Consider the following 56,395-nt stretch of genomic DNA (forward strand, 5'->3'; position numbering starts at 1 on the left):
AGGCGAGCGTGGTCTTGCCCGCGCCGCTGGCTCCGACCAGCGCCACGCGTTCACCGGGAGCGACGCGCAGCGTGACGTCGCGCAGTACCGTGCGGTCGCCATAGGCGTGTGCGACATCGCGCAGTTCCAGGCTCGCGTCGGCGGGCGTCTCGGGGGCCTCCGGCTCGGCCGGCGGGCTCATGGTGGCTACTCCGGCGAGCCGGGCCAGGCTCGCCCCCGCCTCCTGGAAGTCGTCGAACTGCGTGATCAGGAAGCCGATCGGGTTGAACAACCGGTGGAAGTAGAGCGCCGCCGCCGTCACGGCCCCCACCGTCACCGCGTCGGCCCGCACCAGGTGGAAACCGGTGACGAGTACGGCCGTGAGGCCGACGAAGGGTGCCGGAGGGCGCCTCGGGGACGGCGTCGACGGCACCGGCCCCGCGCCGGGCCGAGGCGCGGGCACCCGCCGCTACCTGTCCGCAGAAACCCAGGGTGCGCAAGGGCTCGGCGATGAACTGGGCGAGGCCGACGACCGTCACGAGCTGACCCACCGTGAGCCGGCCTGTCAGCGCCGACCAGCCCGCGAACCCTGCGACCGCGGCGAGGAACAGGCCGCTGCTCGCCACCGTCACCCCCTGGTAGAGCCCGGTGGTCGTGGCTGCCCGCAGCCTGGCCCGCAGGGCCGACTCCCCCGCCACGCGGTAGCGGCCGGAGGCGGCGGTCTGCGCACCGATTCCGCGCAGGGTGCGCAGTCCGCCGAGCAGATCCGCGGCCATGGCCGTGACGCGTCCCGTGGCCTTCTGCAGGGCGGCACTGTGCCGCGTAAGACGGGGGCCCACCCACCCGTTGAGCAGCACCGACAGCGTCACGCCCACCAGGACGCCGAGGCCGAGGGGCACGTCGATGACAAGCAGGGCCACGGACGAGACGACGATGGCGGAGACCGCCCCGAAGCCGATGGACACCGCCCGGATGATCAGCGCGGTCTTCTGCGCGTCCGACGAGGCCACTGCCAGCAACTCGCCGGTGCGCAGCCCCGTACGGTGCCCGCGCGGGTCGAGCGCGGCTCGGGCCACGTCGACGCGCAGCAGGTGCGCTTCCCGCTCCAGTGCGCTCACGCCGTGCCGGGCGCCGTTGCGCCACGCCAGGGCGAGCACGGTGAAGAGCACGGCCAGACCGGCCACGGACCAGGCCAGCGCCGCCCGGTCGCCGGTCGCAGGTCGCCACGGCACGGTCGATGATCAGGCCGATGGCGATCGGGACAGCGGCCTCCGCCGCCTGGTGCAGCGCCAGCAGCAGCCAGCCGGCCGCCAACCGCCCGGAGTGCCGCCGCAGGGACGCCGCGAACACCGTCCGGGGCGGGCGTGGCCCGGCAGGGGGCGGTGTGCGCGTACTCCCGGGCGAGGGCAGGCTGCCGGGCATGCATGTGCCCTTCACGGTCAGGAGCGCGGTCGGCCCGCACACGTGCCGGGCGTATCGCCCTCACGGATGGTCGGTTCGTGTGCGAGGGCGGGGCCCCGACGGGCGGCGGGTACAGGAACACCCGACCGCCGTACATCACCGAGCGGAAACAGGCCGTGACGCGCCGACCGTACCGGAGCCCCGATCCGAAAGCGTCGACAACCTAACAGCCCAAGTTAGGTTAGGCAAACCTCATCTGGTTCGGCTCGGTCGCGGCCAGCCGAGTCGACGGCTCGGTCGCGGCGCAGGAGCACGCGGGCCCTGCACGGACCGGCGCGGCGAGTTGTGCATCACCTGAGCGGAACACTGGCAGGGCAAGCCAAGCTCACGTTCGAGTGCCGGTCCGGCGAACCATGGCCGCTTCGGTGACCAGTTCGCACCAGGCGAGGTCGGCGGCGTCCGCGTGCACCGCGTCCGCGGCGGCCGGCCAGCGCTGCCAGAATCCGCCCTCGCTCCACGCGGTGAAGCGCCGGTGTGCGGTGGAGTGCGAAACGCCGAAGTGGGGCGGGAGTTGCTGCCAGCCACAGCCCGAGGTGAGGACGTAGACGACCGCGATGAAGGCGGCGCGCTCGTCCTCGGAAGCGGCGGGCAGCAGCGGCGCGGCGGCCTCCCACAGCGCGTCGGGAACCAGGCGCCGGGCCAGCGCCGGGTCGAGCGCGACCGAGGAGCGGCCGCGGGGCGCCTCGGCCGGTGGCGTCGTCGCCTCGGTGCGCTCGTCGGCGGGCGCGCTCGTCTCCTCCCGCGTCGGCGCGACGTCGTCCGCGTGCGCCTGATAGGCCTTCCACTGCGTCAGCAGATCGTGGTGGCTGCCACGGATCCAGCGCATGTAGTCACGCATGTTGCCCAGCCGGCGACGCGGCGCCTCCTCCTCGGGGCCGAGCAACGCCAGTGCCTCGACGGCGAGTTCTTCCTGCCGGTCCAGGTGGCGCCGTTCGCCGGCCAGGAAGCTCCCCCACACGTCGTCGTCGACCCGGAAGTAGTGGCCGCGTCTGCCGGGCACCGCGTGCCGTCTGATGAACCCCGCCTCGACCAGACGGCGGGTGGCGAGCGAGACCGAGCCGGCGCTCACCTTCAGCTCCCGGGCCAGCTCGGCCGAGGAGACGTAGGGAACGTCGGTGATCAGGAGATAGGCGACGATACGGCCGTCCATGCGCCCGCTGCCGGCGCCCTCCCAGACCAGGCCGACCTCCTCGACGAAGAGCTCGCGGCTCCACCTTCCCGCGTCACGGCGCCTGTCGGTGTCGCGCGCGGTGCCGGTCTCGGCGTCGTCGCCGCCCATGCTACCTCCCGGTTAACTTTCATCTCATGCTAAAAGTTTTGCACTTTTGCATTGACATGGCATCTCAGCGACACCCAGTATCCCGGTACGCGCCGCGTTGAGAACCCCGAATCCGGTCCGTCTCCCGGTCCGGCACACGGCGCCCGCCCTCTCCTCCAGGGAGTCGTCTTGCGCAGATCATCCATGCTCACGGCCACGGCAAGTCTGTCCCTTCCCCTCGTTCTCGTGCTGGCCGGCTGCTCCGGCGGCAGCGGTGGCGCGGACGATGGTGCCGCCTCCGGCGGATTCTCGGTCGCCGTCGGCGAACCCGACCATCTCACCCCCGGCCGTACCACCGTCGGCTACGACCAGGTGCGTGTGCTGTTCGCGCCCCTGGTCAAGGTCGACGACAAGGGCAGGACCAGTTACGTCCAGGCCGAGTCGGTGACCTCCACCGACGCACGCCACTGGACCGTCAAGCTCCGCTCCGGCTGGACGTTCCACAACGGCGAGGCCGTCACCGCCCAGAGTTACGCCGACGCCTGGAACGCCACCGCCTACGGTCCCAACGGCTGGGCCGGCAACGGCCAGCTCGCCGGGATCGAGGGCTACGAGGCGCTGAACCCCGCCGAGGGCAAGCCGAAGACCAAGACGCTTTCCGGAGTCGAGGTCGTCGACGCCACCACCCTCAAGGTCACGCTCTCCAGCCCCGACAGCCAGTTCCCACTGCGTCTCACCCCGAGCCAGACCGGCTTCTACCCGCTGCCGAAGGCCGCGTTCAAGGACCCCGAGGCCTACGACAAGGCGCCCATCGGCAACGGCCCCTTCGAGATAACCTCCGCCTGGAAGGCGGACGAGGGTGCCACGGTCACCGCGTACGACACCTACCGGGGAACCAAACCGAAGGCGCCCGCCATCACCTTCAAGTCCTACACCGACCTCAACACCGCCTACACCGACGCGCTCGCGGGCAACACCGACGTCATCGGTGTGCCCGTCAGCAAGTACGGTCAGGCGAAGGCCGACTTCGGGGACCGGCTGCACACCTACGAGGCCCCGTCGCTGGAGTTCATGGCGCTGCCCCTGAAGGACGACCGGTACGGCGACGTGCGGCTGCGCAAGGCGCTGTCGATGGCCGTCGACCGGGACGCGGTGAACAAGGCCATCTACGGCGGCCTGTACACCCCGGCCACCTCGCTCACCCCGCCCTCCGAGGTCGGCGCGCAGACCGGCTTGTGCGACGCCTGCGCCTTCGACCCGGCGGCGGCCAAGAAGCTGCTGGCCGAGGCCGGCGGCTGGTCCGGGGAGCTCACGATCACGTATCCGGGCGGGCTCGGCCTGGACGAGCTGTACAAGGCGATCGCCAACCAGATCAGGCAGAACCTGGGCATCGACGGGGTCCGGGCCGTGCCCACCGCCGACTGGGCGGAGTTCAGCGAGAAGGTGCTCGGCAAGAAGATCACCGGCCTCTCGCACGCCCACTGGGGCGCCCTGTACCCGAGCATGCAGAACACCCTCCAGGGCGTCTTCACCAAGAGCGGCGGCTGCATGTGCAGCAACTACGGCGACAAGGCCGTCGACGAGCTGCTCCAGCAGGCCGACGCCGCCACCGAACCGGCCACGGCACAGCGCCTGTACAACGACGCCCAGAAGGAGATCCTCGAGGACTTCCCCGTGGTCCCGCTCTTCTTCGGCAGCTACGTCTACGCCAGCACGGAGCGGGTGTCCGGAGTGACCGTGGGCCCGGCCGACGTCGAACTCACCCGCATCTCCGTCACGGGCTGACCCTCCCCGGTCGCCCGCCGTACGCCCACCCCTTCTCTTCGGGAGATCCGTACCCGTATGACAGCCGCGACGTCAGAATCCCTCTCCTCCTCCTCCGCCTCCGCCTCCGCCTCCTCCATCCCCTTCGCACCGGGCCCCGACGCCTGGGTGCGGCACGCGGCGACCGTCCCACCGACCCCGGCCTATCCGACCGTGGACGAACTCGTCTGCGGATTCCGCGACTTGACGGCCCGTCACTCCGACCTGGTGACCGAGAGCCGCATAGGCACATCCGCACTCGGTGAGCCCCTGTACTGCTTCACGGTGGCCGACGACCGCTCCACCGCCGAGGAGGACGGCGGCTACGTCGTCGTGGGCGGCGTCCACCCCAACGAGCCGGTCGGCGCGGTCACCACCCTCCACCTCGCCACCACCCTGTGCGAGGCCCCGGACCTGCGTGCCCACTTCGGCGGCGCCTGGCACATCGTGCCCTGCATCGATCCCGACGGGGCCCGGCTCAACGAGGGCTGGTTCGCCGCCCCCGCCGACAAACGCGCCTACGGCCGCCACTTCTACCGGCCGGCCGGCAACCAGCAGGTCGAGTGGACGTTCCCGTTCGCCTACAAGGACGCCTACTTCGACCGGGTCCTGCCCGAGACACTCGCGCTGATGCGGCTCCTGGACGCCTCCCGCCCCCGCTTCCTCACCACCCTCCACAACTGCGAGACGGGAGGCGTCTACTACTACCTGAACCGCCCGGCCCCCGAGCTGTACCCCCTCCTCGCCGACATCCCGGCCTCCCTCGGCATGCCGCTCGCCACCGGCGAGCCCGAGGCGGCGCACGCCCCGCGTCACGCGCCCGCGGTCTACGGCTGCATCGACATGAAGGACGCCTACGACTACCTCGAAGGCCTCGGCGCCGACGCCGCCGGCAAGATCGCGGGCTCGTCCAGTGCCGCGTACGCCGAGAAGTACGGCACCTTCTACTTCGTCACCGAGGTCCCGCACTGGAGCCACCCGGACGCGGACGACGACTCGCCCGCCGAACAGCGGTACGCGGACGTGGTCGCGCACCGGGCCCGGGCCCTGGACGAGACCGGCACCTTCCTGGGCGGCATCCTCGACCGGGCGAGCCCCCACCTGACCATCGCGACCCCCTTCCTGCGCGCCGTACGTGACTTCGTGCCCTCGCTGACCGAGGTCGCCTCCCTGGAGTCGGCCCGCGTGGGCGACCTGCCGGACCGGGCCGCGACCGTCGCCGAGTGCCACGACTGCGAGGCGAGCGTGCACAGCTTCCGCATCCGCATTGGCGGCATGCTGCTGCGCACCCTCAACGCCGAACTGGCCGCGGGCACCGCGACCCCCGAGGTGCGCCGCTGCCATCAGGAGCTGCTCGCCACCTACGAGACCTGGGAGCGGGAGGCCGACGGGGTCACCGGTGAGCCCATCGCGATCTCCACGCTCGCCGGCATCCAGTACGGGGCACTGCTCGCCGCCGCGGACCACGCGCGCGCCGGCGACACCACCGCCGCGCACCCGGACCGCACCGGGGAACCACGATGACCTACCTCGTACGCCGCCTGCTGGAGGCGATGGTCGTCTTCTTCGGCATCAGCCTGGTCATCTACGCGATGACCTATGTGCTGCCCGGCGATCCCGTCGCCGCACTCGCGGGCGACCGTCCACTGGCCCCCAGCGTGGTGCGGGCGCTGCGCGAACAGCACCACCTGGACGACCCGTTGCTCGTCCAGTACGGCCACTATCTGGCCGGCCTGTTCCAGGGCGACCTGGGCACGGACTTCAGCGGCCGGCCGGTCGCCGAGCAGATGGCCGACCGCTGGCCGGTCACCATCAAACTGGCCCTGACCGCCTGGGTGATCGAGGCCGTCGTCGGCATCGGTCTCGGCGTGCTGGCGGCGCTGCGCCGGGGCACCTGGACGGACCGCACGGTGCTGGCGTTCACCATCGGCGCCACCTCGATCCCGGTGTTCGTGCTCGCGTACACGGCGCAGGTGGTCCTCGGCGTGAAGTTCGACCTGTTCCCGGTCGCGGGGGCCACCGAGGGCTGGCCGTCCAGCTATGTGCTGCCCGCACTGTGCGTGGCGGCCTTCGGACTGGCGTCGGTGTCCCGTCTGGTGCGCGCCGAGGTCATCGACAACCTGCGCGCCGACTACGTCCGTACGGCCGTCGCCAAGGGGCTCACCCGTCGCCGGGTGGTCGGCGTGCACGTCCTGCGCAACTCCCTGATCCCTGCCGTCACCTTTCTCGCCGTCGACCTCGGCTACCTCCTCGGCGGCACCGTGATCATCGAGGGTGTCTTCAACCTGCCCGGCATCGGCCAGCTTCTGTTCCAGGCCGTCCGGGGCCACACCGGGCCCACGGTGGTGGGGGTGTCGACGGCACTGATCCTGATCTTCCTCGCCGCGAGCGTGCTGGTCGACCTCCTCAACAGCGTCCTGGACCCGAGGATCCGCCATGACTGACACCCTGACCGCGCCGGCGGACAAGTCCCCCGGCGGCTCCGCCCCGCCGGTCTCCTCCGGTGGCGCCGGATGGCGCGCGCTGCGCCGCAGGCCCGCCTTCCTGCTCACCGGCGGCGGTGTCCTGCTGCTCGTCCTCGTCGCCGCCGCACCGGGTCTCTTCGCGGGCTGGTTCGGCCACGGGGACCCGACCGTCTGCGACCTCACGCACAGCGCGCAGGGCCCGTCCGCGGGGCACCCCTTCGGCTACGACGTCCAGGGCTGCGACCTGTACGCCAACGTCGTCCACGGGGCGCGCGCCTCGCTCGGCGTGGGCTTCCTCGCCACCGCCGTCTCGCTCGCCGTGGCGCTCGTTCTCGGCTGCCTCGCCGGTATGGCGGGCCGGATCGTGGACAGCGTGGTCGCCCGGCTCACCGACGTGTTCCTGGGCTTCCCGTTCCTGCTCGGCGCGATCGTCGTCCTGAACACCCTGACCACCCGCGACATACCGACCGTGGCTGCCGTACTGGCGCTCTTCGGCTGGCCGACCATGACCCGTGTGGTCCGCGCCTCCGTCCGGTCGGTGCGCGAGGCCGACTACGTCGTGATGGCCCGCAGCCTGGGCGCCGGCCCCTGGGACATCGTCCGCCGGCACATCCTGCCCAACGCGCTCACCCCGGTCCTGGTTCTCGCCACCATCACCGTGGGCGGGGTCATCGTGGCCGAGGCCGCGCTCACCTTCCTCGGCGTCGGGCTGCAGTCCCCCTCGATCTCCTGGGGACTCCAGCTGGCCGGGGCGCAGAACTCCTTCCGCACCCATCCGCACCTGCTGATCTTCCCCGGGCTGTTCCTCTCCTTCACCGTCTTCGTCCTGATCACCTTCGGAGACACCGTGCGCGACGCCCTGGACCCGAGAGGACGGTGACCCCCCGATGACCACGACCGGCAGCACACCCGCCGAGCCGCAGCCCCTCCTGGAGGCCGAGAACCTGACCGTCGACCTGCTGTCCGGGCCCCCCGGCGCCCCGCGGTCCCGGCGTGTGGTGCGCGGTGTCTCCTTCACCCTGCACCAGGGCGAGACCCTGGCCCTCATCGGCGAGTCCGGATCCGGCAAGAGCCTTTCGGCGATGGCGCTGATGGGCCTGCTGCCCGCCACCACCGCCGAGGTCGGCGGCAGCGTCCGCCACCGCGGGACGGAGCTGCTCACGCTCCACCCGGACGCGTTGCGCGCACGGCGCGGCAAGCACATCGCGATGATCTTCCAGGACGCCCTGTCCGCCCTCAACCCCACGCTCACCGTGGGCTTCCAGATCGCGGAGGTGATCCGCGCCCACGAGAAGGTGAGCCGCCGCGAGGCCCGGGCCCGCGCCGTCGAGCTGATGGCACGGGTCCGCATCCCCGACCCCGCCCGCCGCTACGGCGACCACCCGCACCAGTTCTCCGGCGGCATGCGCCAGCGCATCATGATCGCCTCGGCTGTCGCGCTCGCCCCCGACATCCTGATCGCGGACGAACCGACCACGGCCCTGGACGTCACCGTGCAGGCCCAGATCATGGAACTGCTCGCCGAACTCCGCGAGGAGACCGGGTCCGCGTTGCTGCTGATCACCCACGACCTCGGACTCGCCGCCACCACGGCCGACCGGGTCGCCATCATGTACGCCGGGCACATCGTGGAGCAGGCACCGGTCGAGGACCTCTACGACCGGCCCGCCCACCCCTACACCGAGGGTCTGCTCGCGGCCCTGCCCCGCCTCCAGGGACCGCCCGGCGACCTGACCCCCATTCCGGGCACTCCCCCGGCCCCCGGGCCGCTGCCTCCCGGCTGCTCCTTCCGCCCGCGCTGCCCCGCCGCCCGCGACTCCTGCGCCACCCGGCAGCCCGCGCTGCTCCCGGCCCCGTCCGCACGGCTCGTCGCCTGCCACTACCCGCTGGAGGTCTCCAGTGCCCGATGACGTCACAGACACCGGCAAGGGCCGAACCGCCACCGCCGCACCGGTCCCGCCCGTGCTTCTGGAGGCTCGCGAACTGGTCAAGCACTACACCTCCGGGGGTCCGTTCGGCATCGGCCGCGACCGCACGACGGTCCGCGCGGTCGAGGGGGTCGACCTGACCCTGCGCAGCGGCAGCACACTCGGGCTCGTCGGCGAGTCCGGCTGCGGCAAGTCGACCCTCACCCGGCTTCTGCTCGCCCTCGACCGTCCCACCTCCGGCACGGTGCGCGTGGACGGGCGGGACCTGCTCGGCCTGTCCCGGTCCGAACTGCGGCGCCGCCGGCGGGACATCCAACTCGTGATGCAGGACCCGTACACGTCACTGGATCCCCGGATGACCGCCCTGGAGATCGTCCGGGAGCCGATGGACATCCACCGCGACCCGGCGGCGAAGGAGAGCCGGTCGGCCCGGGCCCGCGAACTGATGGAGATGGTCGGCCTCGACCCGGACCACGGGCACCGCCACCCCCACCAGTTCTCCGGCGGCCAGCGCCAGCGGCTCGGCATCGCCCGTGCGCTCGCCCTGCGCCCCAGGATCCTGCTCTGCGACGAACCGGTCTCCGCGCTCGACGTGTCCGTCCAGGCACAGGTGATGAACCTGCTCAAGGAACTGCAGCGGACCTTCGGGCTGTCGTACGTCTTCATCGCCCACGACCTGGCCGTGGTCCGCCACATCGCGGACGAGATCGCCGTCATGTACCTGGGCCGCATCGTGGAGCAGGGCGACCGCGACACGGTGTACGGCCGTCCCGCGCACCCCTACACCCGCGCCCTGCTCTCCGCCGTCCCCGAACCCGACCCGCGCCGCCGGGGCAAGGGTGAGCGCATCGTGCTCCAGGGCGACCCGCCGAGCCCGGCCCGGCCGCCGACCGGCTGCCCGTTCCACACCCGCTGCTGGAAGAGCGAGAAGCTCTGCACCGAGGAACGGCCCGTACTGACACCGACCGAGCCCGGCGGCCGACGCCGGGTCGCCTGCCACTTCCCCGAGAACGACTGACGGACGGAACAGATGCTGCAACAGGAGATCTTCCGGGTCGACGATCCCGGGTGGATCCGTGAGCTCGCCCATGCCCACCCCTGGGCCACCCTGATCAGCAACACCGAGCACGGCGGCCTGGTCGTCTCCCATCTGCCGGTACTCGTCGAACGCGCGGCATGGGACGACCCGGCCGGCGCGCTCACCCTCCTCGGCCACCTGGCCCGCACCGACGCCCTCGAGCACGAACTCGGTTCCCACGACGTCGCCGTGGTGCTCCAGGGACCGCACGGCTACGTCTCGCCCGTCTGGTACGAGGAGACACCGCACGTCCCCACCTGGAACTTCACGGTCCTGCACATCCACGGCCGGCCCGAGATCCTTGCCCCCGCCGAGACCTACGACGTCCTGTCCGCCACCGTGGACCACTTCGAGGACCGCTTCCCCGAGCCCTGGCGGCTCGCCCGGGTCGAGGACTACGCCCACCGCATCGCCCCGGGGGTGACCGGGTTCCGGCTGCCCGCCGCGACCATGACGGCCAAGGCGAAACTCAGCCAGGACGAACCCGATGACGTCGTGCGACGCCTGGCGAAGGCCCTCGAGTCCGACCAGCCATACGCTCATCCCCAACTCGCCCGTGCCATGCGCGACATACGGAGGAAGCCGTGACCTCGACCACCACTGTGCCGGCCGACGACGCGAGGGCCGTCGCTCCCCCCGTCACGCTGCGCCGGGTCCATCTGGGTGCGGGCGGCCCACTGAGCGATGTCCGCGTCGAGGGCGGCCTCGTCACGGCCGTCCACCCGGCGGGCACTGCCCCACCGGCCGAGGGACAGGACCTCGACCTGGACGGACGTACCCTGCTACCGGGACTGTGGGACGCCCACGTCCACATGGTCCAGTGGGCCGGTGTGCGCCGCCGTCTCGACCTGTCCGCCGCGGGTTCGGCCGGGGACGCGGCACACGCCACCGGCCGGCAGGCCGACGGCCTGCCGGCCGACGAGCCGCTGATCGGCTACGGCTTCCGGGACGCGTTGTGGCCGGACACCCCGCACAAAGATCTCCTGGACGCCCTCGTCCCAGACCGTCCGACCCTGCTGATCAGCATGGATCTCCACTGCGCCTGGCTCAACTCGGCCGCGCTCGCCGCGGTGGGGCGCGGCGGCCATCCCACCGGCCTGCTCTTCGAAGGCGAGAGCATGCGGGCCATCGCCGAACTCACCGCCGTACCCCCGCGGGTGACGGACCAGTGGGTCCGAGAGGCCGGCGCGGCCGCCGCCGCCCGGGGCGTCACCGGCATCGTCGACTTCGAGTACGCGGACAACATCACGGACTGGACCCGGCGGATGACCGAGGGGACCGGGGCGTACCCGCTGCGGGTGGCTGCCTCGATCTGGCTCCCGCAGCTGGAGGGCGCGATCGCCCACGGCCTGCGCACCGGCCAACCACTGTCCGTCCCGGGCGGTCTGCTGGAGGTCGGGCCGTTCAAGCTGCTCACCGACGGCTCCCTCAACACCCGCACCGCGCTGTGCCACGACCCGTATCCGGACCGGGACCCCGAGGCGGCCGGTGCACGCGGGCTGGAGGAGGTGTCCCCGCAGGAACTCGTCTCGCTGCTGCGCCGCGCCTCGGGGCACGGCATCGTCCCCGCCGTGCACGCGATCGGAGACCGCGCCAACGAGATGGCCCTGGACGCCTTCGAGGCGGTGCGCTGCCGGGGCCGGGTCGAACACGGCCAGCTCCTCGCGTCCAAGGACGTCCCGCGCTTCGCCGAGCTGGGGGTCACCGTCAGCGTCCAGCCCACCCATGCCGTGGACGACCGCGACGTCGCGCAGCGGCACTGGGCGGGCCGTACCCACCGCGCCTACGCCTTCGCGGACCTGCTGGCCGCCGGAGCCGTGCTGGAACTGGGCTCCGACGCCCCCGTCGCCCCGCTCGACCCCTGGCTGACCATCGCCTCCGCCGTCGAACGGACGGACGACGAACGTCCGCCGTTCCACCCCGAGCAGCGCATCCCCGTGGAGGCCGCCCTCGCCGCCTCGTCCCGGGGCCGGCGACTGATCCGGGTCGGCGACGACGCGGACCTGGTGGTCACCGACGCCGACCCGCTGACCGCGGACACCGCCACCCTTCGCGCCATGCCGGTCCACGCGACCATGCTTGGCGGCACCTGGACCCACCCGCCGTCCTGAAGGGCGTTACGCCGACCCGTCAGCCGCCGAAGTCCGCGGCTGAGGCACGCCACCGCCGTCGCACTCGGCGCGATCAGCACGGCAGCGGCGTCGAGCAGCACGGCATGGGCGAGCGGGGCACGCTCGCCGAAGCACCACCTCGGTGGGCAGTCCGACGTCACGGGCCGTGATCGGCAGAGCGGCGGGGACCGCCGCACCGTCACGAGCGAGCCGCCGGGCAACAGGTGCAGGCCCATCGCGGCGGCCTTGGCCGGGAGGTGCCCTTCGCCGGGATCAGCCGCCGGCGCACCCACGCGTCCACGACCGCCTCGAAGCGCGGGGAGTGGAACTCATCGCACGCGTGGCGTGCGCCGGCCAGTACGGCGTACACCACGCTGTCCTACGAGATGTGGCGCCGTTGGCCGACGAAGTTCCGTGCGCCCTCGACGGTCGCCGACGTGTCCTTGGTGCGCCGACCGATCCTGCTACCCGAGCTCCACGGGTGACTGCCGCCGTAGCCGGGCGCGTCACAAGAGCCGGGCCAGGGCCGCCTCGGACGGGCTTCCGGCCGTCGCCTGGTAGACGATGATCACCTGCTGCTCCGCGCCGCCGACGGTGAGCGCCTGCCGACGCAGGGCGAGGTCGCCGACGACCGGATGCGCGAAGCGCTTGAGTTCGTCACGGGCGGGCCTAGCCTCGTGACGCGCCCACAGACGGTGGAACTCCTCGTCCGTCTTCAACTCGGCGACCAGGCCGGCAGTCCTGGGGTCGCGCGGGTCCGCTTCTGCGCGCAGGGCGGCTGCGGTCTGCGCCGCCACCTCCTCCCAGTCGGGAAAGAGGCGACGCGACGCCGGGTCCAGGAAGACCGCCCGGGCCAGGTTGTGCCCGGGCTCGTACATCGAGGCGAGCGCGCGGGCCCGCTTGTTCGCGGCCAGCACGTCCAGGCACCGGTCCCGGACGTACGCCGGGCGGTCCGCCCACGCGTCGAGCAGCCGGAGCACGTCTGCGGCGACCTCGGTGCGCGCCGACGGTACGAGGTCAGGGCCGGCGAGGGCGAGCATGTGTGCCAAGGCGTCGGCGTCCAGCTTCAGTGCCCGCGCGAGGGACCGCAGCACCTGCGGTGAAGGGTGCCGATCGACGCCCTGTTCGAGCCGTACCAGGTACGGCTCGCTGATACCCGCGAGACGGGCCAGCTCCTCCCGGCGCAGCCCGGCCACCCGGCGCCGCCCGGTGGCCGGTATTCCCACGTCCGCCGCGGTGACCCGTCCGCGCCGGGCCTTGAGGAAGTCTCCCAGAAGGTTGTCGCCCGCCATACCGGCAGGGTAACCCCCGCGGGGTGCTGGCTGCCGAGGCGCGGAAGGCGCAGGCTCGACGACATGAAGACCTGGTTCATCACCGGCGCGTCCCGCGGCCTCGGCCGCGTCTGGGCCGAAGCCGCTCTCGACCGCGGCGATCGCGTAGCCGCCACTGCCCGCAACCCCGAGACCCTGCGGCCCCTCGTCGACACCCACGGGGACCGCGTCCTCCCGCTCCGCCTGGACGTGACCGACCGCACCGCGGTGACCGCCGCGGTACGGCACGCCGCCGAGACCTTCGGCCGCCTCGACGTGATCGTCAACAACGCGGGCTACGGCCTGTTCGGCATGGTCGAGGAAACCACCGAGGAGCAGGCCCGCGCCCAACTCGACACCAACCTGTTCGGCCCGCTGTGGGTGACGCAGGCGGCCCTGCCGTACCTGCGTGCCCAGGGCAGCGGCCACATCCTCCAGGTTTCCAGCCTCGGTGGCCTTGCCGCCTTCCCCACGCTCGGGCTGTACAACGCCTCCAAGTGGGCGCTGGAGGGAATGAGCGAGGCCCTCGCCCAGGAGGTCGCCCCGCTCGGCATCCACGTCACCCTCGTCGAGCCCGGCCCCTACGGCACCGACTGGGCGGGAGCGTCCGCGGCGCACACCGAGCCGCTGCCCGCCTACGAGCCCGTCCGTGCTGCGCGGCGGGCCGGCGCGTCCGCCCGTGCCCCCGAGGATCCACGGGCCACCGCAGCCGTCGTCCTCGAACTCGTCGACACCGACGCACCACCCCTGCGGCTGTTCCTCGGTACCTACCCCTATCCGGTTGTCGAGGCGGCCTATCGGAAGCGTCTCGACACCTGGCAGGACTGGCGGTTCCTCGCGTCCCGGGCGTGAGCGGCACGGAGCGGCCGGGCGCTCGGTGGCGTCCGGTGTCGCCGGCCTCGCCGCCCTCCCCATGCCGTACAGCCTTGCCGGCGGGCGCATCCCCTGACGCGTAGCGGGACGGTGCAGACGGTCAAGCGCCAGTCCTGCTGTCGTACGCCCGCCTGCGGTTCTGGATCTCTTCGCTGTGCTCGACGGTCCAGTCGTAGAGATGTCCGAACGGCTCGCGCAGAGACTCGCCCAGCGGTGTGAGGGAGTACTCGACGCCGACGGGTGAGGTCGGCAGTACGCGGCGCTCAATCATGCCGTTGCGCTCCAGACGACGCAGTGTCTGGGTGAGGACGCGCTGCGTCACACCTTCCAGACCCCGCTTCAGCTCGTTGAAGCGCGTGGGCCGCTCAAGCAGCGCCATGACCATCATCGACCACTTGTCCGCGATCTGGTCGAGGATGGGGCGGCTGGGGCAGTCCGCCCGGAAGACGACGGGACGTGTCTCGGTGCCGGCACCGTGCGGGTTGGTGTCCTTCATGATCCCTAGTGCTCCCGAAGTGCGTTCTTGACGATCCGTGGGGCGCCGCCGATGGTAGGTATGCATCGCAAACCTACATGCCTTGCCGTAACCGACGGAGACCCCCATGACAACCGATGTCTACTCGACCCTGCGCGTGAGCAACGAACACGGCGTCGCACGGATCATCCTCGACAATCCCCCGGTCAACGTGCTCGACGCGACGATGATGTGCGAGCTGCGCACCCTGCTGACCGCACTCGCGGACGACTCGACGGTCCGGGTGATCGTCTTCTCGAGCGCCGACCCGGAATTCTTCCTCGCCCACGTGGACATGCGGATCGGAGAGAGGATGGACGTCCTCCAGGAACTCGCCGCGTCGGCACCGGAGGACGTCAACGTGTTCCAGGCAGTCGGCGAGCTCATCCGCCACCAGCCCCAGGTGACGATCGTCAAGCTCGCCGGGAAGGCCCGCGGAGGCGGGGCGGAATTCGTAGCCGCCGCGGACATGGCGTTCGCCGCCACCGAGACGGCCGGCATCGGTCAGATCGAAGCACTCATGGGAATCACTCCCGGCGGAGGCGGCACGCAGTACCTCCGGGACCGCGTGGGCCGCAACCGCGCGCTGGAGGTGGTCCTCACCGCCGACCTGTTCGATGCCGAGACCGCGGCGTCCTACGGCTGGATCAACCGGGCCCTGCCGGCCGACAGGCTTGACGAGTACGTCGACCGCGTCGCTCGCGACATCGCCGCACTGCCCGACGGTGTCATCGAAGCAGCCAAGCGCGCGCTGCCCGCCGACGACTTCAAGGAAGGACTCCTCCGTGAGAACGACGCCTGGGCTTCTCAGATCCGTCTGCCGACGGCTCAGCGGTTGATCAGCGGGGGGCTGCGGGACGGGGCGCAAACACCGGCCGGCGAACGCGACCTCGAGGGGCTGATGCGCGGCGTCGCGCACTGATCGCCGGCTGACCGCAACGACCGGCCGGACCAGGGGGCCGTACAGGAGCCGCCACGAACACTCAAGCTGCCAGACGGGTCAGGCTACGAGCAGGCGGAGGCCGAGATCTGCCGCTTCGAGGTCGGCGAGGTCGCTGTTGCGCGTGGCCCACCGGCCGGAGTCGAGGTCGTCTCTGAGGTTTCGGACCGCCCGCTGCTCGCTGTCCGGTCCGACGCGCGTCCACACCGACATCGCACGGCGCACGTGATCCTCCAGATACGCCTCGGGCCGGCGCCAGTACGCTTCGAACAGGCCGTCGGCGCAGTCCCACGGGACGGGTACCGGCTCGGCGCGGGCGCCGATCGCGTCAGTCATCCCGGCAAGCGAGGGGAACTCCGCGAGCACGGCGGCGAACTCGGGCAGGTAGTCGCGGGTGAGCCAGAACCGGTCCTGCCAACCGTGTTCGTCGGTGTCGAACGTGAGCACCACCACGCGGTGGGCCACTCGCTTCATCTCGCGCAGCCCCGCTATCGGATCCCCCCAGTGGTGAACGGTGGAGACCGCCATCGCGACTTCGAAGGACCGGTCCTCGAACGGCAGGCTCTCCGCGGCCGCTCCCACGCACGGCGCCGAGCCGGCAGGACGCTGCTCCCGCATGACCGCCGAAGGCTCCACCGCGGTCACGTCGCGATCAGCAGGCTCGTAGGAGCCGGTGCCGGCCCCGACGTTCAGCACCGTCTGCGCGTCGCCGAACGCGTCCCAGATCCGCGCGGCGATCCGCGGGTCAGTACGCCGTGTCGCGGGGTAGGCGCCGCCGATCGCGTCGTACAGCCGTGCACCGAGCACCTCCAGTTGCTCCTCCGGTGTCACCGTCAGCCCCTTCGCCCGTACCTGAAGTTCTCTGTCAATGGCCGCCACCATGGCTTCGGCGCGATCACGCCGCTCCAGCAGCAGGCCGCGCAGTCGCCGAAGGTGCGCGACCGCGTCGGTGGACGGGTCGCCGACCAGTGCCGCCACCTCCCGCAGCCCGGAGCCCAACCGCCGGTAGGCCAGCACCTCCCGCAGCCGCTCCACGTCGCTCACCGAATAGGCCCGGTACCCGGCCGCCGTCCGCGCCGACGGCCGAACGAGGCCGATCTCGTCGTAGTGATGCAGCGTGCGGACGCTCACGTCGGCCAGCTCCGCCACGCGTCCCACGGTCCAGTAATCCTCCACGGCCCCGACTATGCGGCCTGACGCCGCGTGAGGGTCAACACCCTCACGCACGACGGCAGGCCGGAGGCTCCTCGTCCCGTCGGTCGCCGCTCGTCACTTCGAACCCGCGGCCACCAGCGTCGTGGTGACGGGTTCGAGTGCGGCGGCCAACTCGTCGAGCTCGGCGGGAGACAAGGCGTCGTACGGCGGGGCGGCGAGCTCGTCGGTGAGGGCTTCGATGCGTCGCTTGAGCTCGCGGCCCGCGTCCGTGAACCGGCCGTCGGTGTCGACGAGTCCGCGCTCGCGCAAACCGGTCATGACCGCGGCGAGCCGCTCCTTCGGCAGGTGGTGAATGCGTCCGAACGACTCCGGCGGGTGGATGCCCTGCGCCAACGCGTCGAGTACGTGGGCCTCCGTGCCGCCGATGCGCGCGCCGACGAGAGCGGCGACGTGCCCGTCACCGCGGTGCTCGCGCAGCATGGTCGCGGAATGCCACAGCCGGGCGACCGGGTCGCTCGGCACCGCGAGTGTGCGCATCCCGGCGTACATCACCCGGCCCTCCGTGGGTGCGTGCGTGGCGGCTTTGGTGAGCAGGTCGGCGGCGCGCACCAGGCCCGGGGAGTCGGCCAGCTCGTCGCCGAGGATCCGCCGTACGGAGGCCGCGCTGCCCCGCTGCCGCGCGGCGACCGATGCCTCGGGCGGGATCGTCTCCCACGCGCTCGGGATGTGCCGCGCGGCCTCCCCCTCGGCGAAGTTGTAGAAGGCCGCGTGTACCACCTGCGCCGGCACCCGCCCCAACGGCGCTGCGCGGCTGGCGAAGTAGCCGTCCCAGTAGGTGCGGTGACCGAGCGCGGCCAGTTCCTCATTGCACTCGTCGGCGAAGAAGGTGACCAGGCAGATCGGCTCCAGGAGCTCGAACATGCGGCGAGCGGTGTGGGTCATGGCCTCCATGATGCCCGGGGGCACGGTCACACCCCGTGGCCGGCCGCCCCTGCCGTGCGTGCGCGGAGGTCGTCGCCGGTAGGCCGTAGCGGGGGTCGCCCCGGTGCCTGGCGCGCGGTGAACGGGCGGAGATCAACTGATCGGCGCAACAGCAAATCGTTTCGCCGGGTGAACGAGGCCGCCGGTACTCCAAACGACCGCCCGGGGCTGTGAATCTGGGCCTCGCATCGACAACGGATCGGCACGACCTCGCAGTTCTGAGGCCGATCCCTCTACCGTTTGGAGCTCTCCTTGCCCCTTCGCCGTATCGTGACCAGCGTCCTCGGTTCCCTCTCTCTTGCTCTCGCCTCCGTCGGGGCGCTCACCCTGAGCGCCGGCCCGGCCGCGGCAAATCCCTGCGGCTCCTTCGAGACCGCCTCCGACGCCTACTACAACCACTGCACCTCGGACGGCTCCCACATCGTCATCGAGATCGACGACTGGGGACCGAACAGCGAACGGTGTGTGGGACCCGGCGTGACCTGGATCGGTTCCAGCTCCGACATCGACGGCTCCTGGTACACCGGCCGCACCTGCTGATCTGAACGTCCGGTCGGTGAAGCCGGCGATCGGCTTCACCGACCCCGGTCGAACAGCATCCCGGACGGCGGATTGACAGCGGCGCCAGTCGGGCAGGGAGACAGATGATGTCATGAGCACGACCCCTCTCCCCCACAAGGAGGTCGAACATGCACGTCCGTACACTGACCGGCACTCTCGCGGCGGCCCTGCTGATGTCGTTGCCGCTGCTGAGCGGCGAGGCCGTGGCCGCGGATCCGCCGGGCGACGCCGCGGGCTCCTTGGCCGCGGCCCGGGTCCTCACCTACGACGCGAGCGGCTCGGCGGAGTTCAGGTCCGCGGTTGACCGGGGCGCGGCGATCTGGAACGAGAGCGTTGAAGGCGCCGAGCTGCGTCCGGCTTCGGCCGGGCAGCGGGCCAATATCCGCATCCTGGCCGACGACGGCTGGCCGCGCGCCCTCACCACCTCCTTGGGCAACGGCACGGTCTGGATAGGACGCGAGGCGGTGGACGAGGGCTACAACACGGTGCGCATCTCGTCCCACGAGCTCGGTCACATCCTGGGTCTGCCGGACCGCAAGCCCGGGCCCTGCTCCAGCCTGATGTCAGGGTCGAGTGCGGGCGTCTCGTGCACCAACCCGTACCCGAACGCGGCGGAGAAGGCGGAGGTCGAGGACAACTTCGCCGGTGCGGCCGGCTCGCCGTCGGCGGTTGCGGGACCGGTGCCCGTCCTCATCGAGGACTGACCGGACAGGGCCTGGCTCGGGAGTGGTGGCGGTACGGACTCAGCCCTGTGCCGCCTCCACCGCCGAGGCGACGAAGTCCGCGACCAGTCGCCGCCGGTCCTCCTGTCCCCAGGCGAGGACCAGCGCACTGCGCGGCGCGTCGGCCACCGGAACATGAACGAGCCCCGGATGCCGTGGCCGGGCCAGCGACCGCGGCAGCACCGCGACCGCTCGTCCCAGCAGGACCATGTGTGTCAGTTCAGCGGTGTCGGCGACCTCGGGGCCGAACCCGGCGACGGGCTCGATACCGGGCACCCCGTTGCCCTGGACGCCCTTCCAGCGGGGCAGCGTCTCGTGGGCCAGGTCGGCGAGGGTCACCTCGCTGCGGTCCGCGAGCCGGTGGTCCGGCGGCAGGATCGCCACCCTGCCCTCGACCACGAGGGTCTCGTGATCCAGGCCGGTCAGGTCGTCGAACGGCACGTACAACAGGGCCACGTCCGCCCGGCCGTCGCGCACGTGATCGGCGCGGTCGGTGGCCCCACCGAACAGGATGTCCACCTGGCGAGCGTCGGGCAGGCGTGAGTAGGCGGCCAGGATGCCGGACAGCAGGTCCGCGTCACCGCCGGGCTTGATCACCAAACGAAGCCGGGTCTCCCGCTCACCCGCTCGACGGGCCTTCTCGGCCGCCGCCCCGACGGCGAGCAACGCGTGCCGGCCGTGGTACTGCAGCGCCTCCCCGGCCAGGGTGAGGGCGACGTGCCGGCTGGAGCGCTCCACCAGCGTCACCCCGAGCCGGTCCTCCAGCCGCCGTACCGCTTTGGACAACGCGGGCTGTGCGATCCCCAGCCGCTGCGCCGCCCGGCCGAAGTGCAACTCCTCCGCGAGGGCCGCGAAGTACTCCAGTTCACGGGTCTCCAGCTCGGCCATGCCGCCAGGATACTGTCCCGGGCCATTCCTCGAAGGAATGGATTCAGAATCCACCGGCCTTGGACTTCGTCAAGAATCGCCAGTTCAATCGAAGCATGATTCACCACACGATGATCGTTGCCTTCGACGAACCGATTCCCTCGGGTGAGCTCGACGAGTATCTGAAGGGGCTGGAGGAGCTGACCATGGGCTCCGGCGCCTTCCAGTCCTTCGCCGCCCGCCACCACCTGCGCGTCCCCGGCGACGACCACGCCCCGGTGGCCGTCGCTTCCGCCGTCGTCCAGTTCGGCCTGGCCGACCTCGACGCCCTTGACATCGCCTTCGCCCTCCCCGGCATCGGCGAGTTCATCCAGAGCTGGCAGGCCCGCCGCCCGTACAAGGCGATCTGGGTCAACCACGAGCCCCTCGTCTGACCCGGCGCCCCAGCGGGGCACGGTCTGTTGTGAGCCCCACCGCTGCTCGACCGTGTCGACGTCGGTTACGGCACCGTGTAGCCGGCGGCGCGGAACAGTTCGTACCACTCGGCGCGGGTGAGCGGGATCTCCGACCCGAGTGCGGCGGCCGTGACGCGCTCGGGCGTGGTGGTGCCGAGCACGACCTGCATCCGCGCGGGGTGGCGCGTGATCCAGGCGACCGCGATCGCCTCGGCCGGCACGCCGTACTTCTCGCTCAGCCGGTCGATCACCGCGTTCAGCTCGGGGTGGCGTGCCGAGCCGAGGAAGGGGCCGTCGAAGAATCCGGCCTGGAAGGGCGACCACGCCTGGACGGTGATGTCGTGCAGACGGCAGTAGTCGACGATTCCGTCGTCGCGCACGACCGACTGGTCGAGGCCCTGCATGTTCGCGGCGATGCCCTGCGCGATCATCGGCGCGTGTGTGATCGACAGTTGCAGCTGGTTCGCGACGATCGGCTGCGTCACGTACTTGCGCAGCAGGTCGAGTTGTCGGGGCGTCTGGTTGGAGACCCCGAAGGCACGCACCTTGCCCGCGGCCGACAGCTCGTCGAAGGCACGGGCCACCTCCTCCGGCTCGACGAGTGCGTCGGGACGGTGCAGCAGGAGGATGTCGAGGTAGTCCGTGCCGAGTGCCTCGAGCGAGCCGTTCACCGATTCGACGATGTGCTCGTAGGAGAAGTCGAAGTACGGGCCGTCCCTGACGATGCCGGCCTTCGACTGGATGACGAACTGCTCACGCTCCGACGAGCTGAGCTTCAGGGCCTCCGCGAACCGGCGCTCGCAACCGTGGAGGTCCGAGCCGTACACGTCCGCGTGGTCGAGGAATGTGATGCCGGCGTCGCGCGCCGTGTTCACGAGCGTGCGGACCGCCTCATCGGTCATGTCCTGGATGCGCATCAGGCCGAGGACGACGTTGGGCACCACCATGTCGGTGCCGGGCAGGGTGAAGGTCTTCATGTGACTCTTTCGCTGTGACTCGGACGGACGGATCAGGCGGACAGGAGCGCGATCTGGTCGGGGGTGAGCTCGAGGTCGGCCGCGGCGGCGGAGTCGCGGATGCTCGCGGGGCGCGAGGCACCGGGGATCGGGACGACGACGGGCGCGCGCGCGAGCTCCCACGCGAGCGTGACCCGGTGGACACTGGTGCCGATCTCATCGGCGACCTGCTGGAACGCGCCGTGACGCGTCGCGAGGTCCTTAGCGTTCGCGATGCCGCCGAGCGGGCTCCACGGCAGGAACGCGATGCCGAGCTTGGCGCAGTGCTCGAGTTCTCCCTGGCTGGAGCGGAACGCGGGCGAAAACTGGTTCTGCACCGACACCAGCCGGCCACCCAGCACTTCGCGGGCTTCGTCGATCTGCGCGACGTCGGCGTTCGAAATGCCGGCCATCAGGATGACGCCCTCGTCGAGCAGTTCGCGGATCGCACCGACCGAGTCGGCGTAGGGGACGGCCGGGTCGGGGCGGTGGAACTGGTAGAGGCCGATGGTGTCGGCGCCGAGCCGACGGGCGGACTCCTTGGCCGCACGCTTGAGGTGTGCGGGATCCCCGTTGCGCGTCCACGTGCCGTCGCCGGGACGCAGGTGGCCGCCCTTGGTCGCTACGAGAACGTCGGCGGCGCCCGCGCCGTACTCACGCAGCGCGCGGGCGATGAGCTCTTCGTTGTGGCCGGCCTCGTTCGCGTCGCGATGGTAGGCGTCGGCCGTGTCGATGAGGGTGACGCCTGCGTCGAGCGCGGCGTGGATGGTGGCGATCGAACGCTCCGCGTCCGGGCGCCCCTCGATCGACATCGGCATCCCGCCCAGACCGATCGCGGAGACGGTCCGGTCGCCGATGGTGCGCTGCTGCATGGGTCTCCCTCTCCCTTGACGTCGTCGTGAGCACGCAGTGGCGGGCGGCGCCACGTCCTCAACTCTAGGAATCGCCGATCTAGAAATCCAACAACTGTGAGTTCTGGAATTCAGAAGTGCGAGATGTGGATGGACTGCACCGCTACCGCGGACTCACCAGCGCGGACGGTGTTCAGGACGCGTCGGCGTAGGCGCGGTGTAGAAGCCGGCTGTGTAGATCCACCCTCTGTGGTGCTTGCAGCAGGCGCACGTCTCGGCGGACGCGCTGATGGACCCCCTGCTCACTGATCCCATGGTGAGCAGTCTGTCTGCGAGCAGGCCCTCGATCAAGCGCGGGAGCGGACTCGCGGGCTCATGCCGAATCGTGCCGCGCGCCTCAATCCCACGCGAGGGGGTAGACGCGGTTCAACGAGGCCGGACCACGGAAGGTATGTGCAAGTGGACAAATCATCGGTCAGGGCTGTGGGCTGGGCGCGCTCCCTCCCGATGAGCAGCGATGTGAAAGCGGCACGGGAGTGGTCCCGCGAGCGCCTGCGGGCGCTCGGTTGGACGGTCAGTGCTCCGGAGACGGTCGACGCGGTGCTCCTGACCGTCTCGGAGTTGGTCACCAACGCTCATGTCCATGCACACAGCAACGCCCAGCTGGTGATGACGTGGGACACGCGCTGTCTGCACGTCGCTGTCCATGACGCGTCCGGCGACCTGCCGACCCCGCAGCCCCCGAGCGCCGAACGCGTCGGCGGGCGGGGCATTCTGCTTGTCGACGCCCTTGCGGACAGCTGGGAAGCCCGTCCCTGCCCCTACGGCAAAACCATCGTCGCCTGCTTTCACCCACCCGCCGCACCTGAGTCCGACGGCGGGCAGACGTAGACGTTCGCCGCGCGGAGCCCCCCGTTCACGGGCCGCCCTGGCACAGGGATCGGACTTCTTCCAGGACAGTCCGGTAGTCCTCCCCGTAGGTGGCCACAGTCGCGTATACGGCGTCCAGCGCCGCCTGGAGCGGGTCGGCTGTGCCGGCGGCGAGGAGAGCGGGGAGCGCCATGTGGGGCTGGGACATGCGCAGATGGGGGTCCGGTTCGCCGAGGGTGACCCGCACGGCGTACCCCGTCGTGTCCCCGGGCTGGGGCGTCGGCGCTGAGGGAAGGCTCGCGGGCCTGTCCCCGGCCGCCGCCGGGCCGACGATCCGGGGAGCCGAAGCGGGGTGGGGCCTTTGCGGGCGGGCGGTGTGACGGGTGGCCGGCTCAGAGGGAGGCCGCTTGGGCGGGACGGGCCGGCCGACGGTCCGTCGCGGCACCTGCAGGTCGGCGGCCAGGGCCTGCCACGCCTGGTCCGGGTCGTCAAGGGGCGGCGGTAGCGGGCGGCCCTCGGCCAGGGCAGCGAGTCCCGCGGCCGTCCACTCGAGCTGGTCGAGACCGGCCGCCTCGCAGGCACGACGTGCGGCCAGCATGGCTGTCGCACGCTGGGTCCGCGCCCCGGCGGCGTCGATGGCGTGGACGAGAGCCGGGTCGAAGGCGAGCAGGCCGCGCACATTGCCGCCGACACCGCGCAGGGTCTTGCTCGGCAACTGCCCGCCCCACTGCCGGCGTTCGTAGGCCAGCCGGCGTTCCTCTTCGGCTCGTTCCCGTGCGAGGCGGGCCCGGCGTTCGGCCTCGGCGCGTTCGGCGGGTGTGGGTGGGGCCGGCTGCTTGCGGGCGTAGTCATGCCAGTACGCGGCGATCGCCGAGATCTGTTTCAGGACGCGTGCCGGAGCGGGCTCGGCGGGCCAGAACTGCAGCAGGTAGCAGTCCACTTGCGGTTCGTCGTCCAGCCGCGTGTCCTGTTGGCGCGCCTCGTCCATGCCGCGGGCGCAGTACCGCACCCGATAGTCGATCTCTTGCAGCCCGAGCTCCCACGCGGCCCCTCCTCCCCATTCCATCAGGGCGGCACCGGCCGACACGGGACGGAAGGAGACTTCCACGACGTCCTCCCACACCGGGTCAAGGGGCGGAGCCTGGTCGTGCACCTCGACGCCGAAGCCGACACTGCCCGTGTGCAACCCGGTCTGCAACCACAGCGCACCTGGCACCGCCGCTCCGCACAACCCGGAGCTCTGACCGCCGAATGCCTCCGCGAGGCCGGGACCGAGACCGTCCGGATCGCTCTCGACATAGATCTGGCTGTAGTGAACATGGACCTCGCCTGATACGGGCCTACGCACCCTTGCCTCCCCATCGCCGGAAACCCCTCACGCCCGGCACACTACGACGGGGCACTGACAGCTCCGGGCCGGTCTCCGAGTCTCCGGGGGCGGCCATGGCCCGTCGCTGCCGTCCCGGCTCAGCGGGTCCGGTAGCGCGCGTAGATCAACCCGCTGCCGAAGGCACGTTCTTCGACCAGCTCAAGATCGAGGCGCACTCCGTCGGGGAAGAACCGCTTGCCGCCGCCGACCACACTCGTGGTGATGAACAGGTGGTACTCGTCCACCAGGCCGGCCGCGATCGCCTGGGCCGCGAGGTTGGGGCCGTCGACTGTGAGGTCGTGATCGGCCTCGGACTTGAGCCTGCGCACCACGTCCGGGTCGAAGGTCCTCTCGATCCTGGTCCTCGCGCTGGACACCGACTCGAGAGTCGTGGAGTACACGATCTTCTCCGCGGCCTGCCAGTCGCGAGCGTACTGCAGGATGTGCGGCGGCTGGTCGGGCTCGGTGAGCGCGGTCTCCCAGTAGACCATCGTCTCGTACATCCGTCGGCCGTAGAGGTACGTGCCGACGGGGCGGAAGAGGTCGTTGACGAAGGTATGCACCTCCTGGTCGTCGGCCCCGGTGCCGAGGCCGCCCTCCGCCGCCTCGGCGTAGCCGTCGAGCGAGGTGATCATCGAGTAGATGAGCTTTGCCACGGGTCTCCTTCGGGTCCGAGCGCGTCAGTCTGTCAGCGGTCCTTCAGACAGTGACCTCCGCACGACCCGGAACTCATCGGCCGGACGGCCGACCGGTTCCCCATGAGCGGCGGCCCAGTCCCCACCGGCGTACCGTGGCTTCTTCTACTGCACCGGCATTCCCGCGAGGCGGCGGGCGAAGGTGAGCGAGCGTGTGAACACCTCGTGCACCCGGGCGTCGGGCAGCCCGTGCCAACCGTGGTCGGCATCGGGCACCTCCCACAGGTCGACCGACGCCCCGGCCTTCTCCAGTGCTGCGGCGAGGGATCGGCTGTGCGAGGAGGCCACCATGGTGTCTTCGACGCCGTGGGCGAGAAGGAACGGCGGTGCGGTGGAGGCAACGTGGGCGAGCGGGCCGGCCGTGTGGGCCAGCTCCGGAACGGCTGCGGGAGCCGCGCCGAGCATGAGTGCCTCGGGTGTCGCGGCGTCTTCGGGAGTGAAGCTGCCGCGCGCGGTGGTCATGTCGCTCGGTGCGTACCAGATCACGGCGCCGGACAGGGGCGGGTCGGTGTGGGTCAGGGCGAGGAGTGAGGCGAGGTGACCGCCGGCCGACTCGCCCCACACCACCGTCCGCTCGGTGTCGATGCGGAGTTCCGCGGAGCGCAGGGTGAGCCAGCGCAGTGCGGCGCGTAGATCGTCGAGGGGGGCGGGGAAGGTGGCTTCGCCGCTGAGACGGTAGTCGACGCAGGCGACGGCGAAGCCGGCGGCCGCGATGCGTGCGAAGGGCCCGGGAACCCAGCCGCGCGTGCGCGGACCCATGTCGTCGCGGCGGCCCCGTCGCCAGGCGCCGCCGTGCACGAACAGCACCAGGGGAAGGTACTCGGCTTTCCGGGTTCGGGGCGTCCACAGGTCGAGTTCCAGCGGACGGCTGCCTTCGACCTCGGCGTAGGGCACGCCGCGCAGTTCGCGTACGCCGGGCTCGCTGAGTGCGCCGGGCGGCAGCGGGGCGTGGTCGGGGTGGGGTGCGGCGATCAGCTCCCGTAGCGAGGGCTTGCTCGCCGTCATCGGGTCCGCCACTGGTGGTCGGGCAGGAAGCGCACGTCGTACTGCTCGGGGATGCTCGCGAACTTGTGGGGCTCCGGAACGACGGGCTCGCGCGGCAGGCCGAACTCCTCCGCGGGCGCGCCGAGGTTTTCGAAGAACCGCTCGAAGGTGCCTCCCGGGCCGGCGGCAACGCCGACCACCTGGCTGTGGTGGCGCTCCATGCGGTAGGCGTGCCGGCAGTTCTTGGGTACGAAGCCGAAGTCGCCCGGGGTGAGCAGCTTTTCCTGCTGGTCGCCCTCGGTGTCCTCGACGAACAGCCGGACGGCGCCCTGGGCGATGTAGAAGATCTCGTGGGTGTCGGTGTGCAGGTGTGCGGGGATGAGGTCGCCCTTGGGGCCTTCGACGGTGAAGAAGTTGAAGGTGTTCTCGGTCTGCTCCCCACCCGCGTAGACGGTGATCAGGTCGCCGAACAGATGGGCTCGGTCTCCCTCCCCCTTCTCGATGAAGTACGGCTTGCCCGGTTGCGCGGGTATGCGTGATGCCTGCCGGTAGCGGGTGGCGTACTCGATGGTCATGCGTACTCCTGGGCTCGGTCCCGAACGAGAATGTCAGGTAGCCTGACATGAGAGCATCCCGGTAATCAAGTGCCGGACACGAGCCCGACCCCCTGGTGAGGAACCGATGCAGTCCACCGCCCGCAACCTCCCCCAGTTGCTCGGCGAGGCACGCCGCTGGTTCGACGAAGGGCTGCTCGCGGCCCTCGGAGCAGCCGGCGCCACGCCGGTGTCCCCCACGCAGGTACAGCTCTTCGCCGTGCTGGACGACCAGGGCACCACGGTCTCCGAGCTGGCCCGGCGCATGGGTGTCACCCGGCAGACCGCGCACCAGGCCGTGCACGGTCTCGTCGCCGCCGGACTACTCGAGCAGCTCCCCGACCCCACCTCCGCCCGGCAACGGCTGATCAGACGCAGCCCGGACGGGGAACGCGCGCATCGCCGGGCCCGCACCATCCTCGAACAGCTGGAAGAACGGCTCGCCGAGCGGATCGGCCCGGAAACGGTCGAGGCCCTGCGCGGCGCGCTGGAAACACCATGGGGCCTGCCGCCCGGCCCCGACCCGGACTGAAACGGCCGCCACGAAGCCCTTCGAGAGCCACGGCCAGAGCGCGGGGTCGGTCACAGGAGGACCGCTGCCTCGGGAGCGGGTGAGCCGTTCCAGGTCATACGTGACCACGGGAGGGCGAGTTCGTCCACGCCGCGCACCTGACGGGGGGCCAGGTCCTCGATGCGAGCCGCTTCCCGGTGGCGGCCGAAGACGGTGTCGACGTAGCGGTGACCGGTGTCGGCGGCGATGAACAGGGCCGCCCGGCCCGGATCTTCGCGGCGTTCCCAGCGGGCGGCGAGATGGGCGGCGCCGGTGGACAGGCCGGCGAAGACCGCGTGCCGGCGCAGCAGGTCGACGCTGCCGGCGAGGGCGGCGCCGAAGGAGAGCCAGTGGACGGTGTCGTAGTGGTCGTGGCGCACGTTGCCGAAGGGAATGGAGCTGCCGATGCCGGCGATGATGATCTCCGGATCGGCCACGTGTTCGCTGCCGAAGGTGACACTCCCGTACGGCTGGACGCCGACGAGCTGTACATCGACGGAGCGCTTGCGCAGGTAGTGGGCGAGGGCGCCGGTGGAGGCCCCTGAGCCCACGCCGCCGACGAGGGTCAGGGGCCCGGCGCCGGTCTCCTCGTGGATGCGTTCGGCGACGCTCTCGTAGCCGAGGTAGTGGATGTCGTCGTGGTATTGGCGCATCCAGTGGTAGTCGGGATGTTCCCGCAGGATCTCCCGGACACGGGCGACCCGGCGGCTCTGGTCCAGCTTGAGGTCCGTGCTGGACCGCATCTGCTCCAGGTGGGCGCCGAGAACGTCGAGTTGAGTGCGCAGGGTGTGGTCGACGGTGGTGGAGCCGACGATGTGGCAGCGCATGTCGTAGCGGTGGCAGGCGAGGGCGAGGGCGTAGGCGTAGATGCCGCTGGAGCTGTCGATGAGGGTGTCGCCGCGGCGGACGGCTCCGGTGTCGAGCAGGTGGCGTACGGCGGCCAGGGCGGAGACGACCTTCATCGTTTCAAAGCGCAGGCAGAGGAGGTTGTCGTCGAGGCGTATCAGGTCCGGCCGGCCGACGGCTTCCGAGATGTGTTCGTCCATGGGGGAACTCCTCGCTGGTGGCGGGCGCGAAGGTGGTGAAGGTCCGGGTCGGTTCGATGCCTTCACGGTCCAGGGCTTGTGCGCAGCGGCGCAGCCTGCGCTTCAGACCGGGGGCACGGGGGTCGAAGAGGATGCCGGCGACGTTGCCGCTGTGGGCGATCTGCACGCCTGCGGCGCCCACGCTGTCGGCGATGCGGGTGAGGGCCGGGAACTCCTCGTGGCGCAGTACGCGTTGGCGCAGCCGGGCGCTGGCCGTGCTCACCCTGCCGAGCAGAGCGGTGTCGGCGTCGGTCACCGCACGGCGGAGCATGCGGCGCAGGTGCTCGTAGGCGGTGAGGTCGTCGTCCCGGGCGGGAGCGGGGGCGGGGAGGGAGAGGGTGTCGACCGGTTCGCCTCCGCCGACCGCGCACCCGATGACCACCGCCGGCGGCAGTGCGGAGCCGAGGGCTTCGAGGACTCGCCCCTCCCGTTGTGCGAAGAGCAGCGGACGTGCGCCGTGCATCAGGGGGTCGCTGGCTCCCTCGGCGCGCACCGCCAGCCGGGCGATGGTCTCCGGCGGCAGGAGCAGGCCCCACGAGTCGGCGACCGCTCGCACCGTGGCGATGACGTCGCTGGTGGACGAACCCATACCGAGCCCGAGAGGAAGGTCGCCGGTGAGCGTCAGCTCCCCGCCGCACGGTTCCTCACCGCGGCGCTCCGCGCACTCCCCTGCCGCGAGAACGGCCGCCGCCCGGGCCTTGGTCCGGCCGCCGGGCGTCACCGTCACCCGGTCGGGCGATGTGCCGGGCAGGTGTGTGAAGCGGGCGGTGCTGCCCCGGCCGGTCATCGGCAGGGTGACCAGTCCGTGGCAGGGGCGGTGCCGCTCGTCCAGGAAGACGCCTTGCAGGATCTCGCCGTGATGACAGGCGGCGTGTCCGGTGCCCGCCGTCTTGCGGGTTGCGGGCCCGGGCGGCGCCGGACGGCGGGTGGCAGCCGTCATGCGTCGGCCGCCACCCGGTAGCGGTACAGCGTCGTGGTTTCCGCGCTGAACTGGGAGAAGGGGAACGGCTCTGCGGACAGGGCGGCCACGCCCGCGCCGAGGAACGCGCGCGCCACGGCGCTGCCGGTCTGGGCGTAGACCACGAGGGGCACTCCACGCTCGCGGCAACGGTCCAGGATGGTGTCGAAAGTGCCGTTGCTGAGGGTCATGCCGGTGGCGACCACGGCGTCGGCCGTTTCGAGCACCTCGTGCATGTCGTCGGCGACCGGGTCGCCCCACTGGGTGGTGCGCAGGTTGAAGTCGCAGAGCAGGGGTGTGCCGCCGCGTTCGCGGATCGCGGCGACGAGGGGGTTGACCACCCCGATCAGGCCGACCCGCGCACCGGCCTCGATGTCCAGGAGCCCGGCGACGGCGGCGTCCCGGGCCTTCGCGCGGGTCTCGGGGGTTCCGGCGGGCAGGGTGACCGCTTCCGCCTCGGCTGCCTCGCGGTGCGGCCGTACCGCACTGAGGTAGGCGTCGAGCGCGGCGATCCGGAGCGGGCGGGGTGCTTCGCGCAGCAGTGTGTCGAGTGGCGTGCCGGAGGCGTCGTGGCATATGGAGGGGTGGACCTCGCCCGCCTCGAAGGCGCAGCCGCCGAAAGAGCCGGCGAGGCGGACGAGGACGTACTGGTTGAGGTAGGTGGTGTTCCCGCCGGCCAGCCGGGTGCCGTGGTGCACCCAGAACACGCTGGTCGCCACCAGGTCGGCGGGACGGGTGCCGTGTTCGCCCGCCAGTACGGCGGCCAGGAGTTCCTCGGTGTTCTTCATCGCCGTCCTCCGGTGCGGGGCGCCTCGTCGTGGGTGATGCGGAAGAGGAAGGTCAGCACGTCGTCCTGCCAGTCGTGGAGATGGTCGATCCGGGGAGTGAGGCCGTGGTCGAGGGCGTGCTGGACGAGGGCACGCAGGTCCGCCGTGTTGGAGGCGACGAGGTGGATCTCGCCGCCGGGGGCGAGGATGTCCTTCTCCGCGACCTGGGCGAAGAACTTGGCGAGCAGCGGCGCGCCCACGCACACGTTGCGTACGACGTCGGGGTCGTCGCTGACGCTCTGGCTGACCGCGGGCGGGTTGAAGGTGACGACATCCAGCTGGACTTCGCCGGGGAGGGCGTCGAAGACGTCACTCACCAGGGGGCGGAAGGCGGTGTCCGGGCGCTCGCCGACGAGGCGCCCGTAGTGGCGGGCGGCGACGGCCACGCTCTGCGGGTGGACGTCGATCGCGTGGATCTCCCGGGCGCCCCGGACACCCGCGGCCACGGCTTCGACGCCGAGTCCGACGCCCATGGCGCCGTAGCGCCGGCCGCGGGTCTCGATGCGGCCGTCGAGCAGCCGTTCGTGGATCATGCGGCTGGTCCAGCCCGGTACGAACACCCCGGGCGGGACGTCGAAGGTCCATCCGTTCCACTCGTAGGAGCGGGTGGTGTGCAGGTCCGCCTTGGGTTGGTTGAGGGCGACGATCTGGTCGGCCGGCAGCGGTGGCGGCAACTGCTCGAGAAGAGCGGGGCCGGTCGCCCTGCGGTCCATGGGGGGTTCCTTCCGTTGTTGTTGACGAGGCATCAGGTGGGTGGGTCGGCTTGGCCCTTCGCCTCCTTGGCCGGGAGGGAAGAGCGGGCGGGCGCTGTTCGCGCCGGCCGGGGCAGGGGGCGGCTCACGCCAGGGATCGGTGGACTGACAGCACCCTAATGGAAACGATTGTCATTGCGATAGTGTGTCGTCGGCGCAGCGGCGTGCCGTTCGCACGCCGCATGTCCAGGGCCTGCGACTTCGCCCATCCCCTGCCTGGTCAAGGCCGTTGCGGCCGACCCTCGCCCGGCCCGTCCACCGTACGAACGCACACGACAGGAGCGCGCCATCGTGCCCACCTCATCCGCCCCGCCCAGGCCCGCCGAGGTCCGCCCCGGCAAACAGCGCCCCGTCCTGCTCGACCTCGCCTTCCTCCGCCTGTGGACGGGCGCCACCGCATCGGGTCTGGCCACCTGGGCGCTGCCCTTCGTGCTCGGCCTCGCGGTCTTCGACCGGACCCTTTCCGCCACCGATCTCGGTGTGCTGCTCGCGGCCCGCACCGCGGGGTTCCTCGCGGCGGTACCCGTGGCCGGTGTGCTGGCCGACCGGCACTCGCGCCGGGGCGTCGTCCTGTGGGCGGGGCTCGCCGCCTCAGCCGCGACGCCGCTGATCGCCGCCGGTCTGGACCGCTCGGTGCTGCTGATGGCGACGGGCGCCGCCGTGGCCGGAGCCGGCCAGGGTGCCTGCCGACCCGCCTACCAGGCCCTGACCGCCGAGGTGGTGGACGCCGACCGCCGGCAGCAGGCCAACGCCGCCATGACCCTGGCGGTCCGGGTCACCACACTCGTGGGACCCTCGCTGGCCGCCCTGCTCGCCGTCTTCCTCGACACCTGGGCCCTGTTGGTGGGCATCGGGCTGCTCTGGCTCGTCGCCGCGTTCGTACCCGGACGCGGTGAGCGCCCGGCCACCGCGAACGGCATGTCTCAGTCCCCGGGCACCGCGAGCGACATGTCACAGTCCCCGGCCAACGGTCCGGGCAGTGGGTCGCTCCTCGCCGAGTTCACCGAGGGTGTCCGCGAGGCCCGCCGGCACCCGTGGTTCCTCGCCGGTCTGGGTGCGCTGACGGCCGTCATAGCCACCGGCTACTCCGCGACCGGGGTCGCCCTCCCCATCGTGAGCCGGGACGAGTACGGCACGGAGGTCGTGCTCGCCGGCGCGATGACCGCCTACACCGCCGGAGCGCTGGGCGGTGCGCTGCTCATCGCCCGCTGGCGCCCCCGCTCCCCCGGCCGGGCCGCCCTGGCCGGCCTCGCCGCCTACGGATTCGCCCCGCTCAGCCTCGTGTTCCCCCTGCACCCGGTCGTGGTGATGGCCGCCTACGCCGTCGCGGGCGTCGGCATCGAACTGTTCAACGTGCCGTGGTTCACCGCCGCACAGCGCGAAGTCGCCCCGGACAAACTGGCGCGGGTCTCCTCCCTGGACTTCCTGCTCTCCTACGGCCTCGCCCCGGTCGGACTCGCCGTCATCGCCCCCGCCATCGACGCCTTCGGCGCCCAGGCGGTCCTCGCGGGCTGCGCGGTCGTCTGCTTCGCGGCGCCGGCCGCCGCCGCCCTGGTGCCCGGCACCCGCGCATTCTCCGGCTCGGACGCCCGCAACGCCCACCACTGACCTTCGAGGGAAGCGACCCCGCCTGTGATGGGGCAGCCTGGAGCCATGCACGCACCCGTTCACCCCCACCGCCCTCACGAGAATCCCGCCGGCCCGGGCATCACCCCCGCGCGTGTCCCCCACGGCAGCGTGCGTGAGGTACGCGAACTGCTGTCCCGGGACGGGGCGGTGGTCCTCACCGGCCACCACAACACGTCCGACGCCCTCACGCTCGCAGCGGCCCAGGTCATGGGCGACCGCCTGCGTGAGCTGTACCCGCACCGGGTACGCACCTCGCACGACGGATCCCTCGTCCACCTGCATGCCGACAGCTTCGACATCGCCGTCGACATCGGCGGTGTCCCCCACCGGCGGCGCCACCCCGACGAGGATCTCGTGCTCGTCCAGTGCGCCCGCCCGGCACCGCGCGGGGGCGACTCCTTCGCCCTGGACGCCTACGCGTTCGTCGACGGCCTCGCCGCCGGCGACCCCGCGCTGAGCGCCTTCCTCACCGGCTCCGACGTCGATCTGTACGGCGCGTGGGCGGGCGTGCGGGGGCTCCCTGTGACTCCCTGGGTCGGGCGGCACGTCGAGTTCACCCGCACCGGACGGCGCGTCGTACGCCGCACGGACGGAGCCGTCCCGATCCACCGCGACCCCGACACCGAGCACGTCCTCACCCAGCTCACCCGATTTCGCGACGCCGTGCACGGCATCGAGCCGTCGCTCCCGCGGTTCCGGCTCGACGAGGGCGACATCCTGGTCCTCGACAACTACCGCTGCTGGCACGGGCGTGACGGTCACACCGGTGAACGCACCGTCCGCATCCTCACCGCACGCAGCTGTGACGCGGACTGAGGCGCGGCGCCGAACGGCGACCAGTGTCCTCGGCATCGAGGCCGCAGCGCACGTCGTCGCCGGCACTCGGGCCCGTCCGACGGGCCCTGCCGCGCCGCCGCCTCAGCTCTCGAGTTCGCGAAGGTAAGTGGCGAACTTCTCCAGGCCGTCGATGTTGCGGGGACCACTGATGCCCTCGTTGTAGTCGAGGATGAAGAAGTTGTCCTTCTTCACGGCGGGAAGTTCCCTGGTGTGGGGCGACTTCTTCAGGAAGTCGATCTTCTTCTCGGCCGGCAGGTCGCCGTAGTCGAGGATGACGACGACTTCGGGCTCCGCCTCGGCGACGGACTCCCAGTTGACCTGGGTCCAGCGCTCGTCGAGCCCGTCGAAGACGTTCCTGCCGCCCGCCTTCTTGATGATGTCGTTGGGTGGGACCTGATTGCCCGCCGTGAACGGCTGGTCAGTGCCGGAGTCGTAGAGGAAGACGGGCACCGGATCGCCCGACGGGGCCGTGGCCTTGACCGCCTCCACACGCTTCCTCAATCCGTCGACCACCTCCGTGGCCTTCTTCTCGACCCGGAAGATCTTGCCGAGTCGTTCGAGGTCGGTGTAGAGCGCCTCGAAGGGCGTCATCTTCTCCGGGTACTGCGGATAGTTGAAGCAACTCTCGGTGTGCATGAAACTCTGGATGCCGAGTTTGTCCAGGATCGCGGGCGTGATGCCCCGCTCGTCCTTGAAGCCGGAGTTCCAGCCCGCCACGACGAAGTCGGACTTGGCCTCCACCACGACCTCCTTGTTGAGGAGGTCGTCGCTCAGCATCTTCACCTTCGCGTACTCCGAGGCCCACGGCGACTCGCTCACCGGCGGATTCGCGGGAGGCATCACATAGCCGTGCACGTGCTCGGTCAGACCGAGGGCGAACAACTTGTCCGCGCTGCCGCCCTCGTAGGCGACGGCGCGCTCGGGAACCGTGTACCGCACCGGTTCACCGCAGCGCTTGACGGTGACCTTGCCGGACGCCTTGGCGTCCGACTCGACCTCGGCGCCGCATCCGCTGAGAACCAGTGTCGCCGCCAGGACTGATCCGAGTGCGGCGCGATTCCGCACGGCGGCAAGGGTTCGAGTGGTACGCATGTGTGAGTGGCCTTTCAGCGGGTGGAGTCGAGCGAATACAACAGCTGGGGATCGCCGGTCAGCGGGTGTGGGACGACGCTGGCCCTGACACCGAATACGTCACCGACCAACTGCGTCGTGAGCACGTCCGCGGGTGCGCCGGAAGCGACCAGGCGGCCCTGGGAGAGCACGCCGAGTCGATCGCAGGCTGCGGCGGCGAGGTTGAGGTCGTGCAGGACGACGAGGACGGTGAGGCCACAGTCGCGCAGGAGCGAGAGCAGGTGGACCTGGTGGCGGACGTCCAGATGATTGGTCGGCTCGTCGAGGACGAGGATTCTCGGCTCCTGCACGAGCGCGCGGGCCAAAAGGACGCGCTGACGCTCCCCGCCCGACAGCGTCAGAACGCCCCGGTGTGCGAGGTGCCGGATGTCGAGTTGGTCCATCGCCCGCTCGCACAGTTCGCGCTCTCGGCCACTGAGTGCCTGGTTGCCCCGCAGATGGGGCGCGCGTCCGAGTGCGACGACCTCCTCGACCGTGAAGTCGAAGTCGACCCCACCGTCCTGCGTCATCGCCGCGATGCTCTGCGCGCTGCGGCGCAACGGCAGCCGGGCCAGGTCCTGCTCGCCCACCCAGACGGTTCCGGAGCTGGGGCGCAGCGCCCGGTACACGCACCGCAGCGCGGTCGACTTGCCGCTTCCGTTCGGACCGACCAGGCCCACGACCTGCCCGTCCGCCACTTCCAGGGACAGTCCGCGTACGAGGCTCGTGCCGTCGATCGCCACGGAAAGTTCGTCGAGTCTCAGGTCCATGTCAGCGCCCCCCGAACGTGTAGCCCCGGCGGCGCATCAGGGCGATGAAGACGGGCACCCCCACGAGCGCGGTGATGACTCCGAGCGGTAGCTCGCGCGGGGCGACCAGGGTTCGTGCCGCCAGGTCGACCCACACCATGAAGATCGCTCCGACCAGTGGGGTGACGGCGAGCACGCGGGCGTGCGTGGCACCGACGGCCATGCGCACCACATGCGGCATGACGAGTCCGACGAAGGCGACGGCGCCGCTGACGGCGACCATGACGCCCGTGACGAGCGAGACGAGAACCAGTAGCGCCTTGCGATGCCGGTCAGGACCGACACCCAGGCTCGCGGCGGTCTCGTCGCCGAGGGAGAGGACGTCGAGCACCCGTCCGTACCGGTACAGGACCGCCAGTCCGGCGATCACGACCGCGGACACGACGGGCAGCGCGCCCCAGGTCGCGGCACCGAAACTGCCCATCGTCCAGTACAGGATCATGCTCGTCGCCTCACTGTCCGGGGCGAAGTAGACGATCAGGCTCATCACCGCCTGGAAGCCGAGCGACATGGCCACGCCCGTCAGGACGAGTCGCAGCGGTGAGAGGGCGCCCCGGTGGGAGGAGGCGGCGTACACCAGGAGCGAGGCGACAAGCGCACCGATGAAGGCGCCGACGGAGACCGCGTAGATCCCCAAGGCCGCAAGCCCTCCGGTGACCGTGACCCCGACGGCACCCACGGAGGCGCCCGACGAGACGCCGAGGACGAAGGGGTCGGCCAGCGCATTGCGCACCATGGCTTGAATCGCCACTCCGATCGCGCTCAGCCCGGCCCCCACCAGTGCCGCCAGTAGCACGCGCGGCGTACGGATCTGCCAGATGATCTGATACGTCGTCACCTCCTCCGCGTCGATGCGTCCACCGCTGAGAGCTGCCCACAGGTGGTGAGCGGTCTGCCCCGGACCGATGACGGCGGGGCCCAGACCGATGGCGACGACGACGGAGACGAGCAGGACCGAGGTCAACACCGCGCAACCGGCCAGCAGGGCCTTGCGGGAGGCGAGCCGGCCTTTCACATCCGCCGGTGGTGGCGCGGTCGCCGGCGCCTCGGCCGGTCCGGCCGTCTCCGCGTTCGCCGGCGGCAGGGAGGTCGAGGGCGGAGGCACGTGGCCTACCTACACTTTCTGTCGATAATGGAAACCATATTCAAGTCAGAGAATTTAGCATGCTTCCGCCGGCCGCAGGGCCGTGTGGAGCGTCGGTTTGTGACATGCGTCGTGACGAGAGGCCACCCACCGAAGTGGCCTCCGTCTGCCATGAGAAGGGACGGTGGCTACGCGAACATGACGTCTGAGGCACAGCGCGCCCCTGAGCCAGACCCCAGCTGTCGGCCCGCAGGGCGCCGCACCGGATGAGTACGATCACCTGTGCCGGTCTGAGTACGCGAGCGGTTGTCCGCCGCGTGCGGCGCCGGAAGGGTGGGCCCATGCGCCGACTGCTGCTGCTCGCCCCGCTGTTGCTGCTCTGCGTCGGCTGCGGCGTGGTGCAGTCGTCCGAGGACGAGGCGACGGACGCCGCGCGAGCGGTGGCGCAGCAGGCGGGCCAGCAGCTCTACGGCCGGCGTCCGCGCACGGCGGAGGAGGTCGGGCGTTCGGCTGCCGCCATCGAGGGGGTGGAGGTCCTGCGGGTGACGGGCACCTCGACACACGACGGGGACGGCGTCGACGTGGTCGTCCGCACCTCCGGCTCGGCGTACAACGAATGGTTCGACCCTCAGGAAGTCACCGTGCGGCGCTGTTTCGCGGTGCGGGTGTCGCCCAAGTCCCAGTGGCGCGAGGATCCCCGTGACGTGGACTGCCCCGACGGCCCTCCGCTGGCCTTCGCCCCGCCACCCGAACCGCCCCGGCTGCCGAACGAGGAGCTCCGCGCGAAACTTCCCCGGGTGCCGGCGGGCGGCCGGGTGGACGAGGCCGCGGTACGCCGTGCGCTCGCCGCGCTGGACCTGCATCCGGCGATCCGTACCGAGGTGAAGACTGACGGCGCCAGTGTCGGCGTTCTCCTGTCGGTGAAGGGCAACAACTACGACGCGCAGGACTGCCTTCTCGCCCGCGTGCGCCCCGGCGCCACCGAAGTGTGGGTACCGTCCCGGATCCAGCGGATGCCCGGAGAAGGCGGCTGCACCGTCGCCAACGCCCTGGACCCGATGCCGCCACCGCACTGAATGGCGTGCCGGAAAACCCGGGGCATGGGCAGCATCACGGCATCCTCGGACCTCTGCTTCGCCCTTTGTTTCAGGAGTTCTGCAGCGTCTTCCGGAAGGAGCCGCCACGCTGCAGCGCTCGCTCGATGCTCTCCAGGGACCTTCCCCGGGTTTCCGGTACTTTCGCCGCCACGAAGGCTATGCACGCGACGTTCATCAGCGCGTAGACGAGGAACGTGCCGGAGCGGCCGATGGCCTGGATGGCCGTCAGGGCGGTCACCGCGATCAGCAGGTCGACGCCCCAGAGCGTGACGGTGGCCAGACTGGTCGCCGGGCCGCGCACGCTCAGCGGCACGATCTCCGGGCCGACGAGCCAGACGACCGCCTGTATCCCGATCCCGTTGAAAAGGATGTACGCGAACAGTGCGACGATCACCGTCCAGCGCTGCGTCGCCGAACCCTCCGGACCGAGAAACGCCAGGGCCATGACCGCCATGGCGAGGCCGGAGCCCGGCAGGAACCACAGCATCGTGCGGCGGCGGCCCACCCGGTCCACGGCGATGGCACCGACCACACCGGCGACCACCAGCATCACTCCGATCCCGACGCCGGTGAGCAGGGCGGCCGAGTCGCCGAACCCGGCGTCTACGAGGATCGTCGGTGCGTAGTAGACGACGGCGTTGATGCCGGTCAGCTGGGAGAAGGCCGCGATTCCTACCGCGATCAGCAGAGCGGGGCGCATCCAGCGCTGTCGCAGGTCGCGCCAGCCGCCCGTGGGAGTGGCGGCGGCCACCTCGGTGATCTCGTCGATCTCCCGGCGTACGTCCGTGCGGGCCGGCCGGAGCCGGACCAGTACCGTCATGGCCTCCTCCCGCCTGCCTCGTTCGACGAGCCAGCGTGGGCTCTCGGGCAGGAACAGCATGCCGATGCCCAGGGCGAGGGCGGGGATGACCGCCAGGGCGAACATCGTGCGCCAGCCGCCACTGCCCGAAAGTGCCCAACCGCACAGGTAGGCGATGAGCTGCCCGCAGGCGACCATGAGCTGGAACAGCACCATGAGCCGGCCGCGGATCCTGGCGGGAGCGGCCTCGGCGATGTAGACGGGCACCATGTTGGAGGCGCCGCCGACGGCCAGCCCCAGTACGAAGCGCGCGGCGATGAGGCTCCCCACACCGGGGGCCGCCGCCGCGGCCGCGGCCCCGAGGGCGAAGACGACCGCGACCGCGATCACGACTTTGCGGCGTCCGTGCCGCACGGCCAGGCGTCCCGCGAGCAGGGCTCCGGCCATCGCGCCGAGCAGGATCACGCTGACGACGATCTCCTGCTCGCGGGAAGACAGGTCCAGGTCCTCGCGCAGGTGCAGCAGTGCGCCGGAGATGATGCCGGTGTCGTAGCCGAACAGCAGGCCGCCCAGAGCGGACACGCCCGCGACCGCGTACACCATGGCCGGCACCTTCTGCCGGCCCGCGACGGGCGCCTCGGCACTTCCGGGCTCAGTGGTCAGCTCAGGCATCGCCCATGACCAGACCCTCGATGGTGTGCTTCTGCGTGATCGGCTCCAGCTCGTCGACGATCGGGCAGCGCAGGTGCTGCCGGACGCGCTCGGGCAGGGACTCCCAGTAGGCACGGGTCACGGCCGTGTCGTGCCGTTCGCCGTTGGTGGCTTCGGGGCCGTCGACGCCCAGGACGAGCACCGGCCGGGACTTCGCGGAGTTGTTCTTGGTGCCGCGGTGGATGGTCAGTGCGGTGCGGGCCGAGATGTCGCCTCGCTGTGGGTACTTGCGCACCGCCCGCTCCTCGTAGCGCGGGTAGTGCGGACGGGGCGGGAACATACCGTGGCCGAGCTCCGGGCTGTCGTCCCACTGGGTGCCGGGTGCGATCTCGAAGGGCCCCATGTCCTCCTCTGTGTCGACGGCGGTCACGTTGAACGCCAGAGAGGTCAACCGCCGCTCGGCCCGGGTCTCCTCGGGCATGGGGAAGTCCCGGTGCCAGGGCTGGTTGACGGCACCCTCGAGCGGCACGTCGAAGCCGAGTTCCACGATGCGGTAGTCCGGGCCGAGTACGGCGGAGCAGACGGACCGCACCCAGGGGTGGTCGACGAGGTCGACGAAGCCGCGCAGCTGCTCGGGGTGGATCTCCACGTAGTAGCGGTGCGGTCCGCGTCCGACGGCGCCGCCGGGCCGTGTCACGGCTTGCCGGAAGGCAACGTCGATGTCCTCGCGGAGCCGGTCGGCCCATGTGGGGGTGAAGGCGCCCTTGCGAGCGGTGATGCCGTCCGCATAGAGGGCGTCGACGTCGGCCGTCACGTCCAGATCGAGGTCGGCCGGGGAGACGCCGGGGTGGGCGTGCGGACTCATAGGTGCCTCCTTGCACGTGCGGTCGAGCTGTTCCGAACATGTTGCATCGTTGAATTCAACGTGGCAATACCCGTCAGAGGGGATCTTGGTCAGCGCCGCCGACGGCATGCCACGATGTGCGGGTGAGCAGCAGCCTGAAAGACGTAGCCGCCCGCGCCGGGGTCTCGGCGCGCACCGTGTCCAACGTGGTCAACGGTTCCGCCCGGGTCTCCGCACAGACACGGCAACGGGTCCAGGAGGCGATCGACGAGCTGGGGTACCGGCCCAATCTCGCCGCTCGCAACCTGCGGGCAGGCCGTACCGGAGTCATCGGCCTCGCCATCCCGGAGCTGCACTCGCCCTACTTCGGCGAACTCGCCGGCCTCCTGGTCGACGAGGCCCGGCGCCGGTCGTGGACGGTGATCATCGACCAGACGCACGGAGACGCGGAGGCGGAACGGCGCCTGCTGACCGGCGACGGGGGCCGGGCCATGGACGGCCTCATCATCAGCCCGTGGGCACTGGAGGCGCAGGAAGTGGCGACCACCGCACGCCCACTGCCCGTCGTGCTGCTCGGCGAGCGCAGCCCTCAGGGCCTGGCGGACCGGGTGGCCGTGGACAACGTGGCCGCCGCGGACGAGGCGACAACCCATCTGATCGCGCTCGGGCGCCGCCGCGTCGCCGCCATCGGGCTGCAACCGCACCTGCGCAACGGCACGGCCGAGCAGCGCGCCGAGGGCTACCGCAGGGCACTGCATCGAGCGGGCGTGACGCCGAAGCCGCAGTGGGAACGCTCCGTCGCCTCACTGCACCGGCAGGACGGCGCCCGGGCCATGGCCGAACTGCTCGACGGGGACTCCGTCCCGGACGCCGTGTTCGCCTTCACGGACGAACTGGCCCTGGGTGCCCTGCACATGGCGCACACTCGTGGACTGCGGATCCCTGACGACCTCGCGATCGTCGGCTTCGACGACATCGAAGACGGCCGCTTCAGTCATCCAACGCTGACCACCGTCTCCCCCGACAAGCGACAGATCGCCCAACGCGCCCTGCAGTGCCTGGCCGACCGCATCTACAGCCCGCAAAACGAGGTGCCCGCCTTGGACCTGACCATCCCGCACCGACTGGTCGCACGGGGCAGCACCGACGGGGGGATCCAGGGCCACTGATCCGCGCCACGCCCCACCCCGCACACGCCACACGCCGAAGCGGTTCGTCGCGCGACAACATCGAGTGGAGAGCAAAGACGGCTCGACACCGGGTCGCCTGCCGCATCCCCGACTTCACAGAATCTACACATTCGAGCTCTGTGCGTATTACAGTCTTCTCCGCGCGACTCACCATCTTGTGTCGCGCATGGGACAGATGGGGCGGGCTCTTCCGCATGCCCGGGTTACGCCGTTGGGGGATTTGTGCAGAAAATGATCAAGGGGTCGAATGTGGCCCTGGCGGACCTGAGTGACAGCGTCGGTTCAGTGATCGTCAGTCTGGGCTGGAGCAGCCCCACCGGCGAGGGCGACGCGGACGTGTCCGTCCTGCTTCTGGACGCGAACGGCAAAGTGCGCAGCGACAGGGACTTCTACTTCTACAACCAACCCGTGGCCGCCGACGGAAGCGTGCAGCTACTGGGCAAGGCGCCGACTGCGGACGGCAGCGAGGACCGCATCAGTTTCGATCTCACCGCGGTCCCCTCCGAGATCGACCGGGTCGTCGTCGCTGCGAGCAGGTACGGCGGAGCCCGCTTCGGTGAGCTGCAGGACGTGAGAATCACCCTGGCCGACGCCGCCGGCGAGAGCCTCCTGCGGTTCTCCGTCGATGACGCCGGCTCCGTGACGGCGGTGATCTTCGGTGAGCTGTACAGGCGAGGCGAGGGATGGAAATTCCGTGCCGTCGGTCAGGGCTACGAAGCCGGTCTGGCAGGTCTGGCGACCGACTTCGGAGTTGACATCGAGGACGATGCGGACGCGGAGGCGCAGGCGGAAGCAGCACTCGAGAGCGCCGCAGGCGCCGAACAGGCGGAGGAGTCGGGTACGGCGCCGGCCGAGGAGCCCGCCGAGCAGTCGACGCTGGAGGCCATCCCTGCTCCTCGCCGGCCTGAGGACGAGGTCACCGAGCCGACGAAGTCGGCCGCTCGCCCTCGCACCGCGAAGAAGAAGGTCACCATTCCCAAGGCGGTCAAGAAGACCCTGGCGGAGAACGACGCCTGGAGGCAGGCCAGGCTCTTCCCGGTCTCGGTGCTCAAGAGCGACCGGGACCGTGAGATGCGCGCCACCTCGGTCCTGCTCTCGGTGATGGCACAAGTGCCGGAGTTCAGCAGGAGACTCACCGCCGGGTTCGGAGCTCCGTCGGGCCGTATGGAGACGTTCACAGAGGTCTCCCTGCCGCATGGGGACAGCCCGCGCCGCCCCGACGGCGTGATCCGCATCGAGCGGGCCGGCAAGTTGTGGACCGCGCTGGTCGAGACGAAGACCAACGGCAACGCACTCAAGGCCGACCAGGTGCAGGCGTACATGGACATCGCCACCCGACGGGGTTACGAAGCCGTGATCACGCTGACGAACGACGTCGCGCTGGAGGGCAGCCCACTCATCGACGTCAAGATCGACAAGCGTCGAAAGCACAAGGTGGCCCTCTGGCACATGTCCTGGGCAGAAGTCGCCCACCAGGCGCAGATGCTGATCAGACACGAGGGCGTGAACAACGCGGCGCACGCCTGGCTTCTGCAGGAGCTGCTGCACTACCTGCAGCACGAGAACTCCGGCTGCCACGGCTTCCAGAACATGGGGCCCGCCTGGGTCCCCGTGCGCAACGGGATCGACGACGAAACACTCTGCCAGGGCGATGCCCGAGCACTGGAGGTCGTCGAGAACTGGGAGCGGCTCATCCGCCAGGTCTGCCTCAGGCTGGGCGGCGAACTCGGGCAGAAGGTCCTGCCCGTCCAACGCGCCAAGCGCGGAACTGACCCCACCGAACGCCGAATCCTCCTCGCCGACCAACTCTGCCTCCACGGACGGCTCCAGGCAGAGCTCCGCATCGACGGCACGCCCGGAGTCCTGGCCATCAGCGCCGACCTGCGAACCGGCAAACTGCGCACCGGCATCGAAATCCCGACTCCCGAGCAGGGCTATCCCCTGAGCTGGGCCAAGCGACTCGTACGGCGACTGGGCGAAGCACCGGCGGACCTCCACGTCGAAACCCTCGTCGACAGCGACACCGGAGGCCCCCGCGGAACACTGGAGCGGCTCCGCCCCGAACCGGCGGACCTGCTTCCCAAGGACAACGGCACCAAGATCACCGGATTCCGCCTGTCCCTGCTCAAGAGCATGGGAAGCGGCCGCGGCAATGCCGAGACCGGCTTCATCCGCAGCGTCGACGACGCCGTAAACCGTTTCTACACCACCGTCGTGGTGCACCTGGACACCGCGACAACGCGCCGGACACCGTCCAAGGACCGCAGTACGACTGGATGACGCGCCGAGGCCTGCCGGGAAAGACACGGCAAGTCGGCAAGTCCGACCCCATCGGTGCGGGGCCGCCCGCCGAGCTCTCCGCGGGCAAGGCCGCGTCCATGGCCACCAACCAGCTCAAGGCCGTGCTTGTGGCGGCAGGAGCCGGCCTTGCGCGCGCCCCGATTGTTCAGCGCCGCATACCGCCTGGTGAACAACGTGGGAGCGCGGTGGAATGAAGGCCGGAGCCCAGGAGGTGTGGTGTGTCATGGTTCTTGTTCGTCGCGCTCTTGGCGGGCGCCGCTGCCGTGGCGATCGTCATTCGACTGAGGCGCCCAGCGTTCTTTCCGGAACCGCACGCCCCTGCGACACGGTTCCGGGACACGCGTCTGCTCGTCCGGCGGCTGGTCACAGCGGCGGTGACGCTGGGGGTGGCGGCAGCGCTGTCGTGGGCGCTGATGCTCATACCACCGGTCAACGACGCCGTCCTCGGCGACCTGCCGCGCGACCTGCGTGACTTCGCCCGGATGTGTGAGGACGGCGGCAGCGACGAGAACGGCGAGTCGTTCCCGCGCGCCGCCTCCTACGAACCAAAGGGCGGCAGCCCGCACTCATGGGTGGCCATTGAGGACGCATGGCCTGCCCATTCCTCCTCTGGGACAGACACGAAGGAGCCGGTCGACCTGGACCACGAACCGGCCGCGGACTCGGTCCAGTTGGTGTTGTGCAGCAAGGTCTCCGGGGCTGTTCCGGGCACGGAGATCAGTTGCTCGTACACCAACGGCCCGCTCGGCTACGGTCCCGTTACCCAGACCGTCGAATTCTCCCGGGGCAGCTACGTCGTGAGCGTCTTCGAAGCGCGCACCGGTGAACTCGTCGCCAGCCGCACCCTGCGAGGCGACAACACGGTCGAATGCGCCCAGTTCGTCGCGGAGGAGAGGGCGGAGCCCCGATACACGACGCCCCCATGGGATGCATACGCCGGCCTGATCAACGGGCTGTCCGCCCCGCCCTCCGGCACGTGAACGGCGTTGGCAATTCCGGGGCCCTGTGGGAGGGGGTGGTCAGCGCAGTCCGGCGAAGAGATCGTTTTCGGGCACGGCCGCGCCGGTGGTGTCCCGGACACGTACGAAGGTTTCCACGCCCATCAGCTCGCCGAAGCGATCCTTGCCCATCCTGAGGAAGAAGATGTTCTCCCCCTGACTGGCGTGCGCGGCCAGTGCATCGAACTTCTGGCCGCTGAACGCGGTGGTGTCCACCCATGTGGTGACCTCGTCGTCAGGGAGTCCGATCTCGGCCATCGCGGCGGTCTCGGCAGGGTCCGGCTCCGGCATGTCCCCATCGAATTCACGCATGATCTCGCCGAACCGCTGCAGCCCCGAGCGGGGCATCGTCGTCCAGTACACCTTCGGTGTCAGGGAGGTCATCTCCAGCGCCGCCATCGTGATGCGGTGGGCCTGGATGTGGTCGGGGTGACCGTAGAAGCCGTTCTCGTCGTAGGTGACGACCACGTCGGGTCGGTAGTGCCGCATGAGCTCCGCGAGTCGGGCGGCGCCTTCTTCCACTGGGGTCTGCCAGAAGGATCCAGGGGCGTCGTTGCTGGGCCAGCCGACCATGCCGGAATCGGCGTAGTCCAGCGTTTCCAGATCGCTGATCTTCAGGACCTCACAACTCGCCTCGAGTTCTTGACGGCGCATCGAGACGACGGCCTTCGGATCGTGTCCGGGATCGCCCGGCTTGACGCCTCCCGGTCCGTCACCGCAGCCGCCGTCGGTACACGTCACGAGAACCGTGCGAATGCCCTCCGACGCATACCGCGCGAGGATCCCTCCCGTTCCGGTCGCCTCGTCGTCGGGGTGGGCGTGCACTGCCATGAGCGTCAGTGGCCGATCAGTCATGAAGCAGTCCTTTGCAGAAGCTGTTGCCTTTGTGTTCCGGGCGCGTGCGGCGCAAGCCGGTCAGCTGATCCAACGTGCCGACCGCGCCGACTGTTCCCGGCGTGACCTGCACCTCTCGGTGCCGCGCCGGATAGGAGGTGACAGGTCCGGTACGGGGACAGCGACCTTCGGTGATGGTGCCCGTTCAGCACGCCGTCACCGGCCCTTGATCTAGAGTGCGGTCCAGCATCTAGCGTCTCCGCCATGACGACACCTCAGCACAAGATCGGATCGGGTTTCGGCGTACGGAGCACCGCGGACGACGTCCTGAGCGGGATCGACCTGTCCGGCCGCACCGCCATCGTCACCGGTGGCTACTCGGGGCTCGGTCTGGAGACAACCCGCGCCCTGGCCGGTGCCGGAGCCCGTGTCGTGGTCCCCGCCCGGCGACGGGCAGCCGCTCAGGAGGCGGTCGAGGGCATCGACGGCGTTGAGACCGACGACCTCGACCTGTCCGACCTCGAAAGCGTCCGCGGCTTCGCCGAGCGGTTCGTGGCCTCGGGTCGCACGGTCGACATCGTGATCAACAACGCCGGGGTCATGGCCTGCCCCGAGACGCGGGTCGGCCCGGGGTGGGAGGCGCAGTTCGCCACCAACCACCTGGGTCACTACGCGCTGGTCAATCACCTCTGGCCGGCGATCGCCCGTGGTGGCGCGCGCGTGGTCGCCGTGTCCTCCGGCTCGCACGGCATGACCGGCGTGCGCTGGGACGACGTGCAGTTCGAGCGTGGCTACGACAGATGGCTGGCGTACGGGCAGGCGAAGGCCGCGAACGTGCTGTTCGCCGTGCAGCTCGACGCGCTCGGCCGCGACGCCGGAGTCAGGGCGTTCGCGGTGCATCCGGGCAGCATCCTCACCCCGCTGCAGCGCCACCTCGCGAAGGCGGAGATGGTCGACGCGGGCTGGATCGACGAGAACGGCGACCCGAGGGATCCCACCTTCAAGACGCCCGGGCAGGGCGCGGCGACGCAGGTGTGGGCGGCCACCTCCCCCCAGCTGGCGGGCATGGGCGGGGTGTACTGCGAGGACTGCGACGTGGCCGAGCCGGCCGGCGACGGCTCGGAGGGCGGCGTGCACGCGCACGCGACCGACCCCGGGGAGGCCGCACGCCTGTGGGCACTGTCTGCCGACCTCACGGGCGTCGACGCTTTCGCGGCGGCAAACCAGCCACCTCACGTCGCGGGTCACACGCCAATCTGACCCGAGAAGGCCCGAGCGGCGGGGCGGCGGCTGGATGCCGCCGCCCCGCTCCTGGCTGCTCTGCTGCTACTGCGGCCGTACCGGATCGCTCTTCGCGCTTTCGGGCCCCCGCCCTGCCATGTTCTCCGCGGTGACGGTGAAGGTGTAGGACTCCCCCGCGGCGAGGCCCTTCACTTCCGCGTTCGTGGATCCCTCGCCCGCGCCGACCGGGGCGAGCGGTGTTCCGTCCCGGTACGGCCGGATCTGATAGCCGGTCACCGGAACGCCGCCGTCGAACGCCGGAGCCTTCCACCGCACCGTGGCACGACCCTTGCCGGCTGTCGCCGTGACCGCCTCGGGGGCTTCGGGTGCCGAGGGCACGGCGTCCACCTCGAACTCCAGCAATCCGTTGTTGAAGCCCGTACCGCCCACGGTCTGCAAGCGCACCCAGTCGAAGGTCTTCATGGCGAAGTTCACGGTCTTCGGCCCCTTGGCGGGGATGTCGTCGACCTCGACCCGGCTGCCGTCGGAGAAGGTCAGGACGCCGCCGTTGGCATCGTCCTTCGTCGTACGGTCGGACAGCACGATCCGGTCCGCCTTGATCTCAGTCGGCCAGTTCAGCTGCACCCACGGGTCGAGTTCTCCGTCCGAGGCCCAGTCCGCGCCCGGCGTGGCGCCGCCGGAGTCGCAGCCGTCGTGGACGTTTGCCGCCGGGTATTCGTCGCTGTACTCGGACGACGCCGTAACCTCGACGTCCGGCCGGCAGGCGGCGTTGCCGCGCAGCTTGGCCTTGTCGAGGCCGATCTCGACCAGCTTCGATGCGGTGGCGTCCCCGCTGTCGGCGGAGGTGGCGGTGACGCGCACCCGACCGTCACGGTGGTTGACGGTCAGGATGCCGTCGCCGTCGATCTCCGCCTTGTCGGTCGGGGATCCGTCCGGCTCGGTCACCGTCCAGAACACCTCGTTGAGCGTGGCGTCGGCGGGTGCGACCGCGGCCTTGAAGGGGGCTTCGCCGTAGGGCTCGTCGAGCCTGTCCGGACCGCTTACGGCGATGTCCCGCACGAACGTGGGTGTGTGTCCCTCGGACTTCGACTCCGACGGCGGCAGGTGCTTGGTGCCCCAGTCCTTGTTGGGCTCGGAGTCCATCCACAGCTCCAGCGTTCCGCCGTCGGCGAGCTGGTCGTGCCGGAACCAGGCGTTGTCCAGCCGCTTGCCGTCCAGTCTGGCGCGCTGGATGTACATGTTCTCGGCCGAGTTGTGGTGCGTGACGATGCGGAAGCGTTTGCCCTTGTCGTGGTGCGGGTCGAGCTTGATGGTGATCTCGTCGAAGACCGGGGAGGTGATGTCGTAGACCGGCCCCGGCAGACTCCCGCCGGTGACCTCGAAGAGGCCCATGCCCATCAGGGCACTCAGGGCGCCCATCTGCCCCTGGTCCTCGTCGTAGTGGCCGTAGCCGTCGTCGGTCGCGGTCGAGCCGTAGGTCTTCTCCTTGACCTGGCGCACCCAGTACTGGCTCAGCCACGGCTTGCCGACGTAGTTGAACAGGTGGGCCATTTCCAGGCCGGGCTGGTTGCCGTAGGAGACGTATCCCTCCCCGTACTCGCCGATGAAGTTGTCCTTCGCAGCCCTCGTGAAGGCGTAGTTGAGCTTGTCCGCGTACGCCGTCTCGCCGCCCATCAGGTTGGCCAGCCCCATCACGTCCTGAGTGGTGAACCAGCCGGCCTGCCAGGCGTTCGCCTCGACGAAGTCGTCGGGGGCGAGCGGGTCGAAGGGGGAGCGCCAGCTGCCGTCGGCGTTGCGCGGGCGGATGAAGTCGGTGTCCTCGTCGTAGAGGTTGCGCCAGTTGCGGGAACGGTCCTCCAGGTACTGGTGGGTGTCGGTGTCGTCCCAGGCCTCGAACTCGTTCAGGCCGACGTTCTCGCCCTCGCCGCCGGTGGCGGTGAACTTGACCGAGGTGACGTTGCGCTTCTTGAACCGGACGGTCTTCCTGCCACCGTCGGCGGGAATGTCCTTCACGTCCAGGCTGGAGCCGTCGCTGAACTCCAGCCGTCCGGAGCGGACGTTGCTGTCGTCGTCCGCGCGGTCGCTGAGCACCACCTTGTGCAGTGTGCGCGGTGTGTCCCAGGTGAGCTCGATCCAGGGAGCCTTCTCCCCCGCCGACGCCCACTCGACGTCGGCGGGCGCGCGCAGCGGCCGGCCGTCGATCGCGTGGGCGGCGCCGTGCTTCTCGTCCAGCTCGGACGAGGCCGTGGCCTTCGCGTACTGGGTGGCGTTGATGCCCCGTTTGCCCAGCTGCTTCGCGAACTGTGCCAGCGCCCAGTCCTGATTCGCGTATTCAAGCGTCTGGCCCGCACCCTGGCCCGTCGTGCCATTGGGCACGTAGCCGAGGTCGAGGTACTCGCGGTTGCCGCCGGTGCCCCAGCCCCCGTAGTCGAACCAGGCCTTGTCGAACAGCCCGCCCATCGACTGGGCGTCCATCATCGCCTCGTACGCCAGGTCCGCGTCGAAGTCGCGGATGCCCTTGTTGTAGGCGCCGGTGATGAAGGACGTCACGGGTGAACCGCTCATCACCATCGAGTAGTTCCCGGCGACCGGCCCCCGGGGCAGCAGCTCGCCGTCCTTGTACATCTGCAGCTGCGACTTCACCAGGCTGCCGTAGATCTCCGGATACGCGAGGCCGAGGACGCTGTTGAGGTTCCACTGGGTGAGCCACAGCGCGTCGTAGTTGTACATCGCGAACTCCGGCCTGCCGTCGCGACCGATCGGTACGCGTCCGACCCGGTCCCTGCCCCAGGTGTTGTCCAGGTAGGCGCCGTCGACGTCGCTGACCGTGCTGCGCCCGCACAGGACGTGGAACAGGTCGGTGTAGAACTTCTCCTGCTGCTGGTCGGTGCCGCCGCGGACGTCGATGCGGCCGAGCATCCGGTTCCACTGCTTGTGGGCATCGGCCTTGACCGCGTCGAAGTCCCAGCCGGGGAGCTCGGTCCGCAGGTTCTTCTCCGCTCCCGCGGCGCCGGTCAGGGACAGGCCGACCTTCATCTGCACCTGCTCGCCCGCCTCGAGACGGTCGTAGCGAACGTAGGCGCCCGCGTCGTCCCCCGAGACCTCGTCGACCGGCTTTCCGCCGTCGGCGAGCTTGCCGCCGGCCCAACCGTGCAGGGAGTCGAAGGGCTTGTCGAAGCGGATGTCGAAGTACAGCTTGACCTTGTGGTCGGCGTCGTCCTCGCCGAAGCTCTCGCCGTGCTGGAGGACATAGCCCGCAATCTCGTGGTCGTTGCTCCTGGTGACGTGGGCGCTGTCCATGAGCGCCTCGCCCAGGTGGCCGCCGAGGTTGACCAGGATCTCGCTGGGGCCGGCCTGGTCGTACGTGTAACGGTGCATGCCCACGCGATCGGTGGAGGTGAGTTCCGCATCGATGCCGTACCGGTCCAGGTGCAGCTTGTGGTAGCCGGGTTCGGCGACTTCACCGTGGTCGTGGTCGACGTGCGACTGCCAGCCCTCGTCGCCGTCGAGCTTGGGCACGCTCTCGCCGCTGGTGGGCATCACCTGCACGCCGGACAGGTTCCAGTCGTGCAGGTGGCTGAAGCCCTTGACCTGGTTCTCGTTGCGCCGGTAGCCGGTGCCCCGGGAGGAGTCGGTGCTGGTGTCCGGGCGCAGCTTGACCATGCCGAAGGGTCTGCCGGCCGACTGGAAGAAGAAGTACCGGCCGATGTCGGCCTCCACCCACGGGTTCACCTGGTCCACGTAGTTCCGTTCGGTGCCCGCGGACGGCGCGGCCGCGGCGACGGGCGCGCTCGCGCCACCGTCCACCACACCCAGAACCAGCAGGAGGGCGCTCAGCAGTAAGGTCACGCGGCGGGCGAACCGGGGTACGACGGCTCGGGCGGCCCGCCCGTCTCTGGGGCGACCTGGCATGGAAGTCTCCTCGCACGAGGGGTTAGCGTTAACGTGAGAATCCAAGGCTGGAGCGTCCCTGCTTCCCAGGGTCGTGTCAATGACGCCGACACGGCCGAATTCCCCGGGACACCCCGTCGCGAAGTCCCGCAGTCAACCCGCGCAACCGCTTGACCATGGGGATCAACGAGCCTGGAGTGAGTACCGGCAGCCTGGTCCCACGGGTGCGAATCCAGCTTCCGCAGGACCGTTGACGCCTCTGCGACGCGCCGCTAACTTCCGTGTGAACGTTAACTCCACGTTCGGAGGTCCTTCGTGTCTCAGGCAGCGATACCCGGCGCGAAAGGCGTGGGCAGGTCCTCCACCAAACGGATCTACTTCTTCGGCGCCCTCGGCGGCCTGCTTTTCGGCTACGACACCGGCGTCATCGCAGGCGCTCTGCTCTACATCCGGGACGAGTTGGGCCTGACCCCGCTGACGGAGGGTGTTGTCGTCAGCTCCCTGCTGGTGGGGGCGATGGCCGGAGCGACCACAGCGGGAAGGCTCGCCGACACCCTCGGCCGGCGCCGCGTCGGCATGGCCGCGTCGGTCGCCTTCGGCGCGGGCGCGCTGGCCGCGGGTCTGGCACCCAACACCGCGCTGCTGGTCGCCGCCCGCGTCCTGCTGGGCCTCGGTGTGGGGGCGGCCTCGGTCGTCGTTCCCCTCTACCTGTCGGAGATGGCCACCACGCGAAGTCGCGGCGCGGTGTCGTCCCTCAACCAGTTGATGATCACCGTGGGCATCTTCGTGGCCTACGTCACCAACTCGCTGCTGGCCCCGGCCGAGGCATGGCGCTGGATGCTCGGCCTCGCGATCGTGCCCTCGATCGTGATGCTGGCGGGCCTGATCGTGATGCCGGAGACGCCCCGCTGGCTGCTGCGCAACGGACGGGAGGAGGAAGCCCGCGAGGTGCTCGCACGCACGCGTGGCGCGACGGAGATCGAGGCCGAACTCGCCGAGATCCGCCAGGTGGAGGCCACCTCCCAGGAGCGGGCGGGACTGCGGGAGATCTTCGCACCCTGGCTGCGTCCCGCGCTCGTGGTGGGCATCGGACTCGCCGTACTCAATCAGGTCGTCGGCATCAACACGATCATCTACTACGCGCCCACGACGCTGACCAACGTCGGGTTCAGCGACTCCGCCGCGATCTACGCCAACACCGGTATCGGCGCGGTCAACATGGTGATGACGCTGGTGGCCATCTGGCTCATCGACAAGGCGGGCAGGAAGCGGCTGCTGCTGACCGGAGCGGTGTGCATGTGCGTCAGCCTGACCGTGCTGGCGGCGACTTCGCTCCTGCTGCCCGAACCGGACGGCCTGGGTGTGGTCGGCGTGGTCACGCTAGCCTGTCTCGCCGCGTTCATCGTCAGCTTCTCCGCGTCCTGGGGTGCGGTGTGCTGGGTGGTGATCAGCGAGGTGTTCCCGCTGCACGTGCGGGGCGCCGCGGTCGGCTTCTGCACGATGCTGCTGTGGCTGGCCAACTTCGTCGTCTCGCTCAGCTTCCCGGTCCTTCTCGACGCCGTGGGCATCGGCTGGCTGTTCCTCGCTTTCGCGGCGATCTGCGCCTTCGCCCGTGTGTTCACGGCACGGTTCGTCGTGGAGACCAAGGGGCGCAGCCTTGAGGACATCGAGCTCGCCCTGCGCGGCCGGAAGGCCTGACCTCCGCGCCGACCGCCCCCTTGACGGACCTCGACGGACCTCGACGGACCTCGACCACGCGGGACCACGGCACACGGACCGCGACCGCCCCGACCGCACTCGCCCCGGCGTCGCTCCCGTACCGCCTTGACTGGGGCCGGACCCCGCAGCTTACAGTTAACGATAACATTCTGCTTCGACCCCCGGAGAGTGCCGTGACCCGCTCCTACCAGCGCAACCCCCGCTACCCCGCCGTCGATGGAAGGGTCGCGCGCGGGTGGGAGGCCGCTGTCCGGACCCTGCCCGCCGGGCCGGCCGTAGTGGCCCTCGACGGCCCGGCCGCGCTCGACTGGAGCGCCGTACACAGCCATCTGTCCCGCGCGCTCGCCGCGCACGGCACGCCCGCCCGCTTCGTGGACCTGCGCGAGTTCGAGGCCGACTGGGACACGGTCCTCGAGCGGACCGGCGACGGCCCGGACGCGGATCCGTACTACCTGCCCCTCGCCCGCGCCTCCGTTGCCGGGGCATACGCGACGCTGCCCCGGACCGACACTCCCGACCAGGGGCTGCTGATCGTCCTGGGCCCCGGCGCCGCGCTCGTCCGGCACGACCTGCTGTGGTACGCCGACCTGCCCAAGCGCCACGCCGAAGCGGCCGTCGCCGCCGGGGACCCGGCCGTGGGCGTCAACCTCGGCCGCCACAGCGCGCCCGGTGACCTGCGCCGTCTGTTCTACGCGGACTGGCCCGTGCTCGACGCCCACCGCGACGCCCACGCGGCCGACATCGACCGCTGGCTGGACCTCCAGGACACCCGGCGTCCGGCCTCGATCGACGGAAGCACCCTGCGCGCCACTCTCGCGCACCTGGCCGGCGGCCCGGTCCGTACCCGGCCGTGGTTCAACTCCACCCTCTGGGGAGGACAGTGGGCCTCGAGCGAACTGGGCTTCACGCCGCAGAACGGCAACACCGCACTCGGCTACGAGCTGATCGCTCCCGAGGCGGGCGTCCTGGTGGGCGACGGGCCCGAGGCCGAGGTGGAGCTGCCCTTCCAACTGCTCTGCGTCCTGCATCCCGAGGAGTTCCTCGGGGCCGCGGTGCACGAGGAGTTCGGCACATCCTTCCCGATCCGCTACGACTACCTCGACACCGTTCAGGGAGGCAGTCTCTCGGTCCATGTGCACCCGCGCGAGGAGTACATGCGCGCACACTTCGGTTGGGCCTACACCCAGCACGAGACCTACTACCTCACGGCCACGGCTGCCGAGGACCCCCGCGTCTACCTGGGACTCCAGCAGGACGCCGACATCGAGCTGATGCGCAAGCAGGTGATCGCCGCGATCGAGCACGGCGAGGAGATGAACGTCGAACGCTTCGTCCAGAGCCATCCCGCCCAGGAAGGCCGGCTCTACCTGATCCCGGCGGGGACACCGCACGCCTCGGGCACCGGCAACCTCGTCCTGGAGATCAGCGCCACACCGTACCTGTACTCTCTGCGCTTCTACGACTGGCTCCGCAAGGGGAAGAACGGAGCGCCCCGCCCGCTGCCCTACGAGCACGCGTTCGCCAACCTCGACGACACCCGCCGGGGCGAGGCGGTGAGCCGCGACCTCATGCAGCAGCCGCGTGTGCTGCGCGAGGGGGCCGACTGGCGTGAGGAGGTTCTCGGTGCGCTGCCGGAGATGTTCTACGAGGTGCGCCGCGTGGTGCTCGAGCCGTCCTGCCGGAGCGCGGCCATGGACACCGCGGGCCGGTTCCACATCCTCAACGTCTCCTCCGGTGACGGCGTCGTGATCGAGTGGGGCGACGGCCGTTCGCACGACCTCGCCTTCGCCGAGACACTGACGGTCCCCGCCCAGGTCGGCCCCTACCGGTTGCGTCCCCTGGGCTCGCAGCCCGTGCACGTCGTCACCTCACTGGTCAGGGAGAACCGTTGATGCAGCCGGTACTGGAGATCGGCGGCACGCATGTCACCGCCGCCCTGGTGGACCTGTCCGCGGGAGCCGTGCACGCGGAGCCCGCCCGGGAACCGCTGCCCCCGCACGGCTCCGCCGAGGAGATTCTCGGCCGCCTCGCCCGGACCGCCTCCCGTATCGGGGCGCCGCCGTCCTCCACCTGGGGGGTGGCCGTGCCCGGGCCCTTCAACTACGAGGCCGGCCTGGCACTGTTCGAAGGCGTGGGGAAGTTCGACGCGTTGTACGGCACGGATGTCGACGCCGCCTTGCGTGCGCGCATCCACCCGGCACCCGCCACACTCCACTTCGTCAACGACGCCGACGCCTTCGGCATGGGCGAACACACCGGCGGGGCCGCGGCCGGACACGCACGCGCCATCTGCCTGACACTCGGCAGCGGCGTGGGCTCGGCCTTCCTTGCGGACGGCAGGCCGGTCAACGACGGACCGCACGTTCCGCCGGAAGGCAGCGCACACCGGCTCGCCTTCGCCGGGCTCCCGCTGGAGGACACGGTCTCGCGCCGCGCGATCCGTGCCGCCTACGCCCGGGCCGCGGACGGCAGTCCGGACGACGTGCCCGACGTGCGGGGCATCGCCTCCCGCGCACGCGCCGGAGACGCCCTCGCCGGCGAGGTGCTCGATCACGCCTTCCACGCCCTGGGTGTCACCATGGCCCCCTGGGTGAACCGCTTCGCAGCCACCGTGCTGGTCGTCGGCGGCTCCATCGCGGCGTCCTGGGACCTCGTGGTGGCGCCACTGCGCGACGGTCTGGCGGCCGGCGGAGCGTCCGGGCCGGGCCTCGCACCCGCCCGCCTGCCCGACACGGCCTCACTTCTGGGGGCCGCACGGTGGGCCGCGTCCCGGACGTCGGACGAGGAGGGCAGCCAAGGCGTCCGCCTATGATGGTGGATCCGCGCAGACGGCGAACGGCTGCCGGTGGTTGAAGGGAGCAGCAACGCAGTGTCCGGGTCCGAAACCGCCGGAGAGCCGCCTCGCCCCACCCCCACGATGCGAGACGTCGCAGCACGCGCCGGCGTCAGCGCCATGACCGTCTCGAGGGTACTGAAGGGGAACGAGGGCGTCGGCGAGTCCACCCGTCGACGCGTTCTCGAAGCCGTGACCGACCTGGGCTACCGCCGCAACGAGACGGCGCGCAATCTGCGGCTCGGCAGGCACAGTGGGCTGGTCGGACTCGTCGTCACCAACCTCGCCAACCCCTTCTACGCCCAGCTCGCCCTCGGCGCCGAGGAAGTGGTGCAGGCCTACGGCCTCAGGCTGGTGCTCGGCAACACCGCCGAACAGCTCGCGCAGGAGAAGCACCTGGTCCAGGACCTCGTCTCCCGGCAGGTGAACGGTCTGATCGTCGTCCCGGCCGGCTCCGACCAACGCCACCTCTCCCCCGAGGAGCTGGAAGGCACCCCGCTCGTCCTGGCCGCACGCCCGCCGGCCGGCATCGAGGCCGACACCGTGCTGGTCGACGACTTCGGCGGTGCGCGAGCCGCCACCGCGCGGCTCGTGGCGGACGGCCACGAGAGGATCGGTTTCCTCGGCAACCCTCCCACCCTCTTCACCGGCGCCGAGCGCTTTCGCGGCTGGTGGTCCGCGCTGGAGGAGGCCGGACTCCAGCCACGCGAGGAGTGGGTGCGGCGCGGCCCGTACAACGTCGTCACGGCCGAGGCCGCGGCGCGGGAACTGCTCGACCGCCCGGGCGCACCCACCGCGTTGTTCTGTGCCAACAACCGTCTGACCCTGGGTGCCTGCCGTGCGGTGCGCGGTCTCGGCACGGCCGCCGCCCTCGCCGGTTTCGACGATGTGGAGTCCGCCGACCTGCTGGGTGTTCCCCTCACCCTGGCCTCCTACGCCCCCGACGAGATCGGGCGCCGGGCGGCCCAGCTGCTCATGGACCGCCTGGAGGCCGGATCCGGGACAGGGCCGACCGGCCCGCCGCGCAGGACGGTCATTCCCACCCTGCTGGCCACCTACGGCGGGTGAGACCCGGGGCCCGGTCTGAAGGGCCTGGTTCGTCGGCGTCCGGGGCGTGACTCCGTGGGCGAAGCGCCGCTACGTTAACGATACCAAGCGCCGTATCGACCCCTACCACCGTGAGCAATACCTACGTCAGCCACTCTGACCTGGCCCTTCTTCATGACAAGCAATTGAGTCCAGCGAAAACCTTGTGGGCGTTGGATGGTGTCGTTAACGTTCTCGTCCGGAGACATCAGCGGCACCCCGGCCTGTCTACCCCGCGGTCGCGGTCGTCCCTCACACTCCGTCCGGCGAAAGGGCACCGATGAACTCCTTTGGTACGACAGCGAGAGGCGTGCGGCCGGGCCCCACTCGTCGCGGCTTCCTCGCCGGGCTCGGCGCAGGCATCTCCGGGCTCGCCCTCGCCGGCTGCGCACGCGGAGACAGCACCGCCGCGGTCGCGGGCACGGCGAGCTTCAGCAACGACAACGGGAGC

General features: G+C 70.6%; 51 protein-coding genes and 1 pseudogene (2 of these 52 cut by a window edge). 27 read left to right on the forward strand and 25 right to left on the reverse strand.

Annotated features, from left to right (window positions below):
- From ACGH7X_RS00535 to ACGH7X_RS00545, 3 genes and pseudogenes are all read right to left on the reverse strand, one after another.
- Positions 1-442: the 5' end (the start) of an ATP-binding cassette domain-containing protein gene (locus tag ACGH7X_RS00535; protein WP_399880169.1), read on the reverse strand. Its footprint begins 698 nt before the window's first position; 442 of the gene's 1,140 nt are visible here — the first part of the coding sequence; its start codon is at positions 440-442; its stop codon lies beyond the left edge, outside the window.
- Positions 443-503: 61 nt separating this feature from the next.
- Positions 504-1,211, reverse strand: a pseudogene (locus tag ACGH7X_RS00540) (ABC transporter transmembrane domain-containing protein); the annotation flags it as partial.
- Between the two features lie 554 nt (positions 1,212-1,765).
- Complete coding sequence (locus ACGH7X_RS00545; RefSeq protein ID WP_399880172.1) at positions 1,766-2,719, reverse strand: transposase; 954 nt, start codon at positions 2,717-2,719, stop codon at positions 1,766-1,768.
- Positions 2,720-2,887: 168 nt separating this feature from the next.
- On the opposite strand from ACGH7X_RS00545, the gene ACGH7X_RS00550 reads away from it, so the two are divergent.
- Genes ACGH7X_RS00550 through ACGH7X_RS00585 form a run of 8 tightly spaced genes read left to right on the forward strand, consistent with a single transcriptional unit; the run spans position 2,888 to position 12,083 of the window.
- Positions 2,888-4,483: an ABC transporter substrate-binding protein gene (locus tag ACGH7X_RS00550; RefSeq protein ID WP_399880175.1), complete on the forward strand. Its 1,596-nt coding sequence runs from the start codon at positions 2,888-2,890 to the stop codon at positions 4,481-4,483.
- A 57-nt stretch (positions 4,484-4,540) separates the two neighbouring features.
- Entirely contained in the window at positions 4,541-6,025 is a 1,485-nt protein-coding gene (locus ACGH7X_RS00555; protein WP_399880178.1) for a M14 family zinc carboxypeptidase, read from the forward strand.
- On the forward strand, positions 6,022-6,945 hold the full coding sequence (locus ACGH7X_RS00560; RefSeq protein WP_399880180.1) for an ABC transporter permease: 924 nt from the start codon (positions 6,022-6,024) through the stop codon (positions 6,943-6,945). The genes ACGH7X_RS00555 and ACGH7X_RS00560 overlap by 4 nt, the downstream gene beginning before the upstream one ends.
- On the forward strand, positions 6,938-7,846 hold the full coding sequence (locus ACGH7X_RS00565) for an ABC transporter permease (RefSeq protein WP_399880183.1): 909 nt from the start codon (positions 6,938-6,940) through the stop codon (positions 7,844-7,846). Before ACGH7X_RS00560 ends, ACGH7X_RS00565 begins: the two co-directional genes overlap by 8 nt.
- Positions 7,847-7,853: 7 nt before the next feature.
- The gene (locus ACGH7X_RS00570; protein ID WP_399880185.1) at positions 7,854-8,876 is read left to right on the forward strand and encodes an ABC transporter ATP-binding protein; all 1,023 of its coding nucleotides are present in this window, start codon (positions 7,854-7,856) and stop codon (positions 8,874-8,876) included.
- Positions 8,866-9,912 (forward strand): ABC transporter ATP-binding protein, encoded by a 1,047-nt coding sequence (locus ACGH7X_RS00575; protein ID WP_399880188.1) that lies wholly within the window; start codon positions 8,866-8,868, stop codon positions 9,910-9,912. The genes ACGH7X_RS00570 and ACGH7X_RS00575 overlap by 11 nt, the downstream gene beginning before the upstream one ends.
- A gap of 12 nt (positions 9,913-9,924) precedes the next feature.
- Positions 9,925-10,560, forward strand: a complete 636-nt coding sequence (locus ACGH7X_RS00580; RefSeq protein ID WP_399880191.1) for an FMN-binding negative transcriptional regulator — start codon at positions 9,925-9,927, stop codon at positions 10,558-10,560.
- Positions 10,557-12,083 (forward strand): amidohydrolase, encoded by a 1,527-nt coding sequence (locus ACGH7X_RS00585; RefSeq protein WP_399880193.1) that lies wholly within the window; start codon positions 10,557-10,559, stop codon positions 12,081-12,083. The genes ACGH7X_RS00580 and ACGH7X_RS00585 overlap by 4 nt, the downstream gene beginning before the upstream one ends.
- Positions 12,084-12,589: 506 nt before the next feature.
- Here ACGH7X_RS00585 and ACGH7X_RS00590 read toward each other — a convergent pair.
- A complete protein-coding gene (locus ACGH7X_RS00590; RefSeq protein ID WP_399880196.1) occupies positions 12,590-13,375 on the reverse strand; it encodes a helix-turn-helix domain-containing protein in 786 nt (261 codons plus the stop codon).
- 63 nt (positions 13,376-13,438) lie between these two features.
- On the opposite strand from ACGH7X_RS00590, the gene ACGH7X_RS00595 reads away from it, so the two are divergent.
- The gene (locus ACGH7X_RS00595; RefSeq protein WP_399880199.1) at positions 13,439-14,245 is read left to right on the forward strand and encodes an SDR family oxidoreductase; all 807 of its coding nucleotides are present in this window, start codon (positions 13,439-13,441) and stop codon (positions 14,243-14,245) included.
- A 121-nt stretch (positions 14,246-14,366) separates the two neighbouring features.
- Here the strand turns inward: ACGH7X_RS00595 and ACGH7X_RS00600 are convergent, their stop codons facing one another.
- A complete protein-coding gene (locus tag ACGH7X_RS00600) occupies positions 14,367-14,762 on the reverse strand; it encodes a winged helix-turn-helix transcriptional regulator (protein WP_399880202.1) in 396 nt (131 codons plus the stop codon).
- A gap of 106 nt (positions 14,763-14,868) precedes the next feature.
- Between ACGH7X_RS00600 and ACGH7X_RS00605 the strand changes: the two genes are divergently transcribed.
- Positions 14,869-15,702, forward strand: coding sequence for an enoyl-CoA hydratase/isomerase family protein (locus ACGH7X_RS00605; protein ID WP_399880205.1), 834 nt, complete (start codon positions 14,869-14,871; stop codon positions 15,700-15,702).
- A gap of 78 nt (positions 15,703-15,780) precedes the next feature.
- Here ACGH7X_RS00605 and ACGH7X_RS00610 read toward each other — a convergent pair whose 3' ends face one another.
- The gene (locus ACGH7X_RS00610) at positions 15,781-16,878 is read right to left on the reverse strand and encodes a MerR family DNA-binding transcriptional regulator (RefSeq protein ID WP_399896676.1); all 1,098 of its coding nucleotides are present in this window, start codon (positions 16,876-16,878) and stop codon (positions 15,781-15,783) included.
- Positions 16,879-16,989: 111 nt separating this feature from the next.
- Positions 16,990-17,817, reverse strand: a complete 828-nt coding sequence (locus ACGH7X_RS00615) for a MarR family transcriptional regulator (RefSeq protein ID WP_399880207.1) — start codon at positions 17,815-17,817, stop codon at positions 16,990-16,992.
- Positions 17,818-18,108: 291 nt separating this feature from the next.
- Here ACGH7X_RS00615 and ACGH7X_RS00620 point away from each other — a divergent pair, with 291 nt between their 5' ends.
- Both ACGH7X_RS00620 and ACGH7X_RS00625 read left to right on the forward strand, forming a co-directional pair.
- Positions 18,109-18,396: a DUF6355 family natural product biosynthesis protein gene (locus ACGH7X_RS00620; RefSeq protein WP_399880210.1), complete on the forward strand. Its 288-nt coding sequence runs from the start codon at positions 18,109-18,111 to the stop codon at positions 18,394-18,396.
- 149 nt (positions 18,397-18,545) lie between these two features.
- Positions 18,546-19,121, forward strand: coding sequence for a snapalysin family zinc-dependent metalloprotease (locus tag ACGH7X_RS00625; protein WP_399880213.1), 576 nt, complete (start codon positions 18,546-18,548; stop codon positions 19,119-19,121).
- A 39-nt stretch (positions 19,122-19,160) separates the two neighbouring features.
- On the opposite strand, the gene ACGH7X_RS00630 is transcribed toward ACGH7X_RS00625, so the two are convergent.
- Positions 19,161-20,027 carry a LysR family transcriptional regulator gene (locus tag ACGH7X_RS00630; protein WP_399880216.1) on the reverse strand — a complete coding sequence of 289 codons (867 nt, stop codon included), beginning with the start codon at positions 20,025-20,027 and terminating at the stop codon, positions 19,161-19,163.
- Positions 20,028-20,122: 95 nt separating this feature from the next.
- Here ACGH7X_RS00630 and ACGH7X_RS00635 point away from each other — a divergent pair, with 95 nt between their 5' ends.
- Entirely contained in the window at positions 20,123-20,440 is a 318-nt protein-coding gene (locus tag ACGH7X_RS00635; RefSeq protein ID WP_399880219.1) for a hypothetical protein, read from the forward strand.
- Positions 20,441-20,505: 65 nt separating this feature from the next.
- Here ACGH7X_RS00635 and ACGH7X_RS00640 read toward each other — a convergent pair whose 3' ends face one another.
- Both ACGH7X_RS00640 and ACGH7X_RS00645 read right to left on the reverse strand, forming a co-directional pair.
- Positions 20,506-21,438, reverse strand: coding sequence for an aldo/keto reductase family oxidoreductase (locus ACGH7X_RS00640; RefSeq protein WP_399880222.1), 933 nt, complete (start codon positions 21,436-21,438; stop codon positions 20,506-20,508).
- 32 nt (positions 21,439-21,470) lie between these two features.
- The gene (locus tag ACGH7X_RS00645; protein ID WP_399880225.1) at positions 21,471-22,328 is read right to left on the reverse strand and encodes an aldo/keto reductase; all 858 of its coding nucleotides are present in this window, start codon (positions 22,326-22,328) and stop codon (positions 21,471-21,473) included.
- Between the two features lie 486 nt (positions 22,329-22,814).
- On the opposite strand from ACGH7X_RS00645, the gene ACGH7X_RS00650 reads away from it, so the two are divergent.
- A complete protein-coding gene (locus ACGH7X_RS00650; RefSeq protein ID WP_399880227.1) occupies positions 22,815-23,198 on the forward strand; it encodes an ATP-binding protein in 384 nt (127 codons plus the stop codon).
- 25 nt (positions 23,199-23,223) lie between these two features.
- Here ACGH7X_RS00650 and ACGH7X_RS00655 read toward each other — a convergent pair whose 3' ends face one another.
- From ACGH7X_RS00655 to ACGH7X_RS00670, 4 genes are all read right to left on the reverse strand, one after another.
- Positions 23,224-24,393 carry a hypothetical protein gene (locus tag ACGH7X_RS00655; protein WP_399880230.1) on the reverse strand — a complete coding sequence of 390 codons (1,170 nt, stop codon included), beginning with the start codon at positions 24,391-24,393 and terminating at the stop codon, positions 23,224-23,226.
- Between the two features lie 251 nt (positions 24,394-24,644).
- Positions 24,645-25,202 (reverse strand): dihydrofolate reductase family protein, encoded by a 558-nt coding sequence (locus tag ACGH7X_RS00660; protein WP_399880233.1) that lies wholly within the window; start codon positions 25,200-25,202, stop codon positions 24,645-24,647.
- 144 nt (positions 25,203-25,346) lie between these two features.
- Positions 25,347-26,246 carry an alpha/beta hydrolase fold domain-containing protein gene (locus ACGH7X_RS00665; RefSeq protein WP_399880236.1) on the reverse strand — a complete coding sequence of 300 codons (900 nt, stop codon included), beginning with the start codon at positions 26,244-26,246 and terminating at the stop codon, positions 25,347-25,349.
- Complete coding sequence (locus ACGH7X_RS00670) at positions 26,243-26,800, reverse strand: quercetin 2,3-dioxygenase (protein WP_399880239.1); 558 nt, start codon at positions 26,798-26,800, stop codon at positions 26,243-26,245. Before ACGH7X_RS00670 ends, ACGH7X_RS00665 begins: the two co-directional genes overlap by 4 nt.
- Positions 26,801-26,906: 106 nt before the next feature.
- Here ACGH7X_RS00670 and ACGH7X_RS00675 point away from each other — a divergent pair, with 106 nt between their 5' ends.
- Positions 26,907-27,350 carry a MarR family winged helix-turn-helix transcriptional regulator gene (locus ACGH7X_RS00675; protein WP_399880241.1) on the forward strand — a complete coding sequence of 148 codons (444 nt, stop codon included), beginning with the start codon at positions 26,907-26,909 and terminating at the stop codon, positions 27,348-27,350.
- A gap of 50 nt (positions 27,351-27,400) precedes the next feature.
- On the opposite strand, the gene ACGH7X_RS00680 is transcribed toward ACGH7X_RS00675, so the two are convergent.
- From ACGH7X_RS00680 to ACGH7X_RS00695, 4 genes are read right to left on the reverse strand one after another with little or no spacing between them, the layout of a single operon-like run.
- Positions 27,401-28,414 carry a pyridoxal-phosphate dependent enzyme gene (locus ACGH7X_RS00680; protein ID WP_399880243.1) on the reverse strand — a complete coding sequence of 338 codons (1,014 nt, stop codon included), beginning with the start codon at positions 28,412-28,414 and terminating at the stop codon, positions 27,401-27,403.
- Positions 28,335-29,393 carry a GHMP kinase gene (locus tag ACGH7X_RS00685; protein WP_399880246.1) on the reverse strand — a complete coding sequence of 353 codons (1,059 nt, stop codon included), beginning with the start codon at positions 29,391-29,393 and terminating at the stop codon, positions 28,335-28,337. Before ACGH7X_RS00685 ends, ACGH7X_RS00680 begins: the two co-directional genes overlap by 80 nt.
- A complete protein-coding gene (locus ACGH7X_RS00690) occupies positions 29,390-30,199 on the reverse strand; it encodes a Rossmann-like domain-containing protein (protein ID WP_399880249.1) in 810 nt (269 codons plus the stop codon). The genes ACGH7X_RS00685 and ACGH7X_RS00690 overlap by 4 nt, the downstream gene beginning before the upstream one ends.
- A complete protein-coding gene (locus ACGH7X_RS00695; protein WP_399880252.1) occupies positions 30,196-30,951 on the reverse strand; it encodes a methyltransferase in 756 nt (251 codons plus the stop codon). Before ACGH7X_RS00695 ends, ACGH7X_RS00690 begins: the two co-directional genes overlap by 4 nt.
- 330 nt (positions 30,952-31,281) lie before the next feature.
- Here ACGH7X_RS00695 and ACGH7X_RS00700 point away from each other — a divergent pair, with 330 nt between their 5' ends.
- Positions 31,282-32,598 (forward strand): MFS transporter, encoded by a 1,317-nt coding sequence (locus tag ACGH7X_RS00700; RefSeq protein WP_399880255.1) that lies wholly within the window; start codon positions 31,282-31,284, stop codon positions 32,596-32,598.
- A 45-nt stretch (positions 32,599-32,643) separates the two neighbouring features.
- Positions 32,644-33,435: a TauD/TfdA family dioxygenase gene (locus tag ACGH7X_RS00705; protein ID WP_399880257.1), complete on the forward strand. Its 792-nt coding sequence runs from the start codon at positions 32,644-32,646 to the stop codon at positions 33,433-33,435.
- A 102-nt stretch (positions 33,436-33,537) separates the two neighbouring features.
- On the opposite strand, the gene ACGH7X_RS00710 is transcribed toward ACGH7X_RS00705, so the two are convergent.
- Genes ACGH7X_RS00710 through ACGH7X_RS00720 form a run of 3 tightly spaced genes read right to left on the reverse strand, consistent with a single transcriptional unit; the run spans position 33,538 to position 36,357 of the window.
- The gene (locus tag ACGH7X_RS00710; RefSeq protein ID WP_399880260.1) at positions 33,538-34,548 is read right to left on the reverse strand and encodes an ABC transporter substrate-binding protein; all 1,011 of its coding nucleotides are present in this window, start codon (positions 34,546-34,548) and stop codon (positions 33,538-33,540) included.
- Positions 34,549-34,562: 14 nt separating this feature from the next.
- Positions 34,563-35,336: an ABC transporter ATP-binding protein gene (locus ACGH7X_RS00715; protein WP_399880263.1), complete on the reverse strand. Its 774-nt coding sequence runs from the start codon at positions 35,334-35,336 to the stop codon at positions 34,563-34,565.
- A 1-nt stretch (position 35,337) separates the two neighbouring features.
- Positions 35,338-36,357: a FecCD family ABC transporter permease gene (locus ACGH7X_RS00720; protein ID WP_399896679.1), complete on the reverse strand. Its 1,020-nt coding sequence runs from the start codon at positions 36,355-36,357 to the stop codon at positions 35,338-35,340.
- A 443-nt stretch (positions 36,358-36,800) separates the two neighbouring features.
- On the opposite strand from ACGH7X_RS00720, the gene ACGH7X_RS00725 reads away from it, so the two are divergent.
- A complete protein-coding gene (locus tag ACGH7X_RS00725) occupies positions 36,801-37,535 on the forward strand; it encodes a translation initiation factor IF-2 (protein ID WP_399880266.1) in 735 nt (244 codons plus the stop codon).
- 70 nt (positions 37,536-37,605) lie between these two features.
- Here the strand turns inward: ACGH7X_RS00725 and ACGH7X_RS00730 are convergent, their stop codons facing one another.
- Together ACGH7X_RS00730 and ACGH7X_RS00735 are read right to left on the reverse strand one after the other, a co-directional pair.
- Positions 37,606-39,027 (reverse strand): sugar porter family MFS transporter, encoded by a 1,422-nt coding sequence (locus ACGH7X_RS00730; protein ID WP_399880268.1) that lies wholly within the window; start codon positions 39,025-39,027, stop codon positions 37,606-37,608.
- Positions 39,020-39,871: a phytanoyl-CoA dioxygenase family protein gene (locus tag ACGH7X_RS00735; RefSeq protein WP_399880271.1), complete on the reverse strand. Its 852-nt coding sequence runs from the start codon at positions 39,869-39,871 to the stop codon at positions 39,020-39,022. The genes ACGH7X_RS00730 and ACGH7X_RS00735 overlap by 8 nt, the downstream gene beginning before the upstream one ends.
- Before the next feature lie 122 nt (positions 39,872-39,993).
- On the opposite strand from ACGH7X_RS00735, the gene ACGH7X_RS00740 reads away from it, so the two are divergent.
- The 3 genes from ACGH7X_RS00740 (at position 39,994) to ACGH7X_RS00750 (ending at position 44,321) form a co-directional block, all read left to right on the forward strand.
- On the forward strand, positions 39,994-41,019 hold the full coding sequence (locus ACGH7X_RS00740) for a LacI family DNA-binding transcriptional regulator (RefSeq protein WP_399880274.1): 1,026 nt from the start codon (positions 39,994-39,996) through the stop codon (positions 41,017-41,019).
- A gap of 252 nt (positions 41,020-41,271) precedes the next feature.
- Positions 41,272-43,320 (forward strand): TerD family protein, encoded by a 2,049-nt coding sequence (locus ACGH7X_RS00745; protein WP_399880277.1) that lies wholly within the window; start codon positions 41,272-41,274, stop codon positions 43,318-43,320.
- Between the two features lie 251 nt (positions 43,321-43,571).
- Positions 43,572-44,321, forward strand: coding sequence for a hypothetical protein (locus ACGH7X_RS00750; RefSeq protein ID WP_399880280.1), 750 nt, complete (start codon positions 43,572-43,574; stop codon positions 44,319-44,321).
- A gap of 39 nt (positions 44,322-44,360) precedes the next feature.
- Here the strand turns inward: ACGH7X_RS00750 and ACGH7X_RS00755 are convergent, their stop codons facing one another.
- On the reverse strand, positions 44,361-45,194 hold the full coding sequence (locus tag ACGH7X_RS00755; RefSeq protein WP_399880283.1) for a PIG-L family deacetylase: 834 nt from the start codon (positions 45,192-45,194) through the stop codon (positions 44,361-44,363).
- 243 nt (positions 45,195-45,437) lie between these two features.
- Between ACGH7X_RS00755 and ACGH7X_RS00760 the strand changes: the two genes are divergently transcribed.
- Positions 45,438-46,433 carry an SDR family NAD(P)-dependent oxidoreductase gene (locus ACGH7X_RS00760; protein WP_399880286.1) on the forward strand — a complete coding sequence of 332 codons (996 nt, stop codon included), beginning with the start codon at positions 45,438-45,440 and terminating at the stop codon, positions 46,431-46,433.
- Positions 46,434-46,499: 66 nt separating this feature from the next.
- Here the strand turns inward: ACGH7X_RS00760 and ACGH7X_RS00765 are convergent, their stop codons facing one another.
- Positions 46,500-50,264, reverse strand: a complete 3,765-nt coding sequence (locus ACGH7X_RS00765; RefSeq protein ID WP_399880289.1) for a glycoside hydrolase domain-containing protein — start codon at positions 50,262-50,264, stop codon at positions 46,500-46,502.
- Positions 50,265-50,621: 357 nt separating this feature from the next.
- Between ACGH7X_RS00765 and ACGH7X_RS00770 the strand changes: the two genes are divergently transcribed.
- From ACGH7X_RS00770 to ACGH7X_RS00790, 5 genes are all read left to right on the forward strand, one after another.
- A complete protein-coding gene (locus ACGH7X_RS00770; protein ID WP_399880292.1) occupies positions 50,622-52,004 on the forward strand; it encodes a sugar porter family MFS transporter in 1,383 nt (460 codons plus the stop codon).
- A gap of 194 nt (positions 52,005-52,198) precedes the next feature.
- A complete protein-coding gene (locus ACGH7X_RS00775; RefSeq protein WP_399880295.1) occupies positions 52,199-53,917 on the forward strand; it encodes a class I mannose-6-phosphate isomerase in 1,719 nt (572 codons plus the stop codon).
- Positions 53,917-54,837 (forward strand): ROK family protein, encoded by a 921-nt coding sequence (locus ACGH7X_RS00780; RefSeq protein WP_399880298.1) that lies wholly within the window; start codon positions 53,917-53,919, stop codon positions 54,835-54,837. The genes ACGH7X_RS00775 and ACGH7X_RS00780 overlap by 1 nt, the downstream gene beginning before the upstream one ends.
- 105 nt (positions 54,838-54,942) lie before the next feature.
- Positions 54,943-55,926, forward strand: a complete 984-nt coding sequence (locus ACGH7X_RS00785) for a LacI family DNA-binding transcriptional regulator (protein ID WP_399880301.1) — start codon at positions 54,943-54,945, stop codon at positions 55,924-55,926.
- A 328-nt stretch (positions 55,927-56,254) separates the two neighbouring features.
- Positions 56,255-56,395: the 5' portion of an ABC transporter substrate-binding protein gene (locus ACGH7X_RS00790; protein ID WP_399880304.1), read on the forward strand. Its footprint extends 1,146 nt past the window's final position; 141 of the gene's 1,287 nt are visible here — the first part of the coding sequence; it begins with the start codon at positions 56,255-56,257; its stop codon lies beyond the right edge, outside the window.

Source organism: Streptomyces sp. BBFR51, from assembly GCF_044591655.1.
Lineage (GTDB): Bacteria > Actinomycetota > Actinomycetes > Streptomycetales > Streptomycetaceae > Streptomyces.

Coding starts and splice junctions, on each gene's coding strand:
- ACGH7X_RS00545 (WP_399880172.1), bottom strand. CDS start 2,719: ATGGGCGGCGACGACGCCGAGACCGGCACCGCGCGCGACACCGACAGG.
- ACGH7X_RS00555 (WP_399880178.1), top strand. CDS start 4,541: ATGACAGCCGCGACGTCAGAATCCCTCTCCTCCTCCTCCGCCTCCGCC.
- ACGH7X_RS00560 (WP_399880180.1), top strand. CDS start 6,022: ATGACCTACCTCGTACGCCGCCTGCTGGAGGCGATGGTCGTCTTCTTC.
- ACGH7X_RS00565 (WP_399880183.1), top strand. CDS start 6,938: ATGACTGACACCCTGACCGCGCCGGCGGACAAGTCCCCCGGCGGCTCC.
- ACGH7X_RS00570 (WP_399880185.1), top strand. CDS start 7,854: ATGACCACGACCGGCAGCACACCCGCCGAGCCGCAGCCCCTCCTGGAG.
- ACGH7X_RS00580 (WP_399880191.1), top strand. CDS start 9,925: ATGCTGCAACAGGAGATCTTCCGGGTCGACGATCCCGGGTGGATCCGT.
- ACGH7X_RS00590 (WP_399880196.1), bottom strand. CDS start 13,375: ATGGCGGGCGACAACCTTCTGGGAGACTTCCTCAAGGCCCGGCGCGGA.
- ACGH7X_RS00595 (WP_399880199.1), top strand. CDS start 13,439: ATGAAGACCTGGTTCATCACCGGCGCGTCCCGCGGCCTCGGCCGCGTC.
- ACGH7X_RS00600 (WP_399880202.1), bottom strand. CDS start 14,762: ATGAAGGACACCAACCCGCACGGTGCCGGCACCGAGACACGTCCCGTC.
- ACGH7X_RS00605 (WP_399880205.1), top strand. CDS start 14,869: ATGACAACCGATGTCTACTCGACCCTGCGCGTGAGCAACGAACACGGC.
- ACGH7X_RS00615 (WP_399880207.1), bottom strand. CDS start 17,817: ATGACCCACACCGCTCGCCGCATGTTCGAGCTCCTGGAGCCGATCTGC.
- ACGH7X_RS00625 (WP_399880213.1), top strand. CDS start 18,546: ATGCACGTCCGTACACTGACCGGCACTCTCGCGGCGGCCCTGCTGATG.
- ACGH7X_RS00630 (WP_399880216.1), bottom strand. CDS start 20,027: ATGGCCGAGCTGGAGACCCGTGAACTGGAGTACTTCGCGGCCCTCGCG.
- ACGH7X_RS00635 (WP_399880219.1), top strand. CDS start 20,123: ATGATTCACCACACGATGATCGTTGCCTTCGACGAACCGATTCCCTCG.
- ACGH7X_RS00640 (WP_399880222.1), bottom strand. CDS start 21,438: ATGAAGACCTTCACCCTGCCCGGCACCGACATGGTGGTGCCCAACGTC.
- ACGH7X_RS00645 (WP_399880225.1), bottom strand. CDS start 22,328: ATGCAGCAGCGCACCATCGGCGACCGGACCGTCTCCGCGATCGGTCTG.
- ACGH7X_RS00650 (WP_399880227.1), top strand. CDS start 22,815: ATGAGCAGCGATGTGAAAGCGGCACGGGAGTGGTCCCGCGAGCGCCTG.
- ACGH7X_RS00665 (WP_399880236.1), bottom strand. CDS start 26,246: ATGACGGCGAGCAAGCCCTCGCTACGGGAGCTGATCGCCGCACCCCAC.
- ACGH7X_RS00670 (WP_399880239.1), bottom strand. CDS start 26,800: ATGACCATCGAGTACGCCACCCGCTACCGGCAGGCATCACGCATACCC.
- ACGH7X_RS00675 (WP_399880241.1), top strand. CDS start 26,907: ATGCAGTCCACCGCCCGCAACCTCCCCCAGTTGCTCGGCGAGGCACGC.
- ACGH7X_RS00680 (WP_399880243.1), bottom strand. CDS start 28,414: ATGGACGAACACATCTCGGAAGCCGTCGGCCGGCCGGACCTGATACGC.
- ACGH7X_RS00685 (WP_399880246.1), bottom strand. CDS start 29,393: ATGACGGCTGCCACCCGCCGTCCGGCGCCGCCCGGGCCCGCAACCCGC.
- ACGH7X_RS00690 (WP_399880249.1), bottom strand. CDS start 30,199: ATGAAGAACACCGAGGAACTCCTGGCCGCCGTACTGGCGGGCGAACAC.
- ACGH7X_RS00695 (WP_399880252.1), bottom strand. CDS start 30,951: ATGGACCGCAGGGCGACCGGCCCCGCTCTTCTCGAGCAGTTGCCGCCA.
- ACGH7X_RS00705 (WP_399880257.1), top strand. CDS start 32,644: ATGCACGCACCCGTTCACCCCCACCGCCCTCACGAGAATCCCGCCGGC.
- ACGH7X_RS00710 (WP_399880260.1), bottom strand. CDS start 34,548: ATGCGTACCACTCGAACCCTTGCCGCCGTGCGGAATCGCGCCGCACTC.
- ACGH7X_RS00715 (WP_399880263.1), bottom strand. CDS start 35,336: ATGGACCTGAGACTCGACGAACTTTCCGTGGCGATCGACGGCACGAGC.
- ACGH7X_RS00725 (WP_399880266.1), top strand. CDS start 36,801: ATGCGCCGACTGCTGCTGCTCGCCCCGCTGTTGCTGCTCTGCGTCGGC.
- ACGH7X_RS00730 (WP_399880268.1), bottom strand. CDS start 39,027: ATGCCTGAGCTGACCACTGAGCCCGGAAGTGCCGAGGCGCCCGTCGCG.
- ACGH7X_RS00735 (WP_399880271.1), bottom strand. CDS start 39,871: ATGAGTCCGCACGCCCACCCCGGCGTCTCCCCGGCCGACCTCGATCTG.
- ACGH7X_RS00745 (WP_399880277.1), top strand. CDS start 41,272: ATGATCAAGGGGTCGAATGTGGCCCTGGCGGACCTGAGTGACAGCGTC.
- ACGH7X_RS00755 (WP_399880283.1), bottom strand. CDS start 45,194: ATGACTGATCGGCCACTGACGCTCATGGCAGTGCACGCCCACCCCGAC.
- ACGH7X_RS00760 (WP_399880286.1), top strand. CDS start 45,438: ATGACGACACCTCAGCACAAGATCGGATCGGGTTTCGGCGTACGGAGC.
- ACGH7X_RS00780 (WP_399880298.1), top strand. CDS start 53,917: ATGCAGCCGGTACTGGAGATCGGCGGCACGCATGTCACCGCCGCCCTG.
- ACGH7X_RS00785 (WP_399880301.1), top strand. CDS start 54,943: ATGCGAGACGTCGCAGCACGCGCCGGCGTCAGCGCCATGACCGTCTCG.